Below are 57,671 nucleotides of genomic sequence, written 5' to 3' on the forward strand. Positions count from 1 at the left end.
TAGACCCGAAACCGGGTGATCTACCCCTGTCCAGGGTGAAGGTGCGGTAACACGCACTGGAGGCCCGAACCCACGCATGTTGAAAAATGCGGGGATGAGGTGGGGGTAGCGGAGAAATTCCAATCGAACCCGGAGATAGCTGGTTCTCCCCGAAATAGCTTTAGGGCTAGCCTCGGAAAGAAGAATCGTGGAGGTAGAGCACTGATTGGGTGCGGGGCCCGCAAGGGTTACCAAGCTCAGTCAAACTCCGAATGCCATAGATTTAGTTCCGGGAGTCAGACAGTGAGTGCTAAGATCCATTGTCGAAAGGGAAACAGCCCAGACCATCAGCTAAGGTCCCCAAGTGTGTGTTAAGTGGGAAAGGATGTGGAGTTGCACAGACAACCAGGATGTTGGCTTAGAAGCAGCCACCATTGAAAGAGTGCGTAATAGCTCACTGGTCGAGTGACTCTGCGCCGAAAATGTAACGGGGCTAAACACACCACCGAAGCTATGGCTTGATGCTTGCATCAGGGGTAGGGGAGCGTTGAATGCGGGTTGAAGGTGTACCGTAAGGAGCGCTGGACTGCATTCAAGTGAGAATGCCGGTATGAGTAACGAAAAGATCTGTGAGAATCAGATCCGCCGAAAGCCTAAGGGTTCCTGAGGAAGGTTCGTCCGCTCAGGGTAAGTCGGGACCTAAGGCGAGGCCGATAGGCGTAGTCGAAGGACAACAGGTCGAAATTCCTGTACCACCGTAATCCGTTATGAGCGATGGGGTGACGCAGTAGGGTAGTGACGCGGACGGATGGATGTCCGTCTAAGCAGTGAGGCTGGTGTGTAGGCAAATCCGCACATCGTAAGGCTGGGCTGTGATGGGGAGCGAAAATTATAGTAGCGAAGGTCATGATCTCAGACTGCCAAGAAAAGCCTCTAGCCAGGAGAAGGTGCCCGTACCGCAAACCGACACAGGTAGGCGAGAAGAGAATTCTAAGGCGCGCGGAAGAACTCTCGTTAAGGAACTCGGCAAAATGACCCCGTAACTTCGGGAGAAGGGGTGCCTCGGTAGGGTGAATAGCCCGAGGGGGCCGCAGTGAAAAGGCCCAAGCGACTGTTTAGCAAAAACACAGGTCTGTGCGAAGCCGCAAGGCGAAGTATACGGGCTGACGCCTGCCCGGTGCTGGAAGGTTAAGGGGAGTGGTAAGCTCGCAAGAGCGAAGCTATGAACCGAAGCCCCAGTAAACGGCGGCCGTAACTATAACGGTCCTAAGGTAGCGAAATTCCTTGTCAGGTAAATTCTGACCCGCACGAATGGCGTAACGACTTGGGCGCTGTCTCAACGAGAGATCCGGTGAAATTTTAATACCTGTGAAGATGCAGGTTACCCGCGACAAGACGGAAAGACCCCATGGAGCTTTACTGCAGCTTGATATTGAATTTGGGTACGATCTGTACAGGATAGGTGGGAGCCGTCGAACTTTGAGCGCCAGCTTGAAGGGAGGCATCCTTGGGATACCACCCTGATCGTATCTAGGTTCTAACTTGGTACCGTAAACCGGTGCGAGGACAGTGTCAGGTGGGCAGTTTGACTGGGGCGGTCGCCTCCTAAAGAGTAACGGAGGCGCCCCAAGGTTCCCTCAGAATGGTTGGAAATCATTCGAAGAGTGCAAAGGCAGAAGGGAGCTTGACTGCGAGACCTACAAGTCGAGCAGGGACGAAAGTCGGGCTTAGTGATCCGGTGGTACCGCATGGAAGGGCCATCGCTCAACGGATAAAAGCTACCCTGGGGATAACAGGCTTATCTCCCCCAAGAGTCCACATCGACGGGGAGGTTTGGCACCTCGATGTCGGCTCATCGCATCCTGGGGCTGAAGTAGGTCCCAAGGGTTGGGCTGTTCGCCCATTAAAGCGGTACGCGAGCTGGGTTCAGAACGTCGTGAGACAGTTCGGTCCCTATCTGTCGTGGGCGTAGGAAATTTGAGAGGAGCTGTCCTTAGTACGAGAGGACCGGGATGGACGTACCGCTGGTGTACCAGTTGTTCCGCCAGGAGCACCGCTGGGTAGCTATGTACGGAAGGGATAAGCGCTGAAAGCATCTAAGCGTGAAGCCCCCCTCAAGATGAGATTTCCCAGTATGTAAGACCCCTTGAAGACGACGAGGTAGATAGGTTGGGGGTGGAAGTGCAGTAATGCATGGAGCTGACCAATACTAATCGGTCGAGGGCTTATCCTAAGATAAGACGCAAATGAGTTTCGGATCCAGTTTTCAGGGTGTAACCTTGAAGGTATGTATAAGTGACATACGACAAGCGCATGGCTATTCATTCACACGATATGTGGTGAACCGAATAACCTTACGGAAGAATTTGCATAGCAAATTCATGTTTGGTGGCGATAGCGGAGGGGTTCCACACGTACCCATCCCGAACACGACCGTTAAGCCCTCCAGCGCCGATGGTACTTGGACCGCAGGGTCCTGGGAGAGTAGGACGTCGCCAAGCACGATAAAAAGAGCACAGCCTTAATGGGCTGTGCTCTTTTTGTATACCATAAGGCTTTCGCATTTTGGAAATTATATATACATGAACCCATACATATACTCCATTCCACTAAATTAATAAGATTAGGGGATAACTACAATAAAGCCTACAACACTCTGCATATCGACCGATAGTGAAGTCAAACATAATGAAATTTATAAAGCAGCAAGTCTCCAACAACAGGGAGCCTTGCTGTTTGCCGTTACTGTTTTTTGAGAGGGTGAAAGATTAAAAGTAAGGCTATAAATTTCTAGAGAACAGGTACTTTTGAAACGAGATAAAAACGTTTTTATTAGAGTTTGAAAAGAAAATTCATAGATTTGGGAGAGAAAAACTCAATCCGAACTGGATTTTTTAGACGAAGAGTCAGAAAAAAATATGCAAAAAATGCTCCTTTAGGACTATGGAATAACAATATTTATTACAAAAATAAAGAGTTATTAATTTTGGCTTATGTGAGCTTGATACAAATCCAATCCAATATTTAGGTGATTGAAGAGAGCTGCGGAAAAAGTCGGAATTTGTCGGATGATATCAGGTTGAATTTGTTACATTTATGTTAATGGCAAGTAAAGATAAAATTGTTGTAGGATAAGGGGTTGGGACCTCAATGTAAATCAAAATGAATTTAGTTTTACAAAATTCGTGAAAACCTGAAATCTTGTTTTAAACTAAATTAACAGATCATGATTGACAGATAACTCATACAAAAAGTGAAATTGTTGCTTTTGAAGTTTGGAAACAAATAACATAATATGGATTTTATTTTATTTTTATAAGCTTCGTCAATTTAGCCCTTTTGTCCCATGCCAAGCGGTTTTAAAGTTTGTATATTTAAAAACAGTTAGAAAGTGTTGGAAGAAAAAAAGAGATATAAGGATTTACTGTAAAATTATGAACTGCATAGAGGATGGAGGAATTCTTATGACAACTCGATCACAATCTTGGTTCGCGAAAACAGAGGTCCAACCGACTACGAAGCTCCAACTATTTTGCTTTCCCTACGCCGGTGGTGGTGCTTATATATTTAACTCTTGGAAGTCCAGGTTTGCGCCTGACATTACCGTGTTGCCTATACAACTTCCAGGACGTGAAAGCCGCTCAACAGAAGCTCCAATGGATACTCTTCAAGACATCGTTCAATCGTTGGTTCCAGCTATGGCTCCATACATACATAAGCCGTTCGCTTTTTTTGGACACAGTATGGGGGCACTAATTGCATTTGAAACAGCACGGCAATTGTACAGCAAAACTGGAAAGCTACCTGAGCATATCATCATATCCGGTAAATCCGCACCACATATTCCATATTCCAAAAAACGACTCCATGATTTAGCAGACGATTCTTTCACCGAAGAGCTTCGTTTGATGCAGGGAACACCTGAAGAGGTGCTGCAAAATGCAGAATTGATGCAAATTATTATGCCTCGTCTGCGTGCAGATTTTAAGGTATGTGAAACTTATGTTTATCAGCCGGGAAATCCATTGATATGTCCGATGACTGTTTTAGGCGGAATGAAGGATTTTGAGGTTAGCACAGATTCACTCCATGCCTGGCAACAGCATACGACATCACCTATGGATGTTCGAATGTTCGAAGGTAATCACTTTTTCATCCATGAACAAGAACAAGAGGTTATGAGCGCAGTCGAGAACATTCTTTCTACATCCTCGCCGATGGCCCACGCGGCGGGAGCTCATACAGCTTACAACACAAGCACCCTACAACTACGATTCAGACAGAGTTAAATGTCCCACACATCACGATACACTTCGTTATTACCATCTCAGCAACAATCAACAACCAACCCACACCAAGATGCAAATTCCAGCATAGTTCAAAATCGCATTTTATTCTGTACGGATACTCATGCATCCAAACCCAGAGTTTATCTCAACGACGTCCACAGCCAATATAAAAAGTTCGCACTGAAAAAGTGTGGGCAGCGAAAAGAGGCATGCCCTTGTTTCGATTAAATTCTGCTTTTCGGAGACTCGCACGTTATGTAAGGCCGTATAATCTATGGGTTTTCATAACGGTGATCACCTCCTTGTGTTTGGCAGCTATTGACATTATTTTGGGTAAGGCCATTGAGCAAATGGCACAGGGGACATTCTCCTCTACCCAGAACATGATCTATCTGGTTGTTGGTATGACGCTAATTGGAATGCCCTGTAAGTTTGTGATGAGGTACGCTTCAGCGCGATTTAGTGTTAGTGCTCTGCGCGACTTGAGAGGCGATCTCGTACATAAGTTTTGCGATTTACCGGTTTCCAGCGTGGAAAGGAAATTTACCGGAGATTTGGTATCCCGTCTAACCAATAATACGGCAGTATTACAGAACTTTTTTATCCAGCAGTTTGCCAATCTGTTCTATTTACCGCTTGTGTTTACGGCATCACTCATATTGCTTTTACTGACAAGCTGGAAACTGATATTGGCAAGTCTTGCGCTCATGCCAATAGGAATGATCATAACATCACTAATGAGCAAGCCAATTGAAAAATACTCAGCGGATCTTCAGGAGAAAATTGCTCATTTGAACGCTGTGGGGCAAGATGCAATCGGAGGAATCCCTATCGTCAAGGCATTCAATATGCAAGCTGTGCTGTTGAAGAAGTATATGGTGATTATGGAGGGGGTCGTCAAGCGCGGCTTACGGCTAGAAAAGCGCTATGCAGCCATTACTCCGGTAGGTGTGATGATGCTAGCAACACCGATTATTTTGGTCATTGTATACGGAGGATACCTGATACAACATGGAGAGTTGAATGCTGGAGGCATTGTACTTTTTTTATACCTGATTTCGTTCATATTGCAGCCGATTGCCATGCTGCCGACGATCATTTCGCAAATGAAGGAAGCGGGTGGAGCCGCAAAGCATTTGTTTGAGGTGCTGGATTGGCAGAATGAACGTCAGGACGGCGAAATGACCTTGGTAGATCAGAAGCGAGAGAATAGGGCGCCTCATTTGAAAGACGATGCAGATGGGGAAGCCAACCGAATGAGTGAAGGCGGAGCAGAAAGTGATGATGACGTTGATAGTGTTGCTGTAGTCAGCTTTGAGCATTTGACCTTTGGCTACGATGAAGGGAACACAGTGCTGAAGGATATCAGCTTCCAGGCAGGGCAAGGGGATATGGTCGCGATTGTCGGTGCCAGCGGTGGGGGTAAAAGCACGATTTTCAAGCTGCTTTGCGGATTTAATGAACCTGGAGAGCATGCTGGAACCATTCAACTATTTGGAAAGAGTTTGACAGATTGGAATTTAACAAGCCTGCGCAGTCATATTTCGATGGTATCTCAGGAGCCGTCGCTTTTTCCGGCCACCATTGCAGAAAATATCGGATATGGACGTTTGGAGGCGACTCGAGAAGAAATTGTCGAGGCGGCGAAAGCGGCACATGCGCATGATTTTATTGTTCAACTTCCCGAGGGCTATGAAACCCTGTTGAGCGAGCGGGGAGGCGGATTGTCTGGCGGTCAAAAACAGCGTATTTCCATAGCAAGAGCATTATTGAAAAATGCTCCGCTACTTCTATTGGACGAGCCGACTTCAGCACTCGATAGTCAGTCGGAGGCTCAGGTGCAGAATGCGATGAATGCGGTAATGCAAAACCGGACGGTACTGGTCATTGCTCATCGACTGTCAACCGTACGTCAGGCGAACCGCATTATTGTACTCGATCAGGGGAGCATTGTGGAATCGGGTTCTCATGAGGAATTACTGGGTCGTGATGGTGTGTACCGAAAGCTGTATTTGAAAAATTTTGAAGAAGAACAGCATACGGCGGAAAACGGTAATTCGTTGCCTGAGGAAAGGGGTGAGCGTCGTGACCTTCAAGCAGGGGTTTTATGAATTTAAGCAGTTGATGTCCCTGATGAAGCCGCACCAAAAATGGTATTTTACCGGGCTGGTTGGCAATAGTCTGACCAATGCCAGCATCACGATTTTACTTTCTTTTGTGGTGCATTATTTGCTGAATTTCGCGGTTAATGGCAATGTACAGGAGCTATACCGAGCGGTCTATTTGGTCAGTGGTACATTTTTGGCATTAAGTCTTATCTCCCCCCTGTGCAGCTATATGTATAAACGGTGTGTAAAGCTGGCGATTGCTGATGTACGAATGAAACTATTTGGCCACATTGTCAAGCTATCGTACGAAAAAGCCGAAAAACACCATTCGGGTGATCTTGTATCCCGTATGACGAACGATGTACAGGCGCTAGAGCAGGCTTACACCGTTCATATTCGCTCGATTATACTGGAAATTTCGCTTTTCTTGGGCTCGTTGGTCATTTTGATGGCTTTGGATTGGCGATTTGGGATTATGGCGGTTGTACTTGGGCTGGCTTCAGCCTGGATAAATGCTCATTTCGCGAAGAAAATGCGAAAGACGAGTGAAGAGTTACAGGGACGGATGAGCAGGTTCACGGAACGATTGAGTGATTTGCTTTCCGGTTTGCAGACGGTGAAGTTGTTTGGGTTGAGGACAAAGGTAGGTGGACTATGTAACGATGCAAGCGAGGACATCAATCGCATCAGCATCCGGCAGGGACGTCATATGGGCTTGCAGGATATGTGCAATTTTGTCATAGAGTTCATTACGCTGGGCGGTGTGCTTGTCGCCGGATTGATTCTGGTATCGCAGAAGCAAATGGAACTGGGAGTATTGGGACAGATTGTACAACTGCAAACCGGTATTTCAACGGTATTTTTGGAGCTAGGGGCGGCTGTAACACTGTTACAAAACTCCTTGGCAGGCTTGGCGCGTATCCGCGAAATTCTGGATGAGTCGAAGGAAGAGGAACAGTTCCCCGCGGCTAAAAAGAAGGGACCGCTGACTAGGCTTAGCGATCCCGAGACGGCAGCTTTATCAGCCCGTGAATCTGGGGAATTCTATGGCGATGTTGAAACCTTAGGTTCAGACCACGCCATTGAACAGACTCCGGCTGCGCTGGAGCTGCACGACATCACCTTTGGCTATCAGCCTGACCATCCAACGCTGCAAAGGTTAAACTTGGTCGTGCCGGAAGGGCAGGTCACTGCACTTGTCGGTCCGAGTGGTGGTGGCAAAAGCACAGTCATGAAGTTGTTGCTGGGATTTTACCCACCGGATGAAGGTGTGCTGCGGGTTCGTGGTCGTTTGGCAGAAGAATTTCCGTTGGATGAGGTCAGGGATTTGATGGCCTATGTACCACAGGAGGCTACGCTGTTCCACGGTACAGTAGCGGATAATATCCGTTTTGGCTCACCGACTGCCACGGATGAGGAAGTGGAGGCTGCAGCCAAAACAGCCTATGCCAGCGGCTTCATAGCCGAGTTGCCAGAGGGGTACGACACGATTGTCGGTGAACGCGGAGCCAATTTGTCCGGCGGTCAAAGACAGCGGATTGCAATTGCCCGTGCTTTGCTCAAAAATGCACCGATTTTGCTATTGGATGAAGCGACCTCGGCTTTGGATGCAGAATCGGAATATGAAGTCCAGCAGGGCTTAAATGAGTTGATGAAGGATCGTACGACATTAGTTATTGCCCATCGATTGTCTACGATTGAACGGGCGGATACGATCTGTGTCCTTGCCGATGGCGAACTGAAAGAGCAAGGTACCCATGATCAGCTCCTTGCCGAGGGCGGCCATTATGCAGAGCTGTATGAGCTTCAATTTCGAAAGCATCCCGAGGAACAAACCGCATGAATATGCGAATTTCCTTTTTACCAAATATCTATTTTGTGAGGAGAGAGACGGATGACACAGCAAGATGTTCAATTGTTTTCCTTAAGCCAGCCACAGCAACGTATTTGGTATACGGAGCTTTTGTATCCTCATCGGAACACTTCAACAATTATTGCTACTGTAAAGATCAGGGGAACTGTTCGCATAGATGCCTTGCAGCAAGCAATGAATCGGGTAATTGCCCAAAATGATTCTTTTCGTATCAAAATTACTGCTCAGGATGGGATTCCATATCAATATGTAGAGCCATTTACGGCAGAAAGTATAGAAACGATCCAAGTTACCCCGGAAGAAGCGAATGTATGGTTAAAGCATCATAATCCACAGCCGTTCTCATTGTTGGATTCGCAGCTGTACCGATTTGTTATCTTGCAGCTCGGAACAGAAGAAACCTGGTTTAATTTTAAAATGCATCATATTATTTCAGACGGCGTGTCCATGAATCAGGCCATTAATGAAATCACAGGACATTATATGGATATTGTGCATGGTACAGGCCAAGATGCGCCGACCAAAGGCAATCCCTATCTGGATTTTATCCAGGTAGAGCAAAGTTATGAGCAATCAGACCGTTATCAAAAGGACAAAACGTACTGGACGAAAAAGTTTGCCGATTTGCCTGAGACTACAGGTTTGAAATCATATAACCCGCTGACACTGAGTACAGCTGCACGCCGGGAGAGCTTTATACTGGAACATGAGTTGTATCGTGGTGTTACGGCTTTTTGCGAAGAGCATAAAATTAGTATTTTCACGTTCTTCCTGGCGGCTCTGTATATTTATTTGCATAAAGTGACGGGGGAGCAGGACTTAACCGTGGGGACACTCTATGCCAACCGTACGTCTAAGAAGGAAAAGGATACCATCGGTATGTTCGTCAGCACCGTGGCTACGCGTCTGTTGGTCGAACCAGAATCCGAACTGCTGACCTTTCTGCAAGGTGTAGGGAAGGAGCAGGCGTCCATTTTGCGGCATCAGCGTTACCCGTACAACAAAATTATTCAGGATTTGCGTGAACAGCAAAGCAGCCTGGACATTCAGCGTCTGTTTGGTGCTTCCATTCAGTACCGCACCTTGAGTTTCTCCCGGTTTGATGAAGCGATTCAGCAGGTGGATAACGATTTCTGCGGAGATACGGTGAACGACTTCGATATTCACATGGTTGAAATGCTGGATGATGATAGACTCGTGCTGTATCTGGATTATCGTACCGAGCTGTTTAGTGAACAGGAAATTGCTCGAATTATTCGGCAATTTTTGAGTGTGGCGGAGCATATGGTGCAGGGCCCACACAAGCGGATACAGGAATTGTCGCTGATCAGTGAGGAAGAACGGGCGCAAATCGTCGACGTATTCAATGCTACAGCGGTGGAATATCCACACGAAGCAGGCATTCATGAGTTGTTTGAGGAACAGGCTGAACATACACCGAATCAGACAGCAGTTGTGTTTGGAAATGCCCGTTTAACTTATGGCGAACTGAATGTAAAAGCAAATCAACTGGCTCACACGTTGCGCGGACACGGTGTTACCGCCGAGCAAACTGTAGGTATCGTTGCTGAGCGTTCCACGGATATGATCGTCGGCATGTTGGCGATTCTCAAAGCGGGCGGTGCATATGTACCCATTGACCCTGATTATCCCGCTGAACGTGTACGTTACCTGTTGGAAGATTCGGGAGCGAAGTTGTTGCTGGTGCAGCGTGCAGAACAGCAACCGGAGGAATACACCGGAATCGTGCTGGATCTAAGCGATACTAAGGTGTACGCGGCAGAGGATGACCAAGGCTTGAATACCGTACATGGGGAGCAAAACGAGGCTTATCATGTGGATTATGCCGATTATACAAATCCGAAAAATGAGATTTTAAAGGAATCGTCCTCGTCTGTCGTAGACAGCACTGCTGGGACACAAGAACGTAAATTTGGAAACCGACTAGCTTATTTGATGTACACTTCGGGCACGACGGGACAGCCCAAAGGAGTTATGGTAGAACATCGCAATGTCGTGCGTTTGGTAAAGCATACAAACTATGCGCAACTGGGTGCTGACACGCGCATTTTGCAAACTGGCGCCGTTGTCTTTGACGCGTCCACCTTCGAAATTTGGGGTGCGCTATTGAATGGTGGACAGCTCGTGCTGGTGAGTCAGGATGTTATTTTGGACGCTCCCAAGCTCAAGGAAGCCGTGCGCAACCATGGTATCACGACAATGTGGCTGACTGCGCCGCTCTTTAACCAGCTATCTCAGCAGGACTTGGAGCTGTTCGAGGGGGTAGAAGAACTGCTGGTCGGTGGTGATGTGCTGTCCGTACCGCATATTAACCGGGTACTGGAGGCTCATCCGTCCCTGCGGATTATTAACGGTTATGGTCCGACGGAAAATACAACTTTTTCTACAACTCATACGATTGCCAGCGTGCAATTGGAATCGGTGCCGATTGGGCGTCCGATCCACAACTCCACAGCGTATGTCGTAGACCGTTCCATGCAGCTTCAGCCTGTTGGAGCATGGGGTGAGCTGATCGTCGGCGGTGATGGGGTGGCACGTGGCTACCGGAACCGTCCTGATTTAACGGCTGAAAAGTTCGTAGATAGTCCGTTCCGTAGCGGAGAGCGCTGCTACCGTACAGGCGATTTGGTTCGCTGGAATGAGGATGGAACGCTGGAATACAAAGGACGGATCGACGCACAGGTGAAAATCCGGGGCTACCGGATTGAGCTGGGCGAGGTGGAAGCGCAGCTCTTGAAGCTAGATGCGGTACAAGAAGCTGTCGTCATTGCACGTGAGGATGAGCAGGGACAGAAACAACTCTGCGCATATGTAGTCACCCTTGTGGATATCGCGGCTAGTGAGTTGCGAAGCACCTTGAGCCAAGAATTGCCGGGTTATATGGTGCCGTCGTATTTTGTGCAGATGGATCAATTGCCGTTAACACCAAATGGCAAAGTGGATCGTCGGGCGTTGCCGCAACCGGAGGGAAGCGTGGATTCCGGCGAGGATTATGTAGCAGCCCGTAATGAGGTAGAGCGGACATTGGTATCGGTATGGCAATCTGTACTGGGAATCGAACAGATTGGTGTTCTGGATAACTTTTTCCATTTGGGCGGCGACTCGATCAAGGCCATCCAAGTGTCTTCAAGACTGCTGCAAAATGGTTACAAGCTGGAAATGAGGGAGTTGTTCCAGTATCCGACGATTGCTGAGCTGAATGGACGGGTGCAGCGGGTGACCCGCGTTTCCGATCAAGGAGAAGTTAGTGGAACCGTGGCATTGACACCGATTCAACACTGGTTCATTGAACAGCAGCCATCCAATCCTGAGCACTATAACCAGGCTCTGATGCTGTATCGTGAGGATCGACTGGACGAAACGGCGCTTCGTCAGGCACTGCAAAGCATTGTCGAGCATCATGACGCTTTGCGCATCGTATTCCGCCAGAATGCAGACGGTGGGTATGAAGCATGGAACCGAGGCGTGCAAGAAGGAGAGCTGTATAGCCTCGAAGTGGTGGATTACACAAGGGAGTCTGACTTTGCTCATTTGCTGGAGAACAACGCCAACGAAATCCAAAGCAGCATCCTTCTAGATGAAGGACCGCTGGTAAAGCTGGGTCTGTTCCGTTGCAACGATGGAGACCATTTGTTGGTAGCAATCCATCATTTGGTGGTTGACGGTGTGTCTTGGCGTATTTTGTTGGAGGATTTGGCAACCGGCTATGAACAGGCTTTACGGGGCGAGTCTGTCCGTTTGCCGAATAAAACGGATTCCTTCCGCCTTTGGGCTAATCAGCTGTCAGCTTATGCGAACAGCACAGCATTGGAGAAGGAGCGTGCGTATTGGGAGCAAATTGAGGAAGCAGGGAAAAGCCAGGCATCCTTGCCTAAGGATTACAATCGTAAATCTCAGGCCAAGCCACAGCTTCGCGATGATCGGACGCTGACCGTAGCGTGGACGGTAGAAGAAACAGAACAATTCTTGAAACAAGCTCATCGGGCCTACAATACGGAAGCAAATGATCTGCTGCTGACAGCTCTGGGCACTGCAATTCAGGAGTGGGCGGGCATCCGTCAGGTGCTTGTAAATCTGGAGGGTCATGGACGGGAAGCCATTTTGCCGGATATGGATATTACGCGCACGGTCGGTTGGTTTACCAGTCAATTCCCGGTTGTACTCAATATGGGCGAGGATCGGAATGTAGGACGGCGTGTCAAGAACGTCAAAGAAGGGCTGCGCCGTTTGCCGCATAAAGGGATTGGATATGGGATTTTGAGATATCTTGCTAGCGGTGAAGGAGAAGCAGCTTTTGTTGCCGAGCCAGAAATCAGCTTTAACTATCTCGGACAATTCGATCAGGATTTAAAGAATAATGCCTTCCGCATGTCTCCTTATTCCATCGGAGCTTCCATGAGTGACACGTTGACCAAGCGGTATGCTCTGGATATCAACGGCATGATCACGGACGGTGCACTGGAGCTGACAATCAGCTACAGCAACAAAATGTTTATGAAAAAATCAATCAAAAAGCTGGCTGATCTGCTTCAAGAGAGCTTGCGTGAGGTATTGGCTCACTGTGTGGGCAAAGAGTTGCCGGAGCTGACGCCAAGCGACTTGTCCTTCCAAGGACTGACGGCTGGAGAGCTGGATCATATTGTAGAGCAGACGGCTGCTGCGGGAGAACTGGAAAACATTTATTCGCTCACACCCATGCAAAAAGGCATCCTGTTCCACGGCCTAATGGAGCCGAAATCCGGGGCGTACTTTGAGCAGGCGACATTTGATCTGCAAGGCAGCTTTCAAGTGGAGGCTTTTGCCGAAAGCTTAAATCAACTAGTAGATCGCCATCAAATATTCAGAACGAATTTTTATAGCGGATGGAATGAGCAGCCTTTACAGGTGGTGTACCGTCACAAGCACGCCGGGTTCCGTTTTGAAGATGTACGTTCGATGGAACAAGGTGAGCAGGACGCATACATTGCTGATTTTGCTGAGCGCGACAAAGCCGAAAGCTTTCATTTCAGCTCAGGCGAGCTGATGCGGGTGTCTGTTTTGCGTACAGGCGAGGAGTCGTACCATTTTGTGTGGAGCTTCCATCATATTTTGATGGACGGTTGGTGCTTGTTCCTGGTTGTCGGGGAAGCCTTCAACACGTATTTTGCCATCCTCGAAGACCGCAAACCGGAGTTAGCCTCAGTAACGCCTTACAGCGAATATATTGAATGGCTGGATCGGCAGGACAACGTGGAGGCTGAACGGTTCTGGCGTGATTATTTTGCTGGCTTTGAGCAGCAGACCGTATTACCGCAGGTAAAACAGCTGGACAGTCACGCTAAAGAATATGAAGCGGACAAGCTTTCGTTTACACTGGGCCACGAAGTGACGGAACGGATGAACAAGCTGGTTAAGCAGAAGCAAGTAACGGTCAATACCCTTCTGCAAGCAGCGTGGGGCGTTGTGCTGCAACGGTATAACAACAGTCGGGATGTTGTATTTGGCAGTGTCGTATCCGGCAGATCAGCGGATATTCCGGGCATCGATAAAATGATTGGTTTGTTCATTAATACGGTTCCTGTACGAGTTCACAGTGAGAAAGATATGACGTTTGCTGCGTTAATGAAGCAGATACAGGAGCAGGCACTGGCTTCCCGTGCCTATGAAACCTATCCGTTGTATGAAATTCAGGCCCTAACAGAGCAGAAACAGGACCTGGTGAACCATATTATGGTGTTTGAAAACTACCCGGTGGAACAGCGCATGGAGCAAATGGGCAGTCGTGGCACGAATGGCTTTACGATTGCAAATGCTTCCGTGTCGGAGCAAACGAACTATGATTTCAACATTACGGTTGTGCCGGGCGATGAAATTCATGTCCATTTGGAGTACAACGCGCAAGTATTGGAACGCACGGCTGTAGAGCAAATCCGCGAGCATTTGCTGCATATGATTGAAGAAGCGATTAACCGACCAGATGCGCTGGTAGATGAACTTGAGCTGGTGACTGCTGCGGAAAAAGCAAAAATCATCGATGGTTTTGGATCCGTGGGCGTAGCTGCATGGAGTGATGAAAAGCAATCAGAAGGGTTGTTCCACGTCTATGTGGAAGAACAAGCGCAGCTTGTGCCGGATCATGTGGCAGTGGTATACGAGGAGCGGCAGCTTACGTACCGCGAGCTGAACGAGCGTGCGAACCAGCTTGCCCGCCGATTGCGGAATGAAGGCATTGGGCGTGAATCCATTGTTGGTATTTTGAGCGAGCGATCGGTGGACATGATGGTCGGCGTACTGGCGGTATGGAAGGCCGGCGGTGCATACGTGCCACTGGATGCAGATTATCCATCCGAACGTATCCGCTTTATGCTCGAGGACAGCGGCGCTACGGTGCTGCTTACGCAAACAGGTTTGCAGGAGCGCGCGCAAGCATGGCTGGAGGAGAGCCGACAGGTCTTGGCCGGTGGGCAGTCTGAGGGCGAGTTGGAAATAGCGGCTGGCGCTGAAACGATGGAAAGAGGCAGCCTGAGTGAAGGCGTAAGTTTTAAATTAGATTCGAGTTCTGACAACGAAGAAGCATCCGAACCGGCAACAGGGCTGCGTCTGCGTACTGTATTGGCGCTGGACGATGAGTCGTTGTACACCGGAGATGCCACGGATGTGGAACATATCAACGAGCCGCAGGATCTGGCATATGTGATCTACACGTCCGGTACAACGGGACGTCCGAAGGGTGTCATGATCGAGCATCACAGTTTGGTAAACACAGCTGCGGCATACCGCCGGGATTACCGTCTGAACCAGTTCCCAGTACGCCTGTTACAACTGGCAAGTTTCTCCTTCGACGTGTTCGTCGGCGATATCGCACGGGCGCTCTATAACGGTGGCACGATGGTCATCTGCCCGAAAGACGACCGGATTGATCCAAGCCGTCTGTATGGCTGGATTCACGATTATCAGATTACGGTGTTCGAATCCACACCGGCTTTAATCGTACCGTTTATGCAGCATGTGCATGAACAGGGCCTTGACATGAGCAGTCTGGAATTGCTGATCACCAGCTCGGATAGCTGCAGCGTGACGGATTATCGGGTGCTGCAAGAACGGTTTGGTGCGGATATCCGCATTATGAACAGCTATGGCGTCACGGAAGCGGCGATTGACTCCAGCTTCTACGACGAAGAACTGTCAAAGCTGCCAAGTAGCGGCAGTGTGCCGATTGGTCAGGCATGGCTGAACGCACGCTTCTACATCGTGGACAGCCAGCTGAATCCGGTGCCGATCGGTGTGCTGGGTGAGCTGTGCATTGGCGGTGCTGGCGTGGCACGAGGCTACCTGAACCGTGCAGACCTGACGGCCGAGAAGTTCGTAGCGAATCCGTATGTAGCCGGTGAACGATTGTACCGCACAGGTGACCTGGCGCGGTGGATGCCAGACGGCAATGTGGACTTTATCGGCCGGATGGATTATCAAGTGAAAATTCGGGGCTACCGGATCGAGCTGGGCGAGATTGAAACGGCGATCCAGCGGGTACCGGGTGTGCGTCAAGCGGTAGTCATCGATCGGACGGACGAGCGTGGACACAAGTACTTGTGCGGGTACATCACGGGAGAAGCCGAACTGCGGATCGAAGAGGTACAGGCCGAGCTGGAAGCAGGGCTACCCGCGCACATGGTGCCAGCACGGTTGATGCGTCTGGAGACGATCCCACTGACCAGCAACGGCAAAATCGACCGTAAGGCTTTGCCGGAACCGGAAGGCAGCATCCATGCGGGTACAGCCTATGTGGCCCCTCGTACTATCGTAGAACAGGTATTAACTTCGGTATGGGCCGGGGTACTTGGTGTCGAAACGGTAGGCACGCAGGATAACTTCTTTGAACTGGGCGGCGATTCGATCAAAGCACTGCAAGTATCGTCCCGCTTGCTGCAAGCAGGCTACCGAATGAACATGAAAGACCTGTTCAGCAATCCGACAGTAGCGGCACTCAGTCCTTTGCTTCGTACAGATGGCAAGATGGCCAGTCAGGAAGAGGTCGTAGGCCAGGTGGAACTGACACCCATTCAGCGATGGTTCTTCGAGCAGCAGCCGGCTGACCTGCACCACAGCAATCAGGCGATGATGCTGTACCGAGCTGGGCGCTTTGACGTCGACGCGCTACGCCGTACGATGGACCGTATTGTCCAGCATCATGACGCATTGCGCACGGTATTCCGTGAGACGGAGCAAGGCTATGCCGCTTGGAACCGCAGTGTAGAGGAAGGCGAGCTATACACGCTGGACATTGTAGATTTTAGCGGCGTTGAAGACGAATCTGCCGCTGCAGAAGCTAAGGCGAGTGAAATTCAAGCAGGCATTCATCTGAGCGAGGGTCCACTTGTGAAGCTCGGTTTGTTCCATTGCGCTGAGGGCGACCATTTATTAATGGTCATTCATCATTTGGTTGTGGACGGTGTATCGTGGCGTATTTTACTGGAGGATTTGGCATCCGGTTATGAGCAGGCTGTTGCAGGTAAAACAGGCACAGCTATTCGACTGCCGCATAAAACAGATTCGTTCCAGGTATGGGCCAAACAACTGTCAGCCTATGCGAATCGGGCGACGATGGAGCGTGAGCTAGCCTACTGGCAGCATATCGAACAAGCAGAAGCCAGTCTTGCGAAGCCTTTGCCGAAGGATTTTGCGAATGATAAAGCCCTGCTCGGAGACAGTGAGGTTGTGACGGTCCGCTGGACGAAGCAGGAAACCGAGCAGTTGCTCAAACAAGCTCATCGCGCATACAACACGGAAATGAATGACCTGCTGCTGGCTGCGCTCGGAAAAGCCGTATATGACTGGTCTGGTTCTGAACGGGTGCTGGTCAACCTGGAGGGCCATGGACGGGAAGCTATTGTACCGGATGTGGATATTACGCGGACAGTCGGTTGGTTTACGAGCCAGTTCCCGGTTGTACTGGATGGAAGTCTGGGACAAGGGAGGAATACGGCTCGTCTGGTCAAACGGGTCAAGGAAGGGCTGCGTCATATTCCGCAGAAAGGCATCGGCTATGGTATTTTACGATACCTGTCGGATACGAATGTTCTGGAGAAAGCAGGCGTGCAGTTAAAGGCTCAGCCTGAGATCAGTTTTAACTATTTGGGCCAATTCGATCAGGATTATAAAGGCAATGATCTGGAGCCTTCCTCCTATTCCATCGGTGTGCCTGTCAGCACGAATGCGGCTATGGATTTTGCACTGGATATCAATGGAGTCATCGAGGATGGAGAACTGATTTTCACGATTCGCTACGGTACAACGCAATTCCGTCATGAGACGATTGCACGACTTGGAGAGCTGCTGGCATCCGGCTTGCGTGAGGTGATTCATCATTGTGTCGCCCAAGAAAGAACGGTGTTGACCCCAAGTGATGTCCTGTTAAACCATGTAACGCTGGATGAGCTGGAGCAATTGGTGAAGGATACGCAAGATATGGGTGAGCTGGAAAATGTGTATGCTTTGACACCGATGCAAAAGGGCATGCTCTTCTTCAGTCTGATGGATGAAAATTCGGCAGCTTATTTTGAACAGGCCACCTTTGAATTGAACGGGCGTTTTGATGTGGTTGCTTTCGGTAAAAGCTTTGACCTGCTCGTACAGCGTCATGAGGCATTACGGACGAACTTTATCAGTTCATGGAAGGATGAGCCTGTACAGGTCGTCTTCCGCAACCGTAGCGGAGAATTATATTATGAAGACTTGCGCGGACTAGAAAAAGAGGAACGAGAAGCTCGTGTTGAAGCTTTTGCCATCGAGGACAAAGCGAAAGGATTCAATCTCGCAGAGGATGCACTCATTCGTGTCTCCATTTTGCAAACTGGGGATGAAACGTATCACTTTGTTTGGAGCTTCCATCACATTTTGATGGATGGCTGGTGCTTGTCCTTTATGACACAGGAGGTATTTGGCAGCTATCTGACACTGCGCGCCGGTCATGAGCCAGCGCTGGAGCCTGTCACGCCGTTCAGTCGATTTATCGAATGGCTGGAACGTCAGGATCGTGAGGCAGCTTTGCAATATTGGCGTGGGTATCTGGCGGACTATGAGCAGCAAATTACACTTCCTCAGCAAAAAACACAGCCTAAATCGATGCAAGCCGGGCTATATGTCGCTGAAGATCTGGAATGTGACTTCCAGCCAGAGCTGGTTGCTCAGATCGAACGGGTAGCGAAGCAAAATCAGGTCACGATCAATACGCTGATTCAGACCGTATGGGGCGTTCTGTTGCAAAAATATAACAACAGTACGGATATCGTGTTTGGCAGCGTTGTGTCCGGTCGTCCAGGGGATATTCCAGGTGTGGAGCACATGATCGGGCTATTTATTAATACAATTCCAGTGCGTGTGCAGTCTGAACCAGGTGAAAGTTTTGTCGAGCTGATGAGACGAACACAGCGGCAGGCGCTGGCTTCCAATGGTTATGATGCGTTCCCGCTGTATGAAATTCAAGCACTGACCGAGCAGAAGCAGGATTTGATCAATCATATTATGATATTTGAAAATTATCCGGTGGAGCAGCAGGTAGAGCAGCTGGGCAGTGAAGGACAGGAACCATTTACAATTTCGAATGTGGTGGCTACAGAGCAAACGAACTACGATCTAAACGTCGTCGTGATGCCAGGAGAAGGTATCAAGATTCGTTTTATGTATAACACGCTCAGCTTTGATCAAGCAGGTATTGAGCGCTTGTATGGACATTTTGCACGTTTGCTGGAGCAAATTTCGCTCAACCCGCATGTTCGGGTGGAAGAGCTGGAACTACTCACAGCAGCAGAAAAACAACAGATTACAGCGGCCTTTAATGACACCGCTTGTGCATTTCCGTCCCATCAGACGATTCATCAGCTGTTCGAGGATCAGGTGGAGTGTACGCCGGATCAGGTAGCATTGGTGTTTGGACATCAGCGTCTGACATATCGGGAGCTGAATGAACGTGCCAATTCATTGGCTCGAATGCTTCAAGCCCAGGGAGTAGGACCTGACAAACTGGTCGGTCTGATGGTGCAGCGTTCCGTGGAAATGATCGTAGGTCTGCTGGCTGTGCTAAAAGCAGGCGGTGCTTATGTGCCGATTGATCCCGAATTTCCATCCTCTCGTATTGCATACATGCTGGAAGACAGCGAGGCCGCAGTGCTTCTGACCCGTCGTGAACTGGCAGAAGAACACCATTGCCATGCCAATACCCTGTTTCTTGAGGATGCCGCATTGTATCAGGGAGAAAGTAGCAACCTGGAGACGATTGCCCGCCCAGAGCATTTGGCTTATGTCATCTATACGTCGGGTTCGACTGGAAATCCGAAAGGAGTTATGCTCCAGCATCGCTCGGTCCTCAACTTTATTACTGGGATGCGCGAAGTCATTGATTTTGAAGCGAGCCAAACCATGTTGTCACTGACGACCATTTCATTCGATATTTTCGTATTGGAAACCATTCTCCCCCTGTTGGGTGGAATGACGGTTGTGCTTGGCGACAGCCAGCATCAGGTGAATCCTCAGGCGCTGGGTGAGTTGATTACTCAACATTCGATTGAGATGTTGCAAATGACCCCATCCCGGTTACAAATGCTGTTGAGTCATGAAGCAGGCTCGCGCGTGCTGCAAAGCGTGAAGGCAATTATGGTTGGGGGCGAAGCTCTTCCGTCCAAGCTGCTCGCAGCACTGCAAGAGATAGACGGTCCCCGTATTTATAACATGTACGGACCTACAGAAACGACGGTGTGGTCGGCCGTGCAGGAACTGACCCATGCTCAGCATATTAATATTGGACGTCCTATTGCGAATACCCAAATCTATATCATGAATGCGAGTGGAGAATTGCAGCCCGTCGGTGTGCCGGGCGAGTTATGTATTGCCGGGGAAGGATTGGCCCGTGGGTATTGGAAACGTGAAGAACTGACGGCCGAGAAATTTGTGATTAATCCGTTTGCTGGGGGTAAGGCAGGCCATGAGCGGATGTACCATACAGGCGATTTGGCGAGATGGACGCCGGACGGCAACATTGAATATTTGGGGCGGATGGACCATCAGGTGAAAATTCGGGGCTACCGAATCGAACTGGGCGAGATCGAATCGCAGCTGTTGCAGGTGGAGTCGGTACAAGAAGCGGTCATCATGGCACGCACGGACGAAACGGGTCAAACACAGCTCGTGGCGTACTATGTGGCGAGTCAAGAACTGGGAGCCGGTGAGCTGAGACATGAGCTGGGACAAGAACTGCCAAGCTATATGATGCCGTCGTATTTCATCTGGTTGGAGCAGATGCCGCTGACACCGAACGGTAAAATCGACCGCAAGTCCCTGCCAGCACCGGAAGGCAATCTGCACAGCGGTGCGGATTATGTAGCGCCACGCACTGCACCGGAACGAGCGCTTGTAGCGGTCTGGCAGTCCGTCCTGGGTGTGCCAACCGTCGGTATGTTGGACAATTTCTTTGATCTGGGTGGCGATTCGATCAAGGCGATTCAAATCGTATCGCGTGCATTCCAGGCCGGCTACAAGCTGGACATGAAGGATTTGTTCCGCTATCCCATCGTCGCAACCCTGGCATCGCATATGCATGAGGTCAGTCGTATGGCAGATCAGGGAGAAGTAAGCGGAGAAACGGCGTTGCTTCCGATCCAGCACGAGTTCTTTGCGCAGGAGCAAGTGGATGCGTATCATTTTAATCAGGCGGTTATGCTGCACCGGGAGCAGGGGTTTGACGAGTCGGCTCTGCGTCAGGCGCTTGGCAAGCTGACAAAGCATCATGATGCTTTGCGGATGGTGTTCAGCAAGACAGAACAAGGCTATAAAGCATGGAGTCGCGGAATACAGGAAGGTGAGCTGTATCATCTGGATGTGGTGGACTTTACGAACTTGACGGATAAAGCCACGCTCAGCGCAGCCATTGAGGCGAAAGCCAGTGAAATTCAAAGGAGTATCCAACTGCATGAAGGGCCGCTGTTTAAAGCAGGTTTGTTCCACTGTGTAGATGGCGATCATCTCCTGATGGCGATTCACCATTTGGTCGTGGACGGGGTATCCTGGCGTATTTTGTTTGAGGATTTGGCTACTGCCTATGAACAGGCCGTTCATCAGAAAGTGCTTCAGCTGCCGGACAAAACGGATTCATTCCGTTCCTGGTCACAAAAACTTTCCGAGTATGCGAATAGCGCAGCCATGGACAGTGAACACGCCTACTGGGAACAATGGAACGCAGCTGCTTTGGCTGACCAAGTACGTTTGCCTGAGGATCAAGCGCAGGCCGAAACATTTACCTTAGCTGACACGGATACAGTGGCCTTCCAGCTTACGGAAGAAGAGACAGAAAGATTATTGAAGCAAGCACACCGTGCGTATAACACGGAAATGAACGATCTGTTGCTGACGGCTTTGGGCATGATGCTGTATACGTGGACGGGTCATGAACGCAGTCTGATTCATTTAGAGGGACACGGACGTGAGAACATTTTGCCGGATACGGACATTTCTCGTACGGTAGGCTGGTTTACGAGACCATATCCGGTATGGCTAGACATCGGTCGTGATCACGCTTTGTCGGGATGCATCAAACAGGTAAAAGAAAGTCTGCGTCATATTCCGAATCAAGGAATGGGCTACGGAATCTGGAGATATTTGAGTGAATCCGGCCAAGCCATGGCTCAGCAAGCAGATGCACTGCATCTTGGTCAACATCAAGCTTTTGCCGAGCCACAAGTGAGCTTTAACTATCTCGGACAGCTGGATCAGGACTTGCAAAACAGCGATATTCGTATGTCTCCTTACTCGATGGGATCGGTCGTTAGTGACCGGACGAAGATGAAATTTGCGCTCAATGTGAGCGGAATCGTAACGAACGGCATCCTGGAACTGGACATTCGGTATAACGGCAAAGCCTTCCGTAAAGATACGGTCCAAATGTTAGCCAACCTGTTGAAATCCAATCTGCTTGAAGTTATCGAGCATTGTGTTACACGAGATCGGATCGAATTAACTCCAAGTGATGTACTGTTCAAAGGTCTGACCCTGGAGCAATTAGATACGATTAAGGAGCAGACCAAGACGGTTGGGGAATTGGAAAATGTGTACCCGCTAACGCCCATGCAAAAGGGCATGCTGTTCCACAGTCTAATGAATGCTGAAACAGGCGTGTATTTTGAACAGGCGACCTTTGATCTGGAGGGCCATTTTGCACCGTCCACATTCGAGGAAAGTCTGAAGCTGCTGGTTAGTCGACATGCTATATTACGGACGAATTTCTACAGCGGCTGGCATGGTCAACCCTTGCAAATCGTCTATCGCCATAAAAGTCCGAGCTTCTTTTATGAGGACGTTAGAGGGCGTGAACAGGCTGTAGCTGAATTTGTGGCCCAGGACAAAGCTCGAGGCTTTGATTTAAGCAAGGATGCGCTTATGCGCGTATCCGTCTTCCGCACGGGTGAAAGCTCATACCGTTTTGTATGGAGCTTCCATCATATTGTGATGGACGGCTGGTGCCTGTCGCTGATGACAGACGAAGTGTTTGGTGCCTATGCTGCCTTGCTGGAGAACAAGCAGCCAGAGCTCGCACCTGTCAAGCCGTATAGTGACTATATCGAATGGTTGCAAGATCAGGATGCACAGGAAGCGACCCGTTATTGGAGTGACTATTTGGCAGGCTTTGAGCAGCAAACCTTGTTGCCTGGTGAGAATGCGCAAGCTTCTGTAGCCGCACGGGATGAAGAACCAGACGGAAGTGGTGGAAGTTCAAATTCTGGCTATGTTTCGGAAAAGCTGCCATTTATGTTGGGTAAAGAACGGAGTGCCGCATTAAAGCAAATAGCCAAGCAACAACATGTCACGATTAACACCTTGCTGCAAAGTGTGTGGGGCGTTATTTTACAGCAATACAATAATAATCAGGATGTTGTGTTTGGTGGTGTGGTATCCGGTCGTCCGGCAGACATTCCAGGTGTGGAGAACATGATTGGATTGTTTATCAATACCATACCGGTTCGGATTCAAAGTGAACGGAATGCTACATTTGCTGAAGTATTGCAGCGCACACAGGAACAGGCTTTGGCCTCCAGTGTCTATGATACGTTTCCGCTCTACGATATTCAGGCACGGACTGAACAAAAACAAGACCTGATTCATCACATCATGGTCTTTGAAAACTACCCGATTGGGCAGCAGATGAAGCAGATGGGCGGTTCCGGCGAGACAAAGGCACAAACAGGCTTCTCGATTGCCAATGTGGCACTTGCCGAGCAAACCAACTACGATTTTAACCTGATTGTCGTGCCTGACGAGGATATCTCTATCCTGCTTGAATACAATGCTCTGGTGTATAACCGGTCTACTATGGAGCGTATCCAGGGCCATATCGACCATGTCATCAGGCAAATTGTGGACAATCCGAATATCCGTGTGAATGAGCTGGAATTGGTAACACCAGAAGAACAGGCACAGATCGTTCAGGTTTGGGGGGATACGGCGGTAGCCTATCCACAGGATCAGACGCTAAGTGCACTGTTCGAGCAGCAGGCCACGAACACGCCGGATCAGGTGGCAGTGTTGTGCGGATCGGAATCGTTGACCTACGCGGAGTTGAATGAGCGAGCGAACCGTTTGGCTCGGACGCTGCGTGCGGAAGGTGTTGAACCGGATCAACCAGTCGGTATTCTGGTCCGCCGTTCGCTGGAGATGATCGTAGGCATCTACGCGATCCTCAAGGCAGGCGGAGCCTATGTGCCAATCGATCCGGAATATCCGGCCGACCGCATCCGCTTTATGCTGGAGGACTCGGGCGCGAAGCTGGTGCTGACGCAAGCGCATCTGGCGGAGCAAGCATCGCTGAGTTTCAACGGCCAGGTGCTGGTACTGGACCGCGAGAACATCTATCACGAAGATGGCTCGAATCTGGAGCCTCTGGCGGGGCCGCACCATGTTGCGTACGTCATCTATACCTCTGGCTCCACCGGAAAACCGAAGGGTGTGATGGTGGAGCACCATTCCGTGCTGAACCGGATTTTGTGGATGCATGATCGTTACGGCTTGAGTGCGGAAGATACGATCCTACAAAAGACCGCTTTCACCTTCGACGTGTCAGTGTGGGAGCTGTTCTGGTGGTCGATGGTCGGCTCGAAGGTAAGCCTGTTGTCCGTGGGCGGGGAAAAGAACCCGGAAGAGATCGTCGACACGATTGCCCGCGATGGCGTAACCACGATGCACTTTGTACCCGCTATGCTGCATGCGTTTCTGGAGTACGTGGAGCAGCAGCCACGGGAAGTGATGCAAGCGAAACTGGCAACGCTGCGCCATGTCTTTGCCAGTGGTGAAGCATTGCCACCACAGCATGTGGCCCGGTTCCAACAGCTTGTATCGAGCCTTGCGGGAGCGAAGCTGATCAACCTGTACGGCCCAACCGAAGCGACGGTGGACGTATCGTACTTTGATTGCGAGCCGGATGGGGAATATACAGTCATTCCCATCGGGAAACCGATTCAAAACATTCGTCTGTACATCGTGAAGGAAGGCACGGAGCAATTGCAGCCGATCGGGGTTGCAGGGGAGCTGTGCATCGGTGGTGTCGGTGTGGCACGAGGTTATCTGAACCGTCCGGAGTTGACGACCGAGAAATTTGTAACTGATCCGTTTTCGGGTGGTGAAGCAGGCTATGAACGGATGTATCGCACCGGCGATTTGGCGAGATGGATGCCGGACGGCAACATTGAATATCTGGGCCGGATCGACCATCAGGTGAAAATCCGGGGCTACCGGATTGAGCTGGGCGAGGTGGAATCGCAGCTGCTCCAAGTGGAATCGGTACGCGAAGCCGTCGTCATGGCTCGTGCGGCTGAAACGGGCCAAAAACAAATGGTGGCGTACTATGTCGCTGGGCAAGAGATCGGTGCCAGCGAGCTGAGAAGTGAGCTAGGCCGGGAGCTGCCAAGCTACATGGTGCCATCGTACTTTGTACAGCTGGAGCAGATGCCGCTGAGTCCAAATGGCAAAATTGACCGCAAGGCCCTGCCAGCACCGGAAGGCAGCCTGCAAACTGGAGCTGATTATGCAGAGCCGCGTACGGCGCAAGAACGCGCACTGGTAGCGGTCTGGCAGTCGGTACTGGGGCTGCAGACAGTCGGTATTTTGGACAATTTCTTTGATCTAGGCGGCGATTCCATCAAAGCCATCCAAATCGCATCGCGTACGTTCCAGGCCGGCTATAAGCTGGACATGAAGGATTTGTTCCAGTATCCAACGGTTGCAACACTGGCACCGCATATGCATGAGGTCAGCCGTATGGCAGATCAAGGAGAAGTAAGCGGGGAAACCGCGTTGCTTCCGATCCAGCATTGGTTCTTTGCGCAGGAGCGCGAGCGTCCGCAGCATTTTAATCAAGCGGTCATGCTCTATCGTGCCGAGGGCTTTGATGAGACGGCGATTCGCCAAGTCATGGATCACATCGTGAAGCATCATGATGCGCTGCGTACGGTATTCCGTCAGACTTCATCCGGTTACGAGGCTTGGACACGCGGTGTAGATGAAGGCGCGTTGTATACGCTGGAAACCGCAGACTACCGTGAACAAGTAGTCTATGCGGAAGCGCTGGAAGCGAAGGTAAATGAAATTCAAAGCAGCATTCACCTGTCCGAAGGACCGCTGGTGAAGCTGGGAGTGTTCCACACAGCCGAGGGCGATCATTTGCTCATAGCTATTCACCACTTGGTGGTGGACGGAGTGTCGTGGCGGATTCTGTTCGAAGATTTCTCGACAGGCTACGAGCAGGCGAGCAAGGGTGAGCCTGTACGATTGCCCTATAAAACGGATTCTTTCCAAGCATGGGCACGGGAGTTGTCGTCTTACGCCAACCGTCCTGAGGCTGCCTCGGATGAAGTTTATTGGAAGCAGGTGGAACAGGCCAAAGCGGAAGCCGCACCGCTGCCGAAGGATTTTGCCTACAAGGACTCCTTGAATGCAGACAGCGAAGTGCTGACGGTAGAGTGGACCGAAGCTGAAACCCAGCAGCTGTTGAAGCAGGCTTATCGCGCCTATAACACCGAGGTCAATGATTTGCTGCTGACCGCGCTGGGACTCGCAGTGCACAACTGGACAGGTGCAGGACAGGTGCTGGTAAATCTGGAGGGCCATGGCCGGGAAGCAATCCTGCCAGAGCTGGATATGACACGTACCGTAGGCTGGTTTACGAGCTTGTATCCAGTGCTGCTGGAGACCGACAAGGAAATGACACTGGCTCAGCGGATTAAAGAAACGAAGGAAGGCCTGCGCCGGATTCCGCATAAAGGGCTAACCTATGGCACTTGGCGCTACCTGTCCCCTGCGTCCGGATCAGGTGAAGCGCATGCGATTGCAGCAGAACCGGAAATCAGCTTTAACTATTTGGGTCAGGTCGATCAGGATCTACAAAACAGTGGAATCACATTGTCATCCTATAGTGCAGGGGAGACAGAGGATGCACATTCACCGCTGCAATATACGCTGGATTTAAACGCGATGATCTCGGAAGGCACGCTGCGCTTGACGATTGCTTACAGCCGCAAGCAGTATCGCAAAGAAACGCTGGAACGTGTGGCAGGACTGCTGCAATCCGCTTTGCAAGAGGTGATTACGCATTGCGTCGCTCAAAAGCAGCCTCAGCTGACTCCAAGTGATGTGTCCTTTAAAGGTTTGACGACTGGAGAGCTGGAACAGATCGCGGAACAGGCAACACGTATCGGTGAGCTGGAAAATGTATACGCACTGACGCCGATGCAAAAGGGGATGCTCTTTTACAATCTGATGGATTCGCAATCGGGAGCATATTTTGAACAGGCCTCCTTTGATCTGCGAGGACATTTTAATATCGCTGCATTTGCGGCCAGTTTGGATGTTTTAATGCAGCGGCATACGGTACTGCGCACGAACTTCTACAGCGGCTGGCAGGATGAACCGCTTCAGGTTGTGTACCGCAATAAGCGCAGTGAACTGTATGTGGAAGATTTGCGGGATATGAAGGACGAGCAGCAAAACGAATACATGCTCGAATTTACGCGTAAAGACAAGCAAAGAGGCTTTGACCTAGCACAAGACGCCTTGATGCGTGTCACTGTGTTGCGCACAGGTGAGGAGACGTACCGTTTTGTATGGAGTTTCCATCATATCGTGATGGATGGCTGGTGCTTGTCGCTGGTGACAAACGAAGTGTTTGCGAGCTATTTTGCGATCCTGGCCCATAAACAACCGGAACTGGCCCCTGTAACGCCGTACAGTCAATATATCGAATGGCTGGAGCAGCAGGATCGTCAGGCCGCATCAAGCTACTGGAGCAAGGCTCTGGAAGGATACGAGGAGCAGTCTCGTTTGCCACAGGCTAAAATTCAGGGCAAAACGGGGTATCAGTCGGAGCGTTTAGATTTTGATTTGGGCGCGGATCTCACAGCTGGTATTCAGCGCATAGCCAAGCGTTATCAGGTGACGATCAATACGTTGATGCAGACCGTTTGGGGCCTTTTGCTGCAAAAATATAATGGTACCGATGATGTCGTGTTTGGCAGCGTGGTATCTGGACGTCCGGCAGACATTCCGAATGTGGAGCACATCATTGGTCTGTTTATCAATACCATTCCGGTGCGTATCCGTAGTCAAGTGGGTAGTCTATTCTCCGATGTGATGAAGCAAACCCAAGAGCAATCGATTGCTTCCCATGCCTATGATACGTATCCGTTGTATGAAATTCAGGGACTGTCGGAGCTTAAGCAGGATTTGATCAACCATATTCTTATTTTTGAGAACTATCCGGTCGAGGAACAAATCGAGCAATTAGGTAGCGGTGAGGCGTCCAGCTTCACGATCACCGGAGCCGAGTCCGTCGAGCAGACCAACTATGACTTTAACCTGGTGGTGCTGCCGGGGAACACCATTCACATGAGCTTTGGCTATAATGCTCTGGCCTTTGAACGGGAAAGTGTAGAACAAATTCGAGGTCATCTGGTGCAATTGCTGGAGCAGGTAACTGCGAATCCGAACATCCGTGTACATGAACTGGATATGATAACCGCGCAGGAGCGTGAGCAAATCGTTAAGGTTTGGGGGAATACAGCAGCAACCTATGCAAGCGAGCAAACGATCCATGGCTTGTTCGAGACGCAAACGGCGCAGACACCGGAGCAGACAGCCTTGTTCTTTGAAGGAGAAACGCTGACTTATCGCGAGCTGAATGAACGCGCCAATCGCCTGGCTCGTACCTTGCGCAGTCAAGGCGTGACGAAAGATCGTTTGGTGGGTCTGATGACCGAGCGGTCGGTGGATATGATCGTGGGCATCTTCGGGATTTTAAAAGCCGGAGGCGCATATGTCCCCATCGATCCAACCTACCCGGAAGAGCGTATCCGCTATATGCTGGACGACTCGGGTGCGAAGCTACTGTTGACACAAAGTCATCTGGTGGACAAAGCAGTTATCGATGGCCAAGTGCTGGTGCTGGATGGAACGCAAACGGTGTATCACGAGGATGGTTCCAACCTGGAGCCGTGGTCCGGTCCAAATGATTTGGCGTATGTGATTTATACATCGGGTACAACAGGGCAGCCGAAGGGCGTTATGCTGGAGCATCACGGGCTGTGCAATCTGAAAACGTATTTTGATCAGACGCTTCGAATCCGCACGTCGGATCATGCGTTGCTGTTCGCTAGCTATTCGTTTGATGCGGCTTGCTGGGAAATCTTCCAAGCGCTGTTCTGCGGAGCCACGTTATATGTGCCAACGACAGAGACGATTTTGAACTACGAGCGGTTTGAGCAATATATGGCGAATCACCGGATTACGGTGGCCGCTTTGCCGCCGACCTATGCGGTGTATCTGGAGCCAGAGCGGATGCCACACCTGCGTATTCTGTTCACTGCGGGTTCAGCATCTTCCACCGAACTGGTATACAAGTGGAAGGATCAAGTGGCGTACTACAACGGCTACGGTCCAACTGAAAACTCAGTTGCAACGTCCATCTGGCCGGTGTCCGAGGATGCAAGGGCTGGACAACTCATTTCCATTGGACGTCCTGTGCCGAATCATCGGGTATACATGGTGGATGGGCATGGACATTTGGCTCCGGTAGGCGTAGCAGGTGAGCTGTGCGTGTCTGGTCCAGGTCTGGCGCGTGGATATCTGGATCGTCCAGAGCTGACGGCGGAGAAATTTGTAGCGAACCCGTTTGCGGTTGGTGAAGCAGGCTATGAACGAATGTACCGTACGGGTGACTTGGCGAGATGGATGCCAGACGGCAACATCGAATATTTGGGCCGGATTGACCATCAGGTGAAAATCCGGGGCTACCGGATCGAGCTGGGTGAGGTCGAGGCACAAATCTTGAAAGTGGAAGACGTGCAAGAGGTCATCGTACTGGCCCAAGCGGACGAACAGGGGCAAAACCAACTGGTGGCGTACTATGTCGCTGAAAGAGACGTAAGCGCTGGGGAGCTGCGTAGCTTACTGGGTGAGGATCTGCCCAACTATATGGTGCCTTCGTATTTCATCCAGCTGGAGCAGATGCCACTGACACCGAACGGTAAAATCGACCGCAAGGCACTGCCAGCACCGGAGGGCAGCTTGCAAAGCGGAGCGGATTATGTAGAGCCGCGCACAGCACTGGAGCAGACGTTAGTGTCCATTTGGCAGTCTGTATTAGGAGCAAAGAGAGTCGGCATTTTGGATAATTTCTTTGATCTGGGCGGCGATTCGATCAAAGCGATCCAGGTATCGTCCCGCTTGCTGCAAGCGGGCTACAAGCTGGAGATGAAGGATTTGTTCCAATATCCGTCCATTTCACTGCTGAGCAGTCATGTACACAAAGTTAGCCGCACAGCCGATCAGCGGGTGGTCTCGGGAGCAGTTAAATTGACCCCAATACAGCAATGGTTCTTTGGACAATCCTCAGCAGAGCCACATTATTTCAACCAATCGGTGATGCTGTATAGAGCACAAGGATTCGATGAAGCCGCATTGCATCAAACGGTGACCCAGGTGACGGAGCATCATGATGCGCTGCGTATGGTCTTCCGACAGACCGAACAGGGCTATGAAGCGTGGAATCGTGGTTTGAACGAAGGTCAGCTGTACAGTCTGGACGTTGTTGATTTGACGGGTGTCGAAGACGCGGCAGATGTGACGGTGGCGATTGAAATGAAAGCCAATGCCATCCAAAGTTCTATTCGTCTAGATGAAGGACCGCTGGTGAAGCTGGGACTTTTCCGCTGCATGGATGGAGATCATTTACTGATTGCCATTCACCATTTGGTCATAGACGGGATTTCGTGGCGGATTGTGTTTGAGGATTTTGCCACGGGGTATGAGCAGGCCGTGCGGAGAGAAGCGATTCGCCTGCCATATAAAACGGACTCTTTCTCCGACTGGGCAGAACGTTTGTCTCAATATGCGAATAGCCCGGCGATCGAAAATGAACGCGAATATTGGCAGCATCTCGCTCAAATGGAAATTGCATCGTTGCCTAAGGATCAAGAAAGAGTGGAGGGACAACATTCTCTAATCAGAGACACTGCGACGGTGAGCGTAGCTTGGAGCGAACAGGAAACACGGCTGCTGCTGCTGGAATCGCATCGGGCGTATAACACAGAGGTCAATGATCTGCTGTTAACCGCACTCGGCACCGCGTTATATAACTGGAGCGGTCAGGAGCGTGTGCTGGTCAATCTGGAGGGCCATGGCCGGGAAGCCATTGTTCCAGATATCGATATCACCCGTACCGTGGGCTGGTTTACGAGTCAGTATCCAGTACTGCTGGGTGTGGATGGGAAGGCAGAAGTAGGGCAGCGAATCAAGCGGGTGAAGGAAGATCTGCGTCATGTGCCGCATAAGGGTATTGGCTACGGTATTTTGAAGTATATGTCTCAGCATGATGTCCATCCTTCCTTGACCTTGCAGCCTGAAATTAGCTTTAACTATTTGGGACAGTTTGATCAGGACTTAGAAAATGGGGATATCACGCTGTCTTCGCATCCAGGTGGAGAGCCGATGAGTGACCATACTGTACTGGAGCATCCTTTGAATGTGAACGGCATGATTACAGCGGGCGCGCTGACACTGGACATTCGCTATGACAGTAAGGTATATCAACAGCAAAATGTAGAGAACTTTGCGCAGTTGCTGCAGGAAAGCTTGCAGGAAGTGATCGCGCATTGTGCCTCCCAAGAGCGGAGCGAACTAACCCCAAGCGATGTCTTGTTCAAAGGCTTGTCGTTGGAACAACTGGAGCAATTGACGGAGCAAACGACTTCTGTGGGCGAACTGGAAAATGTGTATGCTCTTTCGCCGATGCAGAAGGGGATGCTGTTCCATAGTCTGATGGAGCCGGACTCAGGTGCATACTTCCAGCAAGCGTCGTTTGATCAAAAAGGCAGCTTTGATGTTGAAATTTTCCGCAAGAGTCTAGATGTACTGACACAGCGTCATGAAGCACTGCGGACGAATTTCCATCGATTTGAAACAGGACATGGTCCGGAGCCATTGCAAATCGTGTTCCGTCACAAAGATAGCGATCTGTCCTTCAAGGATATACGCGAAATGCAGGAAGCGGAGCAACAGGCGTATATCCAGACGTTTAAGCAGGAAGACCAGGCTAGAGGCTTTGATCTCGGTACGGATGCACTTATGCGCGTACAGGTATTGCAGACCGATGAAGAAACGTATCATTTGGTCTGGAGCTTCCATCACATTGTCATGGATGGCTGGTGCTTATCGCTCGTTACAGGCGAAGTGTTTGGTACGTACTTTGCGCTGCTGGAGCAGAAACAGCCGGAGCTTGCTCCTGTCACATCATATGGTCAATATATCGAATGGCTAGAGCGTCAGGATGAACGTGCGGCACAAGAGTATTGGAGCAGCTATTTGGCTGGCTTTGAACAGCAAACCTTGTTACCTGGATTGGATACTTCATCGAAAGACCAAGCGGCTAATACTGTATTCGCTACAGCAAACGAAACCAGGGAATATATTTCTGAAAAAATAACGGTAGATCTGGATCCAGCGTGGAGCGAAGCGATGTACCGGATTGCAAAGCAGCAGCAGGTCACGATTAATACGCTGATGCAGAGCGTGTGGGGCCTTATTTTGCAGAAATATAACAACAATGAGGATGTTGTATTCGGCAGTGTCGTATCTGGACGTCCGACGGATATTGCGGGTGTAGAGCATATGATCGGTCTGTTCATTAATACGATCCCAGTGCGGATTCAAAGTGAACAGAATGCCACGTTTGTGGACATCATGCGGAAAACGCAGGAGCAGGCACTGGCCTCAGGAGCCTATGACAGCTTCCCGCTGTATGAAATTCAGGCATTGACCGAGCAGAAGCAGCATCTGATTAACCACATTATGGTATTTGAGAATTATCCGGTAGAGGAGCAAGTCGAGCAGCTTGGGGAAGTTCGTCCATCCGCTTTTGAAATTACGAATGTGGAGGTTGTCGAGCAAACAAACTATGATCTGGACTTGATTGTGATGCCCGATGAAACCTTCCGCATTATGTTCAGATATAACGCCAATGTATACGATCGGTCTACGATCGAGCGGATGCAGGGACATGTACTGCATGTCATCGAGCAAATCGTGAATAATCCGCATATCCGTGTGAATGAGCTGGAATTGGTGACACCGGAAGAGCAGGCGCAGATCGTTCAGGTCTGGGGGGATACGGCGGCAGCTTATCCGCAGGATCAAACGCTAAGCGCACTGTTCGAGCAGCAGGCAGCGAATACACCGGATCAGGCAGCAGTGTTGTGCGGATCGGAATCGTTGACCTACGCGGAGTTGAATGAGCGCGCGAACCGACTCGCACGCACTTTGCGTGCGGAAGGCGTCGAGCCGGATCAGCCTGTAGGCATACTGGCTCACCGTTCTCTGGACATGATCGTAGGTATTTATGCGATCCTCAAAGCAGGCGGAGCCTACGTGCCAATTGATCCAGAATATCCGGCCGACCGCATCCGCTTCATGCTGGAGGATTCGGGAGCGAAGCTGGTGCTGACGCAATCGCATCTGGCGGAGCAAGCATCGCTGAGTTTCGACGGCCAGGTGCTGGTGCTGGATCGTCAGGAGCAGGCTGGCCAAGACATTTACCACGAAGACGGCTCGAATCTGGAGCCACTGGCCGGACCGCACCATGTCGCCTATGTCATTTATACCTCTGGCTCCACGGGAAAACCGAAGGGCGTGATGGTGGAGCACCATTCTGTGCTGAATCGGATTTTGTGGATGCATGATCGGTACGGCTTGAGTGCGGAAGATACGATCCTGCAAAAGACCGCCTTCACGTTCGACGTGTCGGTGTGGGAGCTGTTCTGGTGGTCGCTGGTCGGCTCGAAGGTGAGCTTGCTGTCGGTAGGCGGGGAAAAGAACCCGGAAGACATCGTGGACACGATTGCCCGCGATGGAGTGAGCACGATGCACTTTGTACCTGCCATGCTGCATGCGTTCCTGGAGTATGTGGAGCAGCAGCCACGGGAAGTGATGCAAGCGAAACTGGCAACGCTGCGCCATGTCTTTGCCAGTGGTGAAGCCTTGCCGCCACAGCATGTGGCTCGCTTCCAACGGCTCGTGTCGAGCCTGACCGGAGCGAAGCTGATCAACCTGTACGGTCCAACCGAAGCGACGGTGGACGTATCGTACTTTGATTGCGAGCCGACGGAAGAATATGCAGTCATTCCGATCGGAAAACCGATTCAAAACATTCGCCTGTACATCGTGAAGGAAGGCACGGAGCAATTGCAGCCGATTGGGGTTGCAGGGGAGTTGTGCATCGGTGGTGTCGGTGTGGCACGTGGGTATCTGAACCGTCCGGAGCTGACGGCCGAGAAATTCGTAGCCGACCCGTTTGCCGGCGGGGAAGCAGGCTATGAACGGATGTACCGCACTGGCGATTTGGCAAGATGGATGCCGGACGGAAACATTGAATATCTGGGCCGGATCGACCATCAGGTGAAGATCCGCGGTTACCGGATTGAGCTGGGCGAGGTCGAAACGCAGCTGCTCCAAGTAGCGTCCGTGCGAGAAGCGGTTGTCATGGCGCGTGCAGACGAAACGGGACAAAAACACATGGTGGCGTACTATGTCGCCGGGCAAGAGCTAGGAGCCAGCGAGCTGAGAAGTGAGCTGGGCCGAGAGCTGCCAAGCTATATGGTGCCGTCCTACTTTGTACAACTGGAGCAAATGCCGCTGAGTCCCAATGGCAAAATTGACCGTAAGGCCCTGCCAGCACCGGAAGGCAGCCTGCAAAGCGGAGCCGATTATGTCGCACCGCGGACGTGGGTGGAAGTGAAGCTGGCGCAAATTTGGCAGGATGTGCTGGGCCTGGCGCAGGTCGGCGTGAAGGAAAACTTCTTCGAGATTGGCGGACACTCGCTGCGGGCGACGACACTGGCCTCGAAGATTCACAAGGAGCTGAACAAGCCGCTTCCACTGCGCAGTATTTTTGAAGCACCAACGATTGAGCAACTGGCAACGGTGTTAGAAAGTCTGGATCAAGTAACATATGCGTCCATTCCGGTAACAGAAGAACGCAGCTTCTACCCGTTATCTTCAGCACAAAAACGACTGTATGTACTGCATCAGTTTGATCCAAGTGATGTGAACTACAACATGCCGTCGGTGCTGCAAGTGAGCGGTCCGCTGGATGTGAAACGAGTAGAGGACGTGTTCCGTCAACTGATTGCCCGCCATGCGACCTTGCGTACCCGCTTTGAGCTGGTAGACAATGAGCCGATGCAATGGATTGAGGATACCGTGCCATTCGAGGTGGAATATACGAAGGTACAGGTAGAGAGTACGACTACGGCTACGTACACGAGGATTAGCGAGGAAGCACAAGAACGGGTACGGCAGTTTATCCGTCCGTTTGATCTAAAAGCTGCACCGCTGCTGCGGGTAGGCTTGGTGGATCTGGGTGTCCAAGGAGTAGAGCAAGAATCCCAGCATTTACTCATGCTCGACATGCACCATATCGTTTCGGATGGCGCGTCGATGGAGGTACTGACCGATGAGTTTGTCCGCTTGTATGGCGGTGAAGAACTGTCGCCATTGCGGATTCAGTACAAAGACTATGCCGTATGGCAGCAAAGCGAAACCCATCAGGAGTGGATGCAGCGTCAGGAAGCGTACTGGCTGGGCACCTTCCGGGGCGGAGTGCCTGTACTGGATCTGTCAACCGACTTTGCCCGTCCGGCGGTGCAGAGTACGGCAGGGGATACGATCGAATTTGCATTGGAGCGTGAGGTTAGTGAACGCCTGAAAGAACTGGCTTCGCAAACAGGCGCTACCCTATACATGGTGCTGCTGGCGGCGTACACTACGCTCTTGCACAAATACACGGGCCAAGAGGACATTGTCGTCGGCACGCCGATTGCAGGACGACCGCATGCGGAGCTCAGTAATCTGGTGGGTGTCTTCATTAACACGCTGGCGATTCGCAATTATCCGTCCAGCGACAAAACGTTTCTGGATTATCTGCAAGAGGTGAAGGAGCATGCGCTCAGTGCTTATGAGCATCAGGACTATCCTTTTGAAGAACTGGTTGAACAGCTGAATTTGACGAGAGATACGAGCCGAAATGCGCTGTTTGACACGATGTTTGAGTTGAAAACCTTGGAGCAACAGGAGTTACTGCTGGAAGGTTTGACCTTGAGCTCCTATCCACTGGAAAATCATACGGCCAAGTTTGATCTGACTTTAGATGCAGTGGAGCAGCCAGAAGGCATTCTGTGCAGTCTGGAATACAGCACGGCGTTGTACAAGCCTGAGACCATGACGCGATTGGCACAGCATTTTGCGGAAATCGTTCGAGCTATTGCATACCATCCACAACAGCCCCTGGCAACTTTGAATATGGTAACCGTTGAGGAAAAGGAGCAACTCATCTACGGTTTTGGAGAAGTGGGAGTAACGGATGGTGCTGCAGTTGAAGCAGGAGCCCTGTTCCATACCTATGTGGAAGAACAGGCACAGCTTGTACCAGATCATGTGGCGGTGGTGTACGAGGAGGAGCAGCTCACTTACCGGAAACTGAACGAGCGCGCGAACCAATTGGCGCGGAGATTGCGGAATGAAGGCGTTGGACGCGAGTCGATTGTCGGCATTTTGAGTGAACGCTCGGTAGACATGCTGGTCGGCGTACTGGCGGTGTGGAAGGCGGGAGGCGCCTATGTGCCGCTGGATGCAGACTATCCGTCTGAACGGATTCGTTTCATGCTGGAGGACAGTGGTGCGACGGTATTGTTGACCCAAATCGGCTTACAGGAGCAAGCACAGATATGGCTTGGGGAAAGCCGACAGGCCTTGGCCGGAGGGCAGACTGAGGGTGAGTTGGAAACAGCGGCTGGTGCTGAAACGATGGAAAGAGACAGCCTAAATGAAAACTTAGGCTCAAAATCAGATTCGAAGTCTGACAGCGAAGCAGCATCCGAACCGGCAACAGGGCTGCGTCTGCATACCGTATTGGCATTGGACGATGAGTCACTGTACACCGGAGATACGACAGACGTCGATCACATCAACGAACCGCACGATTTGGCGTATGTGATCTATACATCCGGGACAACCGGACGGCCGAAGGGCGTCATGATCGAGCATCGCAGCCTGGTGAATACGGCTGCGGCGTATCGCCGGGATTATCGCCTGAACCAATTCCCAGTCCGACTGCTGCAACTGGCGAGCTTCTCCTTCGACGTGTTCGTCGGGGACATTGCACGGACGCTCTATAACGGCGGCACGATGGTCATTTGTCCGAAAGACGACCGGATTGATTTTAGCCGTTTGTATGGCTGGATTCGCGATGTCCAGATAACCGTGTTCGAATCGACTCCAGCCCTGATCGTACCGTTTATGCAGCATGTGCATGAACAGGGGCTGGACATGAGCAGTCTGGAACTACTAATCACCAGTTCGGACAGCTGCAGTGTGACGGACTACCGGGTGCTGCAAGAACGGTTTGGTGCGGATATCCGCATTATGAACAGCTACGGCGTCACCGAAGCGGCGATTGACTCCAGCTTCTACGACGAAGAGCTGTCAAAGCTGCCAAGCAGCGGCCATGTGCCGATTGGTCAGGCGTGGCTGAACGCACGCTTCTACATTGTGGACAGCCAGCTGAATCCGGTGCCGATCGGCGTACTGGGTGAGCTGTGCATTGGTGGAGCCGGGGTGGCACGGGGATATCTGAATCGTGCAGACCTGACGGCCGAAAAATTCGTAGCGAATCCATATGTAGCGGGTGAACGATTGTACCGTACAGGCGATTTGGCGCGGTGGATGCCGGATGGCAATGTGGACTTTATCGGCCGGATGGATGATCAAGTCAAAATCCGGGGCTTCCGGATTGAACTGGGCGAGGTGGAAGCGCAGCTGCTGACCGTGGACGGCATTCAGAAAGCCATCGTCACCGCCTGGGAAAACGAAGACGGAGACAAGGATCTGTGTGCGTATGTCGTAGCCTCGGAGGCGCTGAATTTGCCGGATCTGCGCAGCACACTCCAGCCCAAACTGCCGGGCTATATGATCCCGACCTATGTCGTACAACTGGATCGTTTCCCGCTGACACCGAACGGAAAAATTGACCGCAAAGCGTTGCCTGCGCCAGAAGCGCGCCTCGAAGGAGGCACGGCGTACGTGGCACCGCGCACACCGCTGGAAGAGCAGTTGGTACGTATTTGGCAAAGCGTTCTGAATCATCATCAAATAGGCATCCAGGATAACTTCTTTGAAGTGGGAGGACATTCTCTGCGCGCTACCACCCTGATGGCGAAAATCCATCAGGAGCTGAATCACAAGCTGGCGTTGCGAGATATTTTCCAATATCCGACGATTGAGCAACTGGTGCAGTTGATGGGTGAAGATCAGACCCAGCAAACGTATGTATCTATTCCTGTGGTGGAGGAGCGTGAATATTATCCTGTTTCCTCGGCGCAAAAACGGATGTACGTGCTGAGTCACCTGGAAGGTGGAGAGGTTAGCTACAACATGCCAGGAGCGTTGATTATCGAAGGTTCCTTGGATAAAATGCGACTGGAACAAGCCTTCCGCCAGCTGATTGCCCGTCATGAAGCCCTGCGAACCCGATTCGAGATGGTGGATGGTGAGGTGATTCAACGGATTGAATCGGGCGTCGCATTCAGCGTGGAGCATGTGCAGGCAAGCGAAGAAGAGACCCAGCAGTATGCCCAAGACTTTGTACGCGCATTTGATCTCGCACAAGCACCATTGCTGCGGGTTCAGCTGGTGGAAACCGGACCGGAGCGTCACGTCATGCTCTATGACATGCACCATATTATTTCGGATGGCGTCACGGAAGGAATTATCGTGCAGGAGTTCTCTCAATTGTATGAAGGCAAGGAACTGCCGCCACTCCGTATTCAGTACAAGGACTATGCGGTTTGGCAGCATGCAGATATGCAAAGTGAGCGGCTTCGTGAGCAGGAAAGCTACTGGCTGAACACGATGGCTGGTGACATTCCGGTGCTGGATATGCCTACGGATTTTGCAAGACCAGCCGTACAGCGTCTGGAAGGAGCTCGATTGGAATTTGCGATCAGCCTGGAGGACAGCGAACAGTTGAAACAGCTGTCCGCGCAAACCGGTTCCACCTTGTACATGGTGTTGCTGGCCGCGTATAGCACACTCTTGCATAAATACACGGGTCAAGAGGACATTATCGTCGGCACGCCAATTGCCGGAAGACCACATGCGGAACTGGAGAGCTTGGTAGGCGTATTCCTCAACACGCTGGCAATCCGCAATTATCCGGCTGGTGACAAAACGTTCCTGGACTACTTGCAAGAGGTCAAAGAGCATGCGCTCAGTGCTTACGAACATCAGGAATATCCTTTTGAAGAGCTGGTTGAAAAGCTGAATTTAACGCGGGATACGAGCCGGAATGCGCTGTTTGACACGATGTTTGAGTTGAAAACATTTGAGCAGCAGGAGTTCGAGCTGGAAGGTCTGACCTTTAAGACGTATCCGACAGACAATCATACGGCCAAATTTGATCTGACCTTGGATGCCGTGGAGCAGCCGGAAGGCATTCTGTGCAGTCTGGAATACAGCACGGCGCTGTACAAGCCTGAGACCATTGCGCGCTTGGCACAGCATTTTACCGAACTTGTACGTGCGATTACTCTTCATCCGCAGCAATCACTGGCAGCTTTGGAAATGGTAACCGTCGAGGAAAAAGCACAAATCATCTACGGTTTTGGAGATGTGGGAGTATCGGATGTTACTGCTGAAGCAGGAGGCTTATTCCATACTTATGTGGAAGAACAGACCCAGCTTATACCAGATCATGTGGCGGTGGTGTACGAGGAACAACAACTGACGTACCGCACACTGAACGAGCGTGCGAACCAATTAGCCCGTAGACTGCGAAATGAAGGCATTGGACGCGAGTCGATTGTTGGCATTTTGAGTGAACGTTCGGTCGACATGCTGGTTGGCGTACTGGCGGTGTGGAAGGCAGGAGGCGCCTATGTGCCGCTGGATGCAGATTATCCGTCCGAACGTATTCGTTTCATGCTGGAGGACAGTGGTGCGACGGTACTGTTGACCCAAATCGGCTTGCAGGAGCGTGCACAGGCATGGCTCGAGGAAAGCCAACCTACATCCGAACCCGCAACAGGGCTGCGTCTGCACACCGTACTGGCACTGGACGATGAGTCGCTGTACACCGGAGATACCACAGACGTCAATCACATCAACGAACCGCAGGATCTGGCGTATGTGATCTACACGTCGGGAACAACGGGACGTCCGAAGGGCGTCATGATCGAGCATCGCAGCTTGGTGAATACCGCCGCGGCGTATCGTCGGGATTATCGCCTGAACCAGTTCCCGGTACGTTTGCTGCAGCTGGCAAGCTTTTCCTTCGACGTGTTCGTCGGTGATATCGCGCGGACGCTTTATAACGGCGGCACAATGGTTATCTGTCCGAAAGACGACCGCATTGATCCGAGCCGTCTGTATGGCTGGATTCGCGACTATCAGATTACCGTGTTCGAATCGACTCCAGCCCTGATCGTACCGTTTATGCAGCATGTATATGAGCAGGGACTGGACATGAGCAGTCTGGAATTGCTGATTACCAGCTCGGATAGCTGCAGCGTGACGGATTATCGGGTGTTGCAAGAACGATTTGGCGCAGATATTCGCATTATGAACAGCTATGGTGTTACGGAAGCGGCGATCGACTCCAGCTTCTACGACGAAGAACTGTCGAAGCTGCCAAGCAGCGGTAATGTGCCGATTGGACAGGCATGGCTGAACGCACGCTTCTACATCGTGGACAGCCAGCTGAATCCGGTGCCGATCGGCGTACTGGGTGAGCTGTGCATTGGCGGAGCTGGGGTAGCACGAGGCTACCTGAACCGTGCGGACCTGACGGCCGAGAAATTCGTAGCCAATCCGTTCGTGCCAGGTGAACGATTATACCGCACAGGTGACTTGGCGCGATGGATGCCGGACGGCAATGTGGACTTTATCGGCCGGATGGACTATCAAGTGAAAATCCGGGGCTATCGGATCGAGCTGGGCGAGATCGAAACGGCGATCCAGCGGGTGCCGGGTGTACGTCAAGCGGTAGTCATCGACCGGACGGATGAGCGTGGACACAAGTACTTGTGCGGATACATCACAGGAGAAGCTGAGCTGCGGATCGAGGAGGTACAGGCCGAACTGGAAGCCGGACTGCCAGCGCACATGGTGCCTGCACGTTTGATGCAACTGGAGACGATCCCGCTGACCAGCAACGGTAAAATCGACCGTAAGGCCTTGCCGGAACCGGAAGGAAGCATCCATACGGGTGCAGCCTATGTGGCACCGCGTACCACGGTGGAGCAAGTACTGGCTGCGGTATGGGCCGGGGTGCTCGGCGTGGAAGCGGTAGGCACGCAGGATAACTTCTTTGAGCTGGGTGGCGATTCGATCAAAGCCTTACAAGTATCCTCCCGATTGCTGCAAGCAGGTTATCGACTGGAGATGAAAGACCTGTTCAGTCATCCAACCGTGTCTGCCTTGGCACTGAAAGTCCAATCGGTGACCCGATTGGCGGATCAGAGCGAAGTGGTGGGCGCTGTGAAACTGACACCGGTGCAACACTGGTTCTTTGAGCAGAACCTGACGGATGCTCATCATCATAACCAGTCCATCATGCTGCATAGCAAGGACGGTTTTGATGAACCGGCCCTGCGCACGGCGATGGATCAAATCGTTAGCCATCACGACGCACTGCGGATCGTTTTCCGTCCTACGGAGCACGGATATGAAGCCTGGAACCGCGCAATTGGGGAGGGCGAGCTGTATACGCTGGAACGTATAGACCTCAGCCATGAGACTGAGGTGTCAGCGGCGATCGAGGCTAAAGTGAATGAAATTCAGGCGGGTATTCAGTTAAGCGAAGGACCGCTGGTGAAACTGGGGCTGTTCCATTGCCCAGATGGTGATCATTTGCTGATGGCGATTCATCACTTGGTGGTGGATACCGTATCTTGGCGAATTTTGTTCGAGGATATTACAACCGCCTACGAGCAGGCATTGAACGGACAAACGGCTCGTCTTCCGCACAAAACGGATTCGTTCCGCACCTGGGCGGATGGACAGTCTCAATATGCGAACAGTCCGGCCATGGCAGCAGAACTCGCATTCTGGCAGGAAATGGAACAGGGCGTATATCAGCCGCTTCCAAAAGACGAATCCCATTCTCATTCCTTGAATAGGGACAGCGAGAACATGACAGTTACGTGGACAGCTCAGGAAACGGAGCAGTTGTTAAAACAGGCGCATCGTGCCTACAACACGGAGATGAATGATTTGCTGCTTACCGCCTTAGGACTGACTATTCATCGCTGGGCGGGCTTGGAACGAGTGCTCGTGAGCCTGGAAGGCCATGGACGGGAGTCCATTTTGCCAGAACTGGATATTACGCGGACGGTGGGCTGGTTTACGACCCAATTCCCGGTGGTGCTGGATATGAGCGTGGGGCAAGACCTTTCACAGCGCATCAAACAGGTGAAAGAAGGACTCCGCCGCATTCCGCAAAAGGGCATTGGCTACGGGATGTTGAGATACCTGTCCGCAGCCCGTGAGCAAGAGCGTTTTGTGACCGAACCTGAAATCAGCTTTAACTATCTGGGACAATTTGATCAAGATATGCAAAGTCAGTCCATTGGCGTATCTCCTTACTCTAGCGGTGCAGAGCTTAGCGCCCATGCAGCCAGATCGCACACGCTGGATATGAACGGACTGATTTCGGAAGGCGAACTGCAATTGACAATCAGCTACAGCAAGCAGGAATATCGTCATGAAACGATGGAGCAGTTAGCTGAAGAGTTCAAAATCAGTTTGCAGGAAATCATTGCGCATTGTGTAGGCCGCAAACAGCAAGAACTGACGCCAAGCGATGTCATGCTTAAACATGTAACCATGGCCGAGCTGGATCAGTTGGTAGAGCGGACTCGTGACATCGGGGAACTGGAAAATGTATATGCGTTGACGCCGATGCAAAAAGGCATGCTGTTCCATAGTCTGATGGATGCAGCGTCAGGAGCTTATTTTGAACAAACGACCTTTGATTTGCACGGACGCTTCCAAGCGGATATTTTCCAAGATAGCTTGAATCATTTGGCGCAGCGGCATGAGATCTTTAGAGCTAATTTCATCAGCGGTTGGCAGGATGAGCCTGTGCAGGTGATTTTCCGCCGCAAGGAGGTTGGTTTCAGATGTGAAGATTTGCGTCATCTGAATGAGCAGGAGCGTGACGCGTATGTGCAGGAATTTATTCGCCAGGACAAGGCAGCCGGATTCGATTTGTCCCGGGATGCGTTGATGCGCGTGGCGATTTTACGAACAGGTGATGAGGATTATTATTTTGTGTGGAGCTCTCATCACATCTTGATGGATGGCTGGTGTGTGGCTTTAGTCACGGATGAGGTGTTTGAGGCTTATTTTGCAGCCGTGGAGCATAGACAGCCGAAGCTTGCCCCCGTGACTCCATACAGTCAGTATATTGAGTGGCTTGAAGCACAGGATGAAGAAGCAGCAGCTTCCTACTGGAAGGATTATTTGCTCGGCTATGAGCAGCAAACTTCGATTCCGACCGGAAAAGTAGGCGTGAAAGCGGACGATGCCCAATTTGAGCATATCCTGTGTGATCTGGGCAAGGATTTGACTGGACGTATGGAAATGGTGGCCAAGCAGCACCACGTGACCCCGAATACATTGCTGCAAACAGCTTGGGGCTTGCTGCTCCAAAAGTACAACGGTAGTGATGACGCTGTTTTTGGTGGTGTAGTGTCGGGTCGTCCAGCGGATATTTCGGGGATCGAAAACATGGTGGGCTTGTTCATTAACACCATTCCAATACGTATCCGCAGTGGGGTTGACGATACCTTTGCCGACCTGATCAGAACGAATCAGAAACAGGCGCTGACTTCTCAAGATTATGAAACGTATCCGCTGTATGAAATTCAAGCCTTGACCGAGCAAAAGCAAGACCTGATCAACCACATTATCGTGTTTGAAAACTATCCGGTGGAGGAGCAGGTCGAGCAACTTGGCGAAGGTGCAGCGTCGGACTTTGAAATTCGCAATGCCGGCATGATTGAACAAACCAACTATGATTTCAATCTGGTTGTTATGCCGCAGGAAGCGATGAAAATCCGATTTGAATACAATGCGAAGTTATATGATCGGGAAGCCGTTGAACGGACTCAGGGCCATCTGATACAGCTGTTGGAGCAGGTGGTAGCGAAGCCGGACATTCGGGTGCAGGAGCTGGATATGGTAAGTGAGCAGGAGCGTGAGCAAATTCTCACCGTATGGGGCAATACAGCTGCTGAGTATCCAAGCGAGCAAACGATTCATGGCTTGTTCGAGACACAAACGGTGCAGACACCGGAACAGCCAGCGTTGTTCTTTGAAGGAGAGCAGCTGACCTATCGCGAGCTGAATGAACGTGCGAATCGTCTGGCGCGCACCTTGCGTAGTCAAGGCGTGACGAAGGATCGACTGGTGGGTCTGATGACCGAGCGTTCGGTGGACATGATCGTGGGCATCTTCGGGATTTTAAAAGCCGGGGGCGCATATGTGCCCATCGATCCGACCTATCCAGAGGAGCGTATCCGCTACATGCTGGACGACTCGGGTGCGAAGCTGTTGTTAACGCAAAACCATCTGGTTGATAAAGTGGCTTTCGACGGTAGCGTGCTGGTGCTGAATGGGGCACAGGGTGTGTATCACGAGGATGGTTCCAATCTGGAGCCGTTGTCTGGTCCGAACGATCTGGCCTATGTCATTTATACGTCAGGTACGACGGGTCAGCCGAAGGGTGTTATGTTGGAGCATCGCGGTCTATGCAATCTGAAAACGTATTTTGATCAGACGCTCAAGATCCGCACGTCGGATCATACGTTGCTGTTTGCTAGCTATTCGTTTGATGCGGCTTGCTGGGAAATCTTCCAGGCGCTGTTCTGCGGAGCCACGTTGTATGTACCAACGTCAGAGACGATTTTGGACTATGAGAGATTCGAACATTATATGACAGAACATCAGATTACGGTGGCGACGTTACCACCGACCTATGCGGTGTATCTGGAGCCGGAGCGGATGCCATACCTGCGTGTTCTGTTCACTGCGGGTTCAGCATCCTCAACAGAATTGGTATACAAGTGGAAGGATCAGGTGGCGTACTACAACGGCTACGGTCCAACCGAAAACTCGGTGGCGACGTCCGTCTGGCCGGTATCCGAGGACGAGAGAGCAGGACAACTCATTTCCATCGGACGCCCTATACCGAATCATCGGGTGTACATGGTGGATGTGCATGGACATTTGGCTCCGGTAGGCGTAGCGGGTGAACTGTGCGTGTCCGGTCCGGGTCTGGCCCGTGGTTATCTGGATCGCCCAGAGCTGACGGCTGAGAAATTTATACCAAATCCGTTTGCAGCTGGTGAAGCCGGCTACGAACGAATGTACCGTACGGGTGACTTGGCCAGATGGATGCCAGACGGCAACATTGAATATTTGGGCCGGATCGACCATCAGGTGAAAATCCGGGGTTACCGGATCGAGCTGGGCGAAGTCGAGGCACAAATTTTGAAGGTGGAGGACGTACAAGAGGTCATCGTACTGGCACAAGCGGACGAACAGGGGCAAAACCAACTGGTGGCGTACTATGTTGCTGAACGGGAAGTAAGCGCTGGTGAGCTGCGCAGCTTACTGGGCGAGGAGCTTCCAAACTACATGGTGCCTTCGTATTTGGTACAGCTAGAACAGATGCCGCTGACACCGAACGGTAAAATCGACCGCAAGGCACTGCCAACACCGGAAGGCAACCTGCAAAGCGGAGCTGATTATGTCGCACCGCGGACGTGGGTGGAAGTGAAGCTGGCGCAAATTTGGCAGGATGTGCTGGGTCTGGCGCAGGTTGGTGTGAAAGAAAACTTCTTCGAGATTGGCGGACACTCGCTGCGGGCGACGACGCTGGCCTCGAAAATTCACAAGGAGCTGAACAAGCCGCTTCCACTGCGCAGTATTTTTGAAGCGCCAACGATTGAACAACTGGCAACGGTCATGGAAGGTCTGGATCAAGTGGCGTATGCGTCCATTCCGGTAACGGAAGAACGCAGCTTCTACCCGCTTTCCTCGGCGCAAAAACGACTGTTTGTGCTGCATCAGTTCGACCCGAATGATGTGAACTACAACATGCCGTCAGTGCTGCAAGTGAGTGGTCCGTTGGACGTGAAGCGAGTGGAGGACGTGTTCCGTCAACTGATTGCCCGTCATGCGACCTTGCGCACTCGCTTTGAGCTGGTGGACGGTGAGCCGGTGCAATGGATTGAGGACACCGTGCCGTTCGAGGTGGAGTATACAAAGGTACAGGTAGAGGGTGCGACTACGGATACAGATCAGGATACAACCACGGATACGGACACGATGGTCAGCCCAGAAACGCAGGCATTGGTACGCCGCTTTGTACGTCCGTTCGATCTGAAAGCCGCTCCGCTGCTGCGGGTAGGCTTGGTAGATTTGGGCGTACAAGGAACCGAGCAGGAATCGCAGCATTTACTCATGCTCGATATGCACCACATCGTCTCGGATGGCGTGTCCATGGGGGTACTGACTGAAGAATTTGTCCGCTTGTATGACGGTGAAGAGCTGCCGCCACTGCGGATACAGTACAAAGATTATGCGGTATGGCAGCAAAGCGAAGCCCATCAAGAGTGGATGCAACGTCAGGAAGCGTACTGGCTCGACACCTTCCGGGGTGAACTGCCTGTATTGGATCTACCGACAGACTTTGCCCGTCCGTCGGTACGAAGTACGGCAGGCGATACGGTGGTGTTCGGACTGGAACGTGAAGTCAGCGAGCGGCTGAAAGAACTGGCGGCGTACACAGGCTCCACGCTGTATATGGTGCTGCTGGCGGCGTACACCGCGCTCTTACACCAATACAGCGGGCAAGAGGACATCGTAGTCGGCACACCGATTGCCGGACGACCGCATGCAGATTTGGAACCGATCCTCGGGATGTTCGTCGGTACGTTGGCATTGCGAAACTATCCGACAGCGGAACATACCTTCCGCAGCTACGTGGAAGAAGTGAAAGTTTGTGCTCTGCAAGCCTATGAACATCAGGACTATCCATTTGAGGAACTGGTGGAAAAGCTAAATGTGAAGCGGGATATGAGCCGCCATCCGCTGTTCGATACGATGTTCACCCTGCAAACCACCGAGGAAGGCGAACTGCAACTGGCAGATCTGAGCTTCCGTCCATACGGCTTGGAACAAACGCCAGCGAAGTTTGATTTGACGCTGGAAGCCAGAGAGGAAGAGGCAGGTATCCAGTTCGGATTGCAGTATGCAACTGCGTTGTACGAGCGCGAAACGGTAGAACGGATGACGCGTCACTTTGTTCGCTTGGCCGAAGCCGTGGCGGCGAACCCGGATGCGAAGCTGGGTGAGCTGGAGTTGATTACGGCAGAAGAAACCGAGCAGATTCTGAAGGTGTTTAATGCTCCGAATGCGCACAGCCTGCTTGGAGCATTACAAGGCCATTCGCTCAGCGAACGCTTTGAAGAGCAAGCGAAGCGCAACCCTGAGCGGATAGCCGTTGTGTCTGGGGCCACCGCGCTGACCTACACTGAGCTAAATGAGCGTGCGAACCAATTGGCTCGTGTGTTACGAGCGGAAGGGGTCGAAGCAGATCAACCGGTTGGCGTATTGCTGGAACGTTCTGCGGATATTCTGGTGAGCATTCTGGGGGTACTGAAGGCCGGAGGCGCGTATGTGCCGATGGATACGATGTATCCACAGGAGCGCATCGACTACATGCTCCAAGACAGTGGGGCCAAGGTCGTGATTACAAGTAGAGTTGCCAACCTGTCGCTCAGCTTGCCATCCACAGTTCGAGCTGTAGTCTTGGATGACGAGGACGTTCAAGCTCAACTGGGAGCACAGGATGCGAGCAACCTGATCCCTGTCGCCGGCCCGCATAACCTGGCCTATATGATTTACACGTCAGGCACCACCGGTCAGCCGAAAGGGGTCATGATCGAGCAGGGCAGTGTTAGCAATCTGGTAGATGCTTTATGGAAACGAGTATACAGCCGTTACGAACAGCCGCTTCATGTCGCATGGCTGTCAGCATTTGTATTTGATGCTTCGGTGAAGCAAATCTTTGCCAGCTTGCTGTTAGGCCACACTCTGCATGTGGTGTCCCGTGACGTCAGCCTGAGCGGAGAGCATTTGATCGCCTACTACCGCACGCACCGGATTGATCTGTCGGACGGCACACCTGCGCATCTGCATATTTTGAACGAAAGCGTCAGTGTGACGGAAGCGCCGGAAGTGAAGCATTACCTGATTGGTGGCGAAGCATTATCCGTGCAGCTGGTACAAGTGTTCCTGCACAAGTGGTCCGGGTATCGTCCGGTGATTACGAACGTGTACGGTCCGACCGAAACGACGGTAGATGCGACCGCTTATACGATTGAAGATGTGGAGTCCCTGAACGCACTGCTGGAAAAAGGGGAGCATACGGTATCCATCGGAACGCCGATCGCGAACCAGTCGGTGTACATCTTGAACAGCCAGCAACAGCTGGTGCCGATCGGTATCGCAGGTGAGCTTTATATCGGGGGTGCAGGTGTCGGACGAGGATACCTGAACCTGCCGGAGCTGACGGCAGAGAAGTTCGTCCTGAATCCGTTTGCTGATGCGGCAGCAACCGATCCAGCGGACAGCACTCACGCAAACCGGATGTACCGCACGGGCGACTTGGCACGGTGGATGCCAGACGGCAGTATTGAGTATTTGGGCCGGATCGACCACCAGGTGAAAATCCGGGGTTACCGGATCGAGCTGGGCGAGGTGGAGGCGCAGCTGCTGACCGTGGACGGCATTCAGAAAGCCATCGTCACAGCATGGGAAAACGAAGACGGACACAAGGACCTGTGTGCCTACATCATAGCTTCAGCGTCCCTGAGTTTGCCGGAGCTGCGTAATGCGCTGCAGCCGAAGCTGCCGGATTACATGATCCCGACGTATGTGGTACAACTGGATCGTTTCCCGCTGACACCGAACGGGAAAATCGACCGCAAGGCGTTGCCGGCACCGGAAGCACGTCTCGAAGGAGGCCTGGAGTATGTTGCACCGCGGACGCCGCTGGAAGCCAAGCTAGCCCAAATCTGGCAGGATGTCTTGAAGCTGTCCAGCGTAGGAGTCACCGACTCATTCTTTGACGTGGGTGGGCACTCCCTGCGGGCAACGACGCTGGTGGCCAAAATCCATCAGGAACTGGACAGCCGGATTACGCTGCGTGAGGTGTTCCAACACTTTACGATTGAGCAGCAAGCCCAGCTCATCGCAACGCACGGCACAGACACCTATACGGTGATTCCTGCGGCGGCGAAACAGGCATACTACCCGGTTTCCTCGGCTCAAAAAAGACTGTACATTTTGAGCCATCTGGAAGGTGGGGATCTCAGCTACAATATGCCGGGTGTACTAACCGTGGAGGGACCGCTTCAGGCCGATCGGCTGGAGGATGCGTTCCGTCAGTTAATAGCTCGTCATGAAACGCTGCGGACTTCCTTTGAAATGCTGGAAGGCGAGGTCGTACAGCGGGTGTACGATCAAGTGGAGTTTGCAGTAGAGCACCTGCAAGCCAGGGAGTCCGAAGCCGATGCCTATATCGAGTCCTTTGTACGCAGCTTTGACCTTCGCCAGGCACCACTGCTGCGTGTCCGTCTTATTCAAACCGGACCAGAGCGCCATCTCCTGATGTACGACATGCACCATATTATTTCAGACGGTGTATCGTCGAACAATATCGTGCAGGAGTTGGTACAACTGTACGAAGGACAGGCATTGGAGCCGCTGCAAATTCAGTACAAAGACTACGCCGTGTGGCAGCAGCAGGAGATGCAGCGTGAATCATACCAACGCCGGGAACACTTCTGGCTGGAGCATTTAGCTGGAGAGTTGCCGGTACTGAATTTGCCAATTGCTTATCCTAGACCTGCTGTTCGCAGCTTCGAAGGTGCGATGTATGAATTTACAGTGGACGCGAATGTATCCGAGCAACTGCACCGAATTGCGACACAAACCGGAAGTACACTGTACATGGTGCTGTTGAGCGCCTACACCGTTCTGCTGTCCAAATACAGCGGTCAGGACGATTTGATCATCGGTACGCCAGTAGCAGGCCGCTTGTTGCCTGAGCTGGAGCCACTGATCGGAATGTTCGTCAATACGCTAGCCATCCGGCATCAGCCGAAGGGCAACCAAACGTTCCACAGCTACTTGCAGGAAGCCAGAGATCGTACGCTGCAAGCCTTTGAGCATCAGGATTATCCACTGGAAGAGTTGTTGGAAAAGCTGGATGTAGCACGGGATGCAAGCCGTAACCCGTTGTTTGACACCATGTTTGTACTGCAAAATACAGAGTCGCAGGAAACGAAGCTAGAAACGCTGTCCTTCAGTCCATATGTTCAGGAGCACAGCATCTCCAAATTCGATTTGACCTTGTCTATGAGTGATGAAGACGGGGAAATCAAGGGTTCGTTTGAATATTGCACGAAGCTGTTTGGGGCCGACGCTATTGAGAGATTAACCAGAGATTTGATAGCGATCCTGTCCCAGATTGGAATCGATCCAGATTTGCTGTTAGGCGATATTCAGGTTAACTCGGACGAGCGGCCGGAAGGCTTCTCACCGGATTCCATCGACTTTGTTTTTTAAATCCGTTTTCTAAAATGCAATGAGTTCACTTTGCGTGTGCAGAGGGCGGCGGCTTGTCCGACTGCCCTTGCCTGCAAAGTATTCTTTTTCTGACACAACGCTCATGTACGTAACAACGCACCATCCAACCGGGGAACAGGCCCCGAGAAGCAGGAGGGATGTCATTGAAAGCCTTATTTGAGAAGGAAAAAAATTACTGGAGTCATAAACTGGAATCTGAGGATCATACCATCTGCCTACCATACACTAACCATGTGTCCAGAAGTACAACTGTAACGAGTTTAAATTCCCATATGTACACGCTCACATTTCCAACTGAAATTTCCCAAAGAATATCATCTATAACAGGTGGCGCTCCATGGGCCGTGTTTATGGTCCTGCTTGCTGGAGTAGAGAGCTTATTGCATAAATACACAGGTGAGGAACGTGTGCTGCTGGGCATTCCGGTAGCCAAGTCTAGCAACGGTGCTACAAAGCCGATCAACCATCTACTTTTATTGAAAAATACGCTGGATTCCAGCACAACCTTCAAAGCCTTGCTGTCTCAAATCAAAACCTCTGTCGGCGAAGCTATTGAACATCAAAACATTCCTTTTTGGAACTATTCTGAATTACTTGACATTCAACGTGATGAGGATGGAAAGCCTCTTATTCACACCACAGTATCCTTGCGAAATATTCATATTTCTGATTTTTTGGATCACGTACAATCTGAACTAGATTTCCAGTTTCAATGGGAATATGAAGCGGTTTCCCTAAACGTAAAGTATAGTAGCGACCGTTATAGCGAGACGACGATTGAGCACTTTGTTGAGCAGCTTCTGCGGCTGTACACTATTGTTTTGCAGCAGCCAGAGTTGGCGATTTCCACAGCACAAGTGCTGTCAGAGCAAGAAATAGAGCAGCTGCTCCATACCTTCAACGATACAAATGTGGATTATCCACGTCATGCGTCTATTCATGAATTGTTCGAGAAACAGGCGAAGCAGACACCACAGCAGGTGGCGGTAGTGTATGGGCAAGATAGCCTAACCTATGCAGAATTGAATGAAAAGGCCAACCGACTGGCTCATTCTTTACGTAAGCAGGGAATCCGCACCGAGCAGACGGTCGGCATTGTAGCTGAACGCTCGATTGAGATGATTGTCGGTATGCTCGGAATTCTCAAAGCAGGTGGAGCGTATGTACCCATTGATTCTGATTACCCGGATGAGCGTGTACGCTATTTGCTGAAGGATTCCGGTGCGGACATACTGCTCGTGCAGCGAATGGAACATCGGCCCACTGATTTTAAGGGAATGGTGCTTGACCTTAGCGATGCCGCAATTTATGGAACGGATGATGCTGATCGTTACGATCCCATTTTGTCGAATGAGCACGGGACGAATACTGATTCGGGATACGTGGACTGCCTAGATCCGTTCTACTCCATTTCCGCCAGTCCCGAACTTGCTTCTACGACAACCATACAACCAGAAATCATGCAACCAAAAGCTACGCAATCAGAACAAGCAGAACCAGAACAAATACAACAGACTTATGCAGCTAAAGAACAACCACAGGCGAGCGCAGCTGGTCGCTTGGCCTATATTATGTACACCTCAGGGACTACAGGCCAGCCCAAAGGGGTTATGGTGGAGCACCGTAATGTCGTGCGTTTGGTGACAAACACAAACTATGCACGCTTGAATGCCGACACACGCATTTTGCAGACCGGGTCTGTTGTCTTTGACGCGTCCACCTTCGAAGTTTGGGGTGCGCTATTGAACGGTGGACAGCTGGTGCTGGTGAGTCAGGATGTTATTTTGGACGCGCCCAAGCTCAAGGAAGTTGTCCGCAATCACGGCATTACCACGATGTGGCTGACCGCACCACTCTTTAATCAGCTATCCCAGCAGGACTTGGAACTATTTGAGGGGATGCGGGAGCTATTGGTCGGTGGTGATGTGCTGTCCGTACCGCATATTAATCGGGTATTGGAGGCCCATCCGAATCTACATATTATTAACGGCTACGGTCCGACGGAAAATACGACTTTTTCTACCACACAAGCCATTACTGGCGTTCAATCGGGATCTGTGCCCATTGGTAGCCCGATCTATAACTCGACGGCATATGTCGTGGACGGTTCGATGCAGCTCCAGCCTGTTGGAGCGTGGGGGGAACTGATTGTCGGCGGTGACGGGGTGGCTCGCGGATACCGCAACCGCCCAGAACTGACGACCGAAAAGTTCATTGACAGCCCGTTCCGTGGTGGCGAACGCTGCTATCGAACAGGGGACCTGGTGCGTTGGAATGCGGACGGGACGCTGGAATATAAGGGACGGATCGACGCGCAGGTAAAAATCCGGGGCTACCGGATCGAGCTGGGCGAGGTGGAAGCACAGCTGTTGAAGCTGGAGGCAGTCCGAGAAGCTGTTGTAATTGCACATGAAGATGAACAGGGGCAAAAGCTGCTCTGCGCATATGTGGTCACCCATGCGGAAGTAGCGACAAGTGAGCTGCGTAGCGCTTTGAGTCAGGAGCTGCCGGGCTACATGGTACCGTCGTATTTTGTACAGCTAGAGCAATTGCCACTGACGCCCAACGGCAAGGTGGATCGCCGAGCGTTGCCACAGCCAGAGGGAGGTGTAGGCTCAGGCGCAGAATATGTACCTCCTCAAAATCAATTACAAGCACAACTGGCTAGCATCTGGAAAGATGTGCTTGAGCTTGAGCGCATTGGCATTAAGGATAACTTTTTTGAGGCAGGAGGACATTCCCTGCGGGCGACACATGTCATATCACTCATCTATAAAGAATTGCATAGAAATGTGCAGCTAAAGGATCTGTTCCAGCATCCGACCATTGAACAGCTGGCGCAAGTTATTGAAGCACTGGAGCAAACCACTTATGAATCCATCCCTGTTACGGAGAATAAGCCATTTTATGCGGTCTCTTCGGCTCAAAAACGGATGTATATCCTCAATCAGCTTGATGGAGCGGGAATTAGCTATAACATACCTGGTGTCCTGACTCTGACCGGTTCACTTAATCACAAGGCACTGGATAGCGCGTTCCGTCAGCTTATTGACCGTCATGAAACATTGCGCACAAGTTTTGAGACCATGAACGGTGAACCTGTCCAGCGAGTACATGACGAGGTTCCTTTTTGCATGGAATTGACTAATGCTCACGGAGCTACCCCAAAGGAAACGGATGAGCTGGTACGTAACTTTGTCCAACCATTCGATCTGGGGCAGGCTCCGTTATTCCGAGTTGGTTTGATTGAAACAGACCCAGAGCATCATATTTTGCTCATGGATATGCATCATATCATTTCGGACGGCACCTCTATAAATGTACTAATTCAGGACTTCATTCATTTATATGCAGGCGACACGCTGCCCTCGTTACGCATTCAGTATAAAGACTACGCCGCTTGGCAACAGAAGCAGCAGCAAAGTGAACGCTACCGGGAACAGGAAAACTACTGGCTCAATACCTTCGCAGGAGAGCTACCAGTGCTTGATCTACCGACTGATTATCCACGGCCAGCGGTGAGAAGCTTTGAAGGAGATGTGCTGGAATTTACGCTTGACCAACGACAAAGCGCAGGCTTAAAAAGCATTGCGGTGCAGACGGAATCGACATTATATATGGTGCTGTTGGCAGCCTATTCGGCTTTGCTTAGCCACTATAGCGGGCAGGAGGATATTATTGTCGGTTCGCCAATTGCAGGGCGGCCCCATGCGGATCTTGGCAGTCTGATCGGGATGTTCGTGAATACACTGGCAATCCGTAATTATCCAGAAGGCGGGAAAACGTTCCGCGATTATGTGTTGGAGGTCAAGGAAAACGCGTTAAAGGCTTTTGAACATCAGGATTATCCGTTTGAAGAGCTAGTGGAGAAGCTGGGCGTGGATCGAGATTTAAGCCGTAATCCGTTATTTGATACCATGTTTGCACTGCAAAATCTAGAGCAAAAAGAGCAGCAGCTGGCAGGGCTGCAACTGGCATCCTATCCAAGTGAACAAACGACCGCCAAATTTGATTTAAGTCTGTTCGCAGTGGAGGATGGAGAACAAATTTCCTGTGCTCTTCAATACGGAACTCGGCTGTACAAACGAGAAACCATTGAACGACTGACTGAACATTTGCAGCAGCTTATCAATGCGGTTACTCAACAGCCGGATATCGTTCTTTCGGCTATTGAAATGGTTTCGGCCCAAGAAAAAGAGCTGCTTGTGCAGAGATTCAATGATACGGTAGCAGACTATCCGTATCCACGAGATCAAGCACTGCATGTGCTGTTCGAGGAACAGGTAGCGCAATCACCAGATCGGCTGGCCGTCACCTTTGCGGACATGCAGCTTACCTACCGCGAGCTGAATGAACGTGCCGACCGTCTGGCACGCATACTCGCTTCCCATGGGATACAGCGCGGGTCCGAGCCAGAGACACAGCGAGTAGCCATTATGGCTGAACGCTCCATTGAAATGGTCGTCGGTATGCTGGCGATTTTGAAGGTCGGAGGGGCTTACGTTCCCATTGATCCCGATTATCCTGAGGAGCGTATCCGTTATTTACTGGAGGATTCCAGTGCGGGGCTGTTACTGTTACAGCGACGTGAGCAGATGCCTTTTGAACCCGGCATTCCGGTCATTGATTTGAGTGATGAACAACGATGGAATAGCAAATCTGAATGTGACGCTCATACCGATGGAACAATTGCGATTACAACAGTGGGATCTTCCTCAGATCTTGCGTATGTGATCTACACTTCTGGTACGACAGGCAAACCGAAGGGCGTGATGATTGAGCACCGTAATGTCGTGCGTCTAGTGAAAAACAAAAGCTATGCCATGCTTGATGAAAATACACGTATGCTGCAATTGGGCGCAGTTGTGTTCGATGCCTCCACATTTGAAATTTGGGGAACGCTGCTGAACGGGGGACAACTGTATGTGGTAAGTCATGATACTATTCTGGATTCCTCCAAGCTCAAGCAGGCGATTGACAAGTATCGTGTTAACACGATGTTCATGACCACGGCTTTATTCAATCAGTATTCGCAGCAAGAAATCGGAGTGTTTGCGTCCTTGAAGGAGTTGCTCGTGGGTGGTGATGTGTTGTCTGTACCACACGTCAATCGTGTGTTGAAGGAGTACCCGCAGCTTCGCCTGGCCAATATTTATGGGCCGACGGAGAACACCACCTTTTCCACCATCTATGACATTACAGAACCGCAAACCCAGGCTATTCCCATTGGACGTCCAATTGATCACTCGACCGCTTATGTGGTCAATCGTTCGTTGAAGCTGCAACCTATCGGAGCCTGGGGAGAGTTGATCGTCGGTGGCGACGGTGTTGGGCGAGGATATCTGAATCGGCCCGAGCTTACGGCGGAAAAATTTATTGAAAGTCCATTCCGGTCTGGAGAATATTGCTATCGTACAGGAGACTTAGTGCGTTGGCGTGCTGATGGTGTACTGGAGTACAAGGGAAGAATGGATGAACAGGTCAAAATTCGCGGCTACCGCATTGAACTGGGTGAAATTGAAACCCGATTGTCCACAATTCCAGGTGTGAAGGAATCGGTTGTTACCGTGCGGCAGGATGATCACGGACAAAAACAGCTGTGTGCCTATTTTGCAACAGACAGTGAATTGAGCGCCAGCGACTTACGTAACATTTTGTCGCAGGATCTGCCTGGCTATATGGTGCCGTCCTACTTTGTGCAGCTCTCCAGACTGCCTTTGACGCTGAATGGCAAAGTAGACCGTAGGGCACTGCCCGCACCTGAGCACAATCTCGATACAGGTATGGATTATGTGGCACCCGAGACGGATGTCCAACAGGCACTGGCTACGGCTTGGGGAGCCATTCTTGGTATCCCGAAAGTCGGAATACAGGATAACTTTTTCCATTTGGGTGGTGACTCCATCAAGGCCATCCAAGTATCGTCCCGCTTGTTTCAGGCTGGATACAAGCTGGAAATGAAGGATTTGTTCAAATACCCGACAATTGCGGGACTAAGCACATATATTCAGCCTGTTAACCGAATAGCCGAGCAGGGCGAGGTTACAGGAAATGTAGTGCTTACACCGATTCAGCGCTGGTTTTTTGAACAGCCAACGGAAGAACCACACTATTTTAACCAATCTGTCATGCTCTATCGTCAGGAAGGCTATGACGAACAGGCACTACGGCGGGCGCTCCATCAGATTACTTCGCACCATGATGCATTGCGTATGGTTTTTAGTTTGTCGGAGAACGGATGTACAGCATGGAACCGCAGTGTAGAGGAAGGCGAACCGTACCATCTGGAATGCTTTGACTATAATGACAGCGATGTAAACAAGCAAGATTTGGCGAAGATAATTGAAGCGAAATGTAATGAAATTCAATCTGGTATTTCCCTAAGCGAAGGTCCGCTGATGAGACTGGGGCTGTTCCGTTGCCCGGATGGAGATCATCTGCTGGTCGTGATTCATCATTTGGCGGTGGACGGAGTATCCTGGCGCATATTATTCGAGGATTTGGCGACTGCCTATGATCAAGCCTCCAAGGGTGAACAGGTGATTCAGCTGCCTCATAAAACAGATTCGTTCCAAACATGGGCCGAGCAGCTGCACGCTTATGCCAACAGTCCAGCTATGGAACGTGAGCAAGCGTATTGGGGGAAACTTGCACAAGCGGATCCGGCTCCTTTGCCGCAGGATTACGGGCATAACGAGCACGAAAAGCCATTGATTGGCGATAGTGAGTCGGTTACTGCTTTGTGGACACATGCAGAGACAGAGCAGCTGCTCAAGCAGGCCAATCGTGCCTACCGTACAGAAATTAATGACCTGTTGTTGACGGCGGTAGGAATGGCATTGCAAGCATGGAGTGGAAATGATCGGTTCCTGATTAATCTGGAGGGACATGGACGTGAAGCCATTTTACCAGAGGTGGACATTACCCGGACGATAGGGTGGTTTACAAGCCAATATCCTGTTTTGCTCGATATGCCTGAAGAACTGGCACTTTCGCAACGGATTAAGCGGGTGAAGGAAGGACTGCGCGGCATCCCGCAAAAAGGGATTGGCTACGGTGTACTGAAATACTTAGCCGATCATCAGACACAGGCACCGGAGGCATCTCCAGCCCTATTTACGACAG

5 protein-coding genes and 2 rRNA genes (2 of these 7 cut by a window edge) are annotated in these 57,671 nt (G+C 51.2%); all 7 read left to right on the forward strand.

What is annotated here, in order from left to right:
- Positions 1 to 2,212, forward strand: a 23S ribosomal RNA gene (locus MHH57_RS11155) (it extends 715 nt beyond the left edge of the window).
- A 151-nt stretch (positions 2,213 to 2,363) separates the two neighbouring features.
- Positions 2,364 to 2,480: ribosomal RNA gene (gene rrf / locus MHH57_RS11160) — 5S ribosomal RNA — on the forward strand.
- A gap of 963 nt (positions 2,481 to 3,443) precedes the next feature.
- Positions 3,444 to 4,268 carry an alpha/beta fold hydrolase gene (locus MHH57_RS11165; protein ID WP_342435091.1) on the forward strand — a complete coding sequence of 275 codons (825 nt, stop codon included), beginning with the start codon at positions 3,444 to 3,446 and terminating at the stop codon, positions 4,266 to 4,268.
- 215 nt (positions 4,269 to 4,483) lie between these two features.
- A complete protein-coding gene (locus tag MHH57_RS11170; protein WP_029517087.1) occupies positions 4,484 to 6,379 on the forward strand; it encodes an ABC transporter ATP-binding protein in 1,896 nt (631 codons plus the stop codon).
- On the forward strand, positions 6,354 to 8,219 hold the full coding sequence (locus tag MHH57_RS11175) for an ABC transporter ATP-binding protein (protein WP_069012585.1): 1,866 nt from the start codon (positions 6,354 to 6,356) through the stop codon (positions 8,217 to 8,219). The genes MHH57_RS11170 and MHH57_RS11175 overlap by 26 nt, the downstream gene beginning before the upstream one ends.
- A gap of 51 nt (positions 8,220 to 8,270) precedes the next feature.
- A complete protein-coding gene (locus MHH57_RS11180) occupies positions 8,271 to 50,525 on the forward strand; it encodes a non-ribosomal peptide synthase/polyketide synthase (protein ID WP_342435092.1) in 42,255 nt (14,084 codons plus the stop codon).
- Positions 50,526 to 50,689: 164 nt separating this feature from the next.
- Positions 50,690 to 57,671, forward strand: the 5' portion of a protein-coding gene (locus MHH57_RS11185) for an amino acid adenylation domain-containing protein (RefSeq protein ID WP_342435093.1). Its footprint extends 4,238 nt past the window's final position; only the first 6,982 of its 11,220 coding nucleotides appear in the window; it begins with the start codon at positions 50,690 to 50,692; its stop codon lies off the right edge, out of view.

It is taken from the genome of Paenibacillus sp. FSL H7-0442, assembly GCF_038593105.1.
Classification (GTDB): domain Bacteria; phylum Bacillota; class Bacilli; order Paenibacillales; family Paenibacillaceae; genus Paenibacillus; species Paenibacillus polymyxa_D.

Excerpts from the sequence above, each read along its gene's own strand:
- MHH57_RS11165 (WP_342435091.1), top strand. The coding sequence starts at position 3,444 with ATGACAACTCGATCACAATCTTGGTTCGCGAAAACAGAGGTCCAACCG.
- MHH57_RS11180 (WP_342435092.1), top strand. The coding sequence starts at position 8,271 with ATGACACAGCAAGATGTTCAATTGTTTTCCTTAAGCCAGCCACAGCAA.